Origin of the sequence: Methylobacterium sp. BE186 (assembly GCF_031457035.1) — a bacterium.
Classification (GTDB): Bacteria; Pseudomonadota; Alphaproteobacteria; order Rhizobiales; family Beijerinckiaceae; genus Methylobacterium; species Methylobacterium segetis.
Genome location: NZ_JAVDVV010000009.1, coordinates 111,528 through 167,672, shown reverse-complemented (window position 1 = coordinate 167,672; position 56,145 = coordinate 111,528). Strand labels below are relative to the sequence as shown.

48 protein-coding genes, 1 tRNA gene and 1 pseudogene (2 of these 50 running past the window's edge) are annotated in these 56,145 nt (G+C 68.6%); 23 read left to right on the top strand and 27 right to left on the bottom strand.

What is annotated here, in order from left to right:
* Positions 1-791, top strand: partial view of a Crp/Fnr family transcriptional regulator gene (locus tag J2X36_RS12475; protein ID WP_310350043.1) — the 3' portion only. The gene continues 7 nt to the left of window position 1, outside the view; 791 of the gene's 798 nt are visible here — the last part of the coding sequence; its start codon lies beyond the left edge, outside the window; the stop codon is at positions 789-791.
* A 15-nt stretch (positions 792-806) separates the two neighbouring features.
* On the opposite strand, the gene J2X36_RS12470 is transcribed toward J2X36_RS12475, so the two are convergent.
* Both J2X36_RS12470 and J2X36_RS12465 read right to left on the bottom strand, forming a co-directional pair.
* Complete coding sequence (locus tag J2X36_RS12470; RefSeq protein WP_310350041.1) at positions 807-1,037, bottom strand: DUF6894 family protein; 231 nt, start codon at positions 1,035-1,037, stop codon at positions 807-809.
* Positions 1,038-1,489: 452 nt separating this feature from the next.
* Positions 1,490-1,705, bottom strand: a complete 216-nt coding sequence (locus tag J2X36_RS12465) for a hypothetical protein (RefSeq protein ID WP_310350039.1) — start codon at positions 1,703-1,705, stop codon at positions 1,490-1,492.
* Positions 1,706-1,934: 229 nt separating this feature from the next.
* Between J2X36_RS12465 and J2X36_RS12460 the strand changes: the two genes are divergently transcribed.
* The 3 genes from J2X36_RS12460 (at position 1,935) to J2X36_RS12450 (ending at position 3,677) form a co-directional block, all read left to right on the top strand.
* A complete protein-coding gene (locus J2X36_RS12460) occupies positions 1,935-2,720 on the top strand; it encodes a Crp/Fnr family transcriptional regulator (RefSeq protein WP_310350037.1) in 786 nt (261 codons plus the stop codon).
* Entirely contained in the window at positions 2,717-2,854 is a 138-nt protein-coding gene (locus tag J2X36_RS12455) for a hypothetical protein (protein ID WP_310350034.1), read from the top strand. The genes J2X36_RS12460 and J2X36_RS12455 overlap by 4 nt, the downstream gene beginning before the upstream one ends.
* 586 nt (positions 2,855-3,440) lie before the next feature.
* Positions 3,441-3,677 (top strand): hypothetical protein, encoded by a 237-nt coding sequence (locus J2X36_RS12450; protein WP_310350033.1) that lies wholly within the window; start codon positions 3,441-3,443, stop codon positions 3,675-3,677.
* 789 nt (positions 3,678-4,466) lie between these two features.
* On the opposite strand, the gene J2X36_RS12445 is transcribed toward J2X36_RS12450, so the two are convergent.
* Positions 4,467-4,778 carry a hypothetical protein gene (locus tag J2X36_RS12445; protein ID WP_310350032.1) on the bottom strand — a complete coding sequence of 104 codons (312 nt, stop codon included), beginning with the start codon at positions 4,776-4,778 and terminating at the stop codon, positions 4,467-4,469.
* 567 nt (positions 4,779-5,345) lie between these two features.
* Between J2X36_RS12445 and J2X36_RS12440 the strand changes: the two genes are divergently transcribed.
* The 4 genes from J2X36_RS12440 to J2X36_RS12425 all read left to right on the top strand — a co-directional run bounded on the left by J2X36_RS12440 (position 5,346) and on the right by J2X36_RS12425 (position 7,362).
* The gene (locus J2X36_RS12440) at positions 5,346-6,047 is read left to right on the top strand and encodes a Crp/Fnr family transcriptional regulator (RefSeq protein WP_310350031.1); all 702 of its coding nucleotides are present in this window, start codon (positions 5,346-5,348) and stop codon (positions 6,045-6,047) included.
* A 141-nt stretch (positions 6,048-6,188) separates the two neighbouring features.
* The gene (locus J2X36_RS12435; protein WP_310350029.1) at positions 6,189-6,446 is read left to right on the top strand and encodes a DUF6894 family protein; all 258 of its coding nucleotides are present in this window, start codon (positions 6,189-6,191) and stop codon (positions 6,444-6,446) included.
* Positions 6,447-6,762: 316 nt separating this feature from the next.
* Positions 6,763-7,035 carry a hypothetical protein gene (locus J2X36_RS12430; RefSeq protein WP_310350027.1) on the top strand — a complete coding sequence of 91 codons (273 nt, stop codon included), beginning with the start codon at positions 6,763-6,765 and terminating at the stop codon, positions 7,033-7,035.
* Positions 7,036-7,125: 90 nt separating this feature from the next.
* Positions 7,126-7,362 carry a hypothetical protein gene (locus J2X36_RS12425; protein ID WP_405029775.1) on the top strand — a complete coding sequence of 79 codons (237 nt, stop codon included), beginning with the start codon at positions 7,126-7,128 and terminating at the stop codon, positions 7,360-7,362.
* A gap of 174 nt (positions 7,363-7,536) precedes the next feature.
* On the opposite strand, the gene J2X36_RS12420 is transcribed toward J2X36_RS12425, so the two are convergent.
* From J2X36_RS12420 to J2X36_RS12410, 3 genes are all read right to left on the bottom strand, one after another.
* Positions 7,537-7,782, bottom strand: coding sequence for a hypothetical protein (locus tag J2X36_RS12420; protein WP_310350026.1), 246 nt, complete (start codon positions 7,780-7,782; stop codon positions 7,537-7,539).
* Positions 7,783-7,961: 179 nt separating this feature from the next.
* Positions 7,962-9,311, bottom strand: a complete 1,350-nt coding sequence (locus tag J2X36_RS12415; RefSeq protein WP_310350024.1) for a vanadium-dependent haloperoxidase — start codon at positions 9,309-9,311, stop codon at positions 7,962-7,964.
* Positions 9,312-9,610: 299 nt separating this feature from the next.
* Positions 9,611-10,000 carry a hypothetical protein gene (locus J2X36_RS12410; protein WP_310350022.1) on the bottom strand — a complete coding sequence of 130 codons (390 nt, stop codon included), beginning with the start codon at positions 9,998-10,000 and terminating at the stop codon, positions 9,611-9,613.
* Between the two features lie 233 nt (positions 10,001-10,233).
* Between J2X36_RS12410 and J2X36_RS12405 the strand changes: the two genes are divergently transcribed.
* Positions 10,234-10,392 (top strand): hypothetical protein, encoded by a 159-nt coding sequence (locus tag J2X36_RS12405; protein WP_310350020.1) that lies wholly within the window; start codon positions 10,234-10,236, stop codon positions 10,390-10,392.
* A gap of 237 nt (positions 10,393-10,629) precedes the next feature.
* Here J2X36_RS12405 and J2X36_RS12400 read toward each other — a convergent pair whose 3' ends face one another.
* The 4 genes from J2X36_RS12400 to leuC form a co-directional block, all read right to left on the bottom strand.
* Positions 10,630-10,896 carry a hypothetical protein gene (locus J2X36_RS12400; protein ID WP_310350018.1) on the bottom strand — a complete coding sequence of 89 codons (267 nt, stop codon included), beginning with the start codon at positions 10,894-10,896 and terminating at the stop codon, positions 10,630-10,632.
* Between the two features lie 426 nt (positions 10,897-11,322).
* Complete coding sequence (locus J2X36_RS12395; RefSeq protein ID WP_310350098.1) at positions 11,323-12,858, bottom strand: DUF6538 domain-containing protein; 1,536 nt, start codon at positions 12,856-12,858, stop codon at positions 11,323-11,325.
* Positions 12,859-12,958: 100 nt separating this feature from the next.
* Positions 12,959-13,043, bottom strand: a tRNA-Leu gene (locus J2X36_RS12390).
* Between the two features lie 86 nt (positions 13,044-13,129).
* Positions 13,130-14,542: a 3-isopropylmalate dehydratase large subunit gene (leuC, locus tag J2X36_RS12385; RefSeq protein WP_132251769.1), complete on the bottom strand. Its 1,413-nt coding sequence runs from the start codon at positions 14,540-14,542 to the stop codon at positions 13,130-13,132.
* A gap of 275 nt (positions 14,543-14,817) precedes the next feature.
* Here leuC and J2X36_RS12380 point away from each other — a divergent pair, with 275 nt between their 5' ends.
* A complete protein-coding gene (locus J2X36_RS12380; RefSeq protein WP_310350097.1) occupies positions 14,818-15,747 on the top strand; it encodes a 2-hydroxyacid dehydrogenase in 930 nt (309 codons plus the stop codon).
* Entirely contained in the window at positions 15,744-16,529 is a 786-nt protein-coding gene (locus tag J2X36_RS12375; protein ID WP_405029774.1) for an AprI/Inh family metalloprotease inhibitor, read from the top strand. Before J2X36_RS12380 ends, J2X36_RS12375 begins: the two co-directional genes overlap by 4 nt.
* 31 nt (positions 16,530-16,560) lie before the next feature.
* Here the strand turns inward: J2X36_RS12375 and J2X36_RS12370 are convergent, their stop codons facing one another.
* The 5 genes from J2X36_RS12370 to J2X36_RS12350 all read right to left on the bottom strand — a co-directional run bounded on the left by J2X36_RS12370 (position 16,561) and on the right by J2X36_RS12350 (position 19,992).
* Complete coding sequence (locus J2X36_RS12370; RefSeq protein WP_310350016.1) at positions 16,561-17,121, bottom strand: cytochrome b; 561 nt, start codon at positions 17,119-17,121, stop codon at positions 16,561-16,563.
* A 44-nt stretch (positions 17,122-17,165) separates the two neighbouring features.
* Complete coding sequence (locus tag J2X36_RS12365) at positions 17,166-17,936, bottom strand: TetR/AcrR family transcriptional regulator (protein WP_132251764.1); 771 nt, start codon at positions 17,934-17,936, stop codon at positions 17,166-17,168.
* A 96-nt stretch (positions 17,937-18,032) separates the two neighbouring features.
* Positions 18,033-18,857 (bottom strand): pyrroline-5-carboxylate reductase, encoded by an 825-nt coding sequence (gene proC, locus J2X36_RS12360; protein ID WP_310350014.1) that lies wholly within the window; start codon positions 18,855-18,857, stop codon positions 18,033-18,035.
* A 12-nt stretch (positions 18,858-18,869) separates the two neighbouring features.
* Positions 18,870-19,379, bottom strand: coding sequence for a YbjN domain-containing protein (locus J2X36_RS12355; protein ID WP_132251760.1), 510 nt, complete (start codon positions 19,377-19,379; stop codon positions 18,870-18,872).
* Positions 19,380-19,713: 334 nt separating this feature from the next.
* The gene (locus J2X36_RS12350; RefSeq protein WP_132251758.1) at positions 19,714-19,992 is read right to left on the bottom strand and encodes an accessory factor UbiK family protein; all 279 of its coding nucleotides are present in this window, start codon (positions 19,990-19,992) and stop codon (positions 19,714-19,716) included.
* A gap of 280 nt (positions 19,993-20,272) precedes the next feature.
* Here J2X36_RS12350 and J2X36_RS12345 point away from each other — a divergent pair, with 280 nt between their 5' ends.
* Both J2X36_RS12345 and J2X36_RS12340 read left to right on the top strand, forming a co-directional pair.
* On the top strand, positions 20,273-20,995 hold the full coding sequence (locus tag J2X36_RS12345; protein ID WP_132251756.1) for a response regulator: 723 nt from the start codon (positions 20,273-20,275) through the stop codon (positions 20,993-20,995).
* The gene (locus J2X36_RS12340) at positions 20,992-22,395 is read left to right on the top strand and encodes an ATP-binding protein (RefSeq protein WP_310350011.1); all 1,404 of its coding nucleotides are present in this window, start codon (positions 20,992-20,994) and stop codon (positions 22,393-22,395) included. Before J2X36_RS12345 ends, J2X36_RS12340 begins: the two co-directional genes overlap by 4 nt.
* 231 nt (positions 22,396-22,626) lie before the next feature.
* On the opposite strand, the gene J2X36_RS12335 is transcribed toward J2X36_RS12340, so the two are convergent.
* Positions 22,627-23,283 (bottom strand): glutathione S-transferase family protein, encoded by a 657-nt coding sequence (locus tag J2X36_RS12335; protein ID WP_310350009.1) that lies wholly within the window; start codon positions 23,281-23,283, stop codon positions 22,627-22,629.
* A gap of 319 nt (positions 23,284-23,602) precedes the next feature.
* Here J2X36_RS12335 and J2X36_RS12330 point away from each other — a divergent pair, with 319 nt between their 5' ends.
* Both J2X36_RS12330 and rpsU read left to right on the top strand, forming a co-directional pair.
* A complete protein-coding gene (locus tag J2X36_RS12330) occupies positions 23,603-24,817 on the top strand; it encodes a polyhydroxyalkanoate depolymerase (RefSeq protein WP_310350007.1) in 1,215 nt (404 codons plus the stop codon).
* Between the two features lie 261 nt (positions 24,818-25,078).
* Complete coding sequence (rpsU, locus tag J2X36_RS12325; RefSeq protein ID WP_310350005.1) at positions 25,079-25,393, top strand: 30S ribosomal protein S21; 315 nt, start codon at positions 25,079-25,081, stop codon at positions 25,391-25,393.
* A gap of 115 nt (positions 25,394-25,508) precedes the next feature.
* Here rpsU and J2X36_RS12320 read toward each other — a convergent pair whose 3' ends face one another.
* Positions 25,509-25,901: a response regulator gene (locus tag J2X36_RS12320; protein ID WP_132251746.1), complete on the bottom strand. Its 393-nt coding sequence runs from the start codon at positions 25,899-25,901 to the stop codon at positions 25,509-25,511.
* A 389-nt stretch (positions 25,902-26,290) separates the two neighbouring features.
* Between J2X36_RS12320 and J2X36_RS12315 the strand changes: the two genes are divergently transcribed.
* Positions 26,291-27,082: a class II glutamine amidotransferase gene (locus J2X36_RS12315; RefSeq protein ID WP_310350003.1), complete on the top strand. Its 792-nt coding sequence runs from the start codon at positions 26,291-26,293 to the stop codon at positions 27,080-27,082.
* A gap of 90 nt (positions 27,083-27,172) precedes the next feature.
* Complete coding sequence (locus tag J2X36_RS12310; protein WP_132251742.1) at positions 27,173-28,612, top strand: NAD-dependent succinate-semialdehyde dehydrogenase; 1,440 nt, start codon at positions 27,173-27,175, stop codon at positions 28,610-28,612.
* Positions 28,613-29,125: 513 nt separating this feature from the next.
* Here J2X36_RS12310 and J2X36_RS12305 read toward each other — a convergent pair.
* Positions 29,126-29,335: a SlyX family protein gene (locus J2X36_RS12305; protein ID WP_310349999.1), complete on the bottom strand. Its 210-nt coding sequence runs from the start codon at positions 29,333-29,335 to the stop codon at positions 29,126-29,128.
* Positions 29,332-30,105, bottom strand: coding sequence for a rhodanese-like domain-containing protein (locus J2X36_RS12300; RefSeq protein ID WP_310349998.1), 774 nt, complete (start codon positions 30,103-30,105; stop codon positions 29,332-29,334). The genes J2X36_RS12305 and J2X36_RS12300 overlap by 4 nt, the downstream gene beginning before the upstream one ends.
* A 270-nt stretch (positions 30,106-30,375) precedes the next feature.
* On the opposite strand from J2X36_RS12300, the gene J2X36_RS12295 reads away from it, so the two are divergent.
* Both J2X36_RS12295 and J2X36_RS12290 read left to right on the top strand, forming a co-directional pair.
* Positions 30,376-30,708, top strand: a complete 333-nt coding sequence (locus J2X36_RS12295) for a DUF6968 family protein (RefSeq protein WP_310349996.1) — start codon at positions 30,376-30,378, stop codon at positions 30,706-30,708.
* A gap of 710 nt (positions 30,709-31,418) precedes the next feature.
* A complete protein-coding gene (locus J2X36_RS12290) occupies positions 31,419-34,286 on the top strand; it encodes a Calx-beta domain-containing protein (RefSeq protein WP_310349995.1) in 2,868 nt (955 codons plus the stop codon).
* 37 nt (positions 34,287-34,323) lie between these two features.
* On the opposite strand, the gene bcsN is transcribed toward J2X36_RS12290, so the two are convergent.
* From bcsN to J2X36_RS12255, 7 genes are all read right to left on the bottom strand, one after another.
* Positions 34,324-35,430, bottom strand: coding sequence for a cellulose biosynthesis protein BcsN (bcsN, locus tag J2X36_RS12285; protein WP_310349993.1), 1,107 nt, complete (start codon positions 35,428-35,430; stop codon positions 34,324-34,326).
* A complete protein-coding gene (locus J2X36_RS12280) occupies positions 35,427-37,409 on the bottom strand; it encodes a hypothetical protein (protein ID WP_310349991.1) in 1,983 nt (660 codons plus the stop codon). The genes bcsN and J2X36_RS12280 overlap by 4 nt, the downstream gene beginning before the upstream one ends.
* The gene (locus J2X36_RS12275) at positions 37,394-38,548 is read right to left on the bottom strand and encodes a glycosyl hydrolase family 8 (RefSeq protein WP_310349989.1); all 1,155 of its coding nucleotides are present in this window, start codon (positions 38,546-38,548) and stop codon (positions 37,394-37,396) included. Before J2X36_RS12275 ends, J2X36_RS12280 begins: the two co-directional genes overlap by 16 nt.
* Positions 38,545-41,205, bottom strand: a complete 2,661-nt coding sequence (locus J2X36_RS12270; protein WP_310349987.1) for a cellulose biosynthesis cyclic di-GMP-binding regulatory protein BcsB — start codon at positions 41,203-41,205, stop codon at positions 38,545-38,547. The genes J2X36_RS12275 and J2X36_RS12270 overlap by 4 nt, the downstream gene beginning before the upstream one ends.
* A 61-nt stretch (positions 41,206-41,266) precedes the next feature.
* Positions 41,267-43,714, bottom strand: coding sequence for a UDP-forming cellulose synthase catalytic subunit (gene bcsA, locus J2X36_RS12265; RefSeq protein ID WP_310349986.1), 2,448 nt, complete (start codon positions 43,712-43,714; stop codon positions 41,267-41,269).
* Between the two features lie 142 nt (positions 43,715-43,856).
* Positions 43,857-44,573: a cellulose biosynthesis protein BcsS gene (gene bcsS, locus J2X36_RS12260; protein ID WP_132251807.1), complete on the bottom strand. Its 717-nt coding sequence runs from the start codon at positions 44,571-44,573 to the stop codon at positions 43,857-43,859.
* Positions 44,574-44,942: 369 nt separating this feature from the next.
* Positions 44,943-47,432 carry a response regulator gene (locus tag J2X36_RS12255; protein ID WP_310349984.1) on the bottom strand — a complete coding sequence of 830 codons (2,490 nt, stop codon included), beginning with the start codon at positions 47,430-47,432 and terminating at the stop codon, positions 44,943-44,945.
* A 1,407-nt stretch (positions 47,433-48,839) separates the two neighbouring features.
* Here J2X36_RS12255 and J2X36_RS12250 point away from each other — a divergent pair.
* Positions 48,840-49,397: a dihydrofolate reductase family protein gene (locus tag J2X36_RS12250; protein ID WP_310349982.1), complete on the top strand. Its 558-nt coding sequence runs from the start codon at positions 48,840-48,842 to the stop codon at positions 49,395-49,397.
* Between the two features lie 233 nt (positions 49,398-49,630).
* Here J2X36_RS12250 and J2X36_RS12245 read toward each other — a convergent pair whose 3' ends face one another.
* On the bottom strand, positions 49,631-52,321 hold the full coding sequence (locus J2X36_RS12245; RefSeq protein ID WP_310349981.1) for a polysaccharide deacetylase family protein: 2,691 nt from the start codon (positions 52,319-52,321) through the stop codon (positions 49,631-49,633).
* Between the two features lie 506 nt (positions 52,322-52,827).
* Between J2X36_RS12245 and J2X36_RS12240 the strand changes: the two are divergent.
* The 3 genes and pseudogenes from J2X36_RS12240 to J2X36_RS12230 all read left to right on the top strand — a co-directional run.
* A pseudogene (locus J2X36_RS12240) lies at positions 52,828-53,081 on the top strand (IS481 family transposase); the annotation flags it as partial.
* An 806-nt stretch (positions 53,082-53,887) separates the two neighbouring features.
* On the top strand, positions 53,888-54,133 hold the full coding sequence (locus J2X36_RS12235) for a DNA recombinase (protein ID WP_310349979.1): 246 nt from the start codon (positions 53,888-53,890) through the stop codon (positions 54,131-54,133).
* Positions 54,134-54,834: 701 nt separating this feature from the next.
* Positions 54,835-56,145: the beginning of a polysaccharide deacetylase family protein gene (locus J2X36_RS12230; RefSeq protein WP_310349977.1), read on the top strand. The gene runs 2,061 nt beyond the window's last position; the window shows 1,311 of its 3,372 coding nt (coding positions 1-1,311); its start codon is at positions 54,835-54,837; its stop codon lies beyond the right edge, outside the window.

The following is a 56,145-nucleotide window of genomic DNA, read 5'->3' as shown; positions in this document are numbered from 1 at the left end:
ATCTGCAGCCCGCGATCGCCGCCTCCTCCATCCGCTGGACTGACGAGGAGGCGGGCTCCCGCAACCCCCTGATCCGCAAGCTCGAACGGTTCGTGCCCCTGTCAGAGGATGACAGGGCTGCCCTGGAATGGGTCTGCAGCTCACCGCGCTCGGTCGAGCCGCACCTCGACCTTGCCCGCGAGGGCAGCGTGCCGGAGGACGCGATCGTGGTGCTCGGAGGCTTTGCCTGCCGCTACACGCTTCGCCAGAATGGCGCGCGGCAGATCCTCGCCTACCTGCTACCGGGTGACCTCTGCGACGCTGACCTGCCCAACCTCGGCCGGATGGATCATGCTATCGGCACTCTCTCGACCTGCATGGTGGTGCGCGTCCCGCGCGAGACGCTGGTCAGCCTCACCGAGCATCATCCGAACGTCGCGCGGGCTCTGCGGCTGGCTAAGCTCGCCGAGGAGGCGACCGCCCGGGCCTGGATCGTCAGCCTGGGCTGCCGCTCGGCCACGGAGCGCCTGACGCATCTCTTCTGCGAGCTGCGCACCCGCCTGGAAGCAGTCGGGCTGGTGCGGGAGGGCTGGCATCCTCTGCCGCTGACGCAGGTTGACCTGGCCGACACGCTGGGGCTGTCAAACGTGCACGTGAACCGGGTGCTGCAGAATTTGCGGCGGAAGGGGCTGATCTTGCTGAAGGGCCGCAGCTTGAAGCTGCTGGACCTGGAGGGGCTCAGGGCCGTCGCAGAGTTCAGCCCGCGCTACCTTCAGGCCGGGCCGCGTCAGAATGGGCAAGCCTTGCTCTGACCGATCGCGGCTCGCCTACTCCACCTGCTCGGCGGAGAAGCGCAGCTTGAGCCGGGTGCGGTGCTCCTCGTCGGAGACGAGCATCTGCCACTCAGCGCCATCCCGGAGGCCGCGGCCCGCATCGCGCAGCATCATGCCCGCGGTCTCGATAGCTGCCGCGCGCGCCTCGTCCAGCGAGGCGCACTCGGTGCCCTCGTCATCCGTGAGGAATTGACCATCGATGACGTTGAAGAAATAGCGAGCCATGAGGCGCTCCGCTTGAGCTTAGGCGGGAGCACGCGTCTCTCAGCCGCTGGCGCCCAGGATCTCGGCCAGCGATCGATGACCTATAGCCGGTTTCTCGCTCAGCGTCATGGAAACGCACTGCGCCGTTGCTGCCGGATTGCTGCGCCTGCATTGTCGATGCCAGTACGATCTTTGCTGGTACCGGGGCGGATGCTGTGCGCTCATAGCGCCTGCTCAGCGGGCTGGCTCGTCCGCACGCCGCTCAGCTTGAGGCGTTCAATCGTCGAGGGTGCGGAGCAGGGCCAAATGGGCCTGAGCAAGCCGGAGCGTCCGCCTGATCTCTCGTAGGATCTCCTCGGCAGCGCCACAGGCTTCCCCGCGGCCTGCAAGCCCGCTAATCAGGCCGATCTGCCGGTCCTGGCGCTGTTCAGCCTCACGGACAGCCCGGCTTGCGATCTGAACAGGGGTCTCGCTCATGGAAGCTGCCGCAGGTCCCAGAGACGCTGCTGGCGCTCGCGCATAAAGCGCAGTGCCTGCTCGAAGCTGGCGAGGGTTGTCTCAGCCGCTGCGGTGTCGTGTCTGCTGGATCTGAGATAGGCGATCAGCGCCCGTTGCAGATCGCAGCGGCGTGCGCCTTCGGAGACACACAGAGCGGCGAATGAGAGATCGGCGAGGGGCGAGTAGGCCACGGCTGACACTCCTCGGCCCGGCTCTGAGAGCTGATCTTAACACAGGTCAACATCCGGTCCTAATCCGACCGACACGACGGCAGCAAGCAGCGGAGGGACGCAGGCCCGCAGCCTAAGCTCGCCTGCTGCGATGAGCATAGTTGATCGCGGCTGGAAGCTCTTTTCACGCGTGATGCATGTTCTAAATTGTGTCCAATCAAGATGCGCATTCAACCTAGGTGAAAAGGCGATGCAGGACGACGCTCAACCCAGGAACGATCCTTCAGGAAAATCGTCTGATCTAGTCAGCCGCCCGCCGAACCCCCTGATCCGCAAGCTGGACAGTCTGGCGAGCCTGTCGGATGCCGACCGAGCCGTGCTGGAGAAGATCAGCGCCGACACCCGGTCCGTGCCGGCACAGACCGACCTGATCCGCGAAGGGGACGCGCCGAACGGTGTCTACCTGATCCTCGACGGCATGGCCTGCCGCTACAAGCGCCGATCCCGCGGCGCACGCCAGATCATGGCCTACCTCATCCCGGGTGACTTCTGCGACCTCGATGTCGCGATGCTAAAGGAGATGGATCACGCTATCGGCACGCTCTCGGCCTGCAAGGTCGTGCAGATCCCCCTCGACACCATCCAGGAACTGCTGCGCAGCCACCCCGCGATCACGCATGCCCTGCGGCTCGCTACCCTCGTGGACGAGGCGACCCTGCGCGAGTGGCTGGTCAATGTCGGGCGCCGTTCGGCCGAAGAGCGGATTGCGCATCTGCTGTGCGAGTTGCTGCTGCGGCTTCAGGCGGTCGGGTACGCGGACGCGGACGGCTACGCCTTCCCGCTGACGCAGGTCGATCTCGCCGACACCACCGGCCTGACCAGCGTTTATGTGAACCGGAGCCTGGGAAGCCTGCGCGAGCGCGGGCTGATCGATATCTCCGACCGACACTTGCGAATTCTCGATCTTCCACGGCTGCAGGCCCTCGCCGAGTTCAAGTCCAATTACTTGCACCTTGTCAGGAAAGCCGCCGCATGACGCTGCGTCTTCAGCCTGTAAAGGTCGCCACGGGCAGCGACGACCAGGAGAGCCAGCTCGTGTTCAAGGACGGCTTTCTGGTGGCTGTGCTGGTGAGCCTGGCGGACAGCCACGGCAGCGATGCGGGCAAGTAGCACCTGGAGGCGGGGTTCGGGCCCGTAGATGATCCCGATCCCCCTCTCTTCTCCGACTTGGACGAGGCGCAGGAGTGGATCATGACACAGCTGGCGCCGGGCACCAGCTAAGGAGCGAGAGCTGAGCCGAATTGGCCGCGGTCGAAGAGACCCGCTGCGTTCCATAATGTCCAGTAGGCGAATGGCTTTGCGAGCTATGGCCAGCGGTCGGCGCCTTCGAGGTTAAAGACACCTCTGTCTTTTGCCCTAAGATCCTGGGCAGTCTGCTGAGCGCATCAGGGGGCTCGCCCATTCGGCGGTGGCGCGAAACACCGAATGCCGGCGGCCCCTCCGAACGGGGGCGCGGCCGGCGCATAGAATTCCTTAGTCGAGCGGCGCGCCCGCGAGGCCGCACGGGGGCCGGCGAGACTGGCCCTCGGCTGGCGTGGCCCGCGCGGCGCGGACGAGCACTTCCGGAGACTGTCCGGAGGGGCAATTTTCGGTTCCATAAAGCGGCTTACGCAAAGGGAAGCGCGGGGATTATGCGAATTTGGCGCGGTCCCGCACAGCTCTGAGACGGGCTCTTCGGAAGGGCGTAGGCTGCGCCATGTCCGAGCTAGAGGAAAAGCGCGTCTATCTCGCCCAAGCCGACCGGCATATTGCCGAAGGCGAGACACGCATCGCCGATCAGGTCGCACTGATCGCGCGCCTGAAGAAGGACGGGCATGACCTGAACCTCGCCCGGGATTTCCTGCACGTGCTCGTAGGCACCCTGGCCCAGTGGAACGTGCATCGGCAGCTCATCCTCAACAGGATCGCGCAGCTCACGACGCCTGAGCCGTGAAGCGACCGTTTCCATAAACCCGCTTACGCGAAAGAAAACATGCAAGGCACGCGGTCACGAGCCCCTGTCAGCACTCGACACAGATCGGCTTCGCAGCCTTCACGCCTTCCTCAAGAAGGCGGCTCATCCTGTCCCCCCTGTTGTATCCTGGGTCGACCGGCAGACGGACCAGACTCTCACTTTCTTCGGCGCCGGACCTTAGGCGAGAGATCACAGCGACCTCGGCCGAGCGGGTCGGACGCAACTCTTCCCAACCTGCTCGACCCGCTTGTGAGCGTCTGAGAGCCGCAATGGGGTTTATGCCGGCCCCTTGTTCCCGAAAAGCTGGCGCGACAATGCGCTTTGGTACTGCTTGCGATCCCTTATTGAGAGAAAGCAAAGTCCCTGCAACGGGCTGGCGAGGAAGGGAGGCGTACTGACCCGATCCTTTGAAAAGGACTGAGCAGCCACTAATAAGAATAAGGGCGGCGCAGCCGACTGTGACGCGAGCCAGAAACATGGCAATTACACTGCTGGCCGTGCCACGCCTTAGCAATTAGCTTAGAGTTAATTTTCCCCGTCTCTGGAGGGGTTCTCCCGACTTGGTGCGAAGCCGTTCCCTTATCGTCGGAGAGGCTGCGCGGCGACCCTGCTTCAGCTCCATAATTCCCTTCACGCGAGGCGTCTGGCTCCATAAAGCTTAGCCAGCGAACGGACGTTGCGAGTGTTGGCTCCGTGGCTTCGCGCGGGCGTGCGTACTGGTCTCACATGCGAGCTGCCGATCCTGCCCCTTGGTCACTGGACGCGGCGTCAGTGCGTCTGCGAGGCCGCGATCTCCTTCACGATGTTGAGGCAGCGGTGCCGGGCCTCCGGATCGTCGATCTGAATGAACGCCTGCAGCAACTCGGTTGCTTCCACTAGGCTCACGTCGTAGCCCTGGACCTTCACGGCCGAGGGGTTCTGCCTGAGCAAGGCCGATGTGACGCCTAGCGCCTCAGCCAACTGATCCAACGTGTGTTGCGCGGCTTGAGGCAGCGGCAGAGCTTCGCATTCCTCAGCGTTGTTCCGGAACGCTTCAGCGTCTGTGGACCCGTCCCGGTCCGCCGTGTCAAAGTAGATCATATACATTCCCCATCGCGACATTCGATGGCCGCGCGTGTTCCAGCCTGGAATGCGGTGCAATATGCATTCCCAGCTTGTATATCGCCTGGCTCAGACATGCGGCCCGCGGAACAGGTCGCCTGATGCCTTCCTGCGGAACAGCGTGAGCCAGCGCCTGCGCCGATGCTCCGGCCGGTCGTGGATCATGTGGCAGCGTTGGCAGAAGGCGACGAGATTGCCGCCTGCGTTGTTGCCCGTGTCGTGATCGCGGTGGTCTGCCGAAATTATGCGACACAACGTTCGCACCTCGCCAAGGAGATGGGCCTCGGGCAGCGGCGCCGGAACCGGTAGGCACAACCGACGCTCATAAGAACTTGGGCCGCCACAAAGTCACGTAAGCCGCTTCTGGAAGGCTCTGAAACGTTCCGCAGGGGCCAGCCATATTGGAACGCTCCTGAGCCGAAGTGCCCCTCTCCGCTGATGCTCCCATCTCCAACTGGATTGTTCGCAACCGAACTCTAACGGAGCAGTTGTAACCTGCGTTAGCAATCCGGGTTGAAGGGCCGAAGGGGGTAGGGCAAGCCGGTCATGTTCATTGGCCATAGCTCAGGATCATCAGCGCTTTTGGCGCGGCAGGCTGCGCACCCTGTTCTGCGGGCTGTCGTGCGCGAACGAACCCTAGACCGGGACCAAAACCTCATCGAGCAGGGTGAGGCGCCTCAGGTGGCCCACATCCTCTTGTCCGGCTTCACCTGCCGGTATCGCACGCTGCTGAACGGCCGGCGGCAGATCACCGCCATCCTGGTGCCGGGCGACATGTGCGATCTTGAAGCCGTTTTGCGCGGCTGGGCGGACAGCGGGATCAAGGCTCTCACCCGCTGCGTCTTTGGGGAGATCCCCCTTGAACAGCTCGCCGATCCGCTGCGGCAGGAGCCTGACCTTGCGCGGGCGCTGCTCCATCAACTCCTGCATCACAAAGCCATCGACAGCGAGCGGTTGCTGAGCCTCGGCCAACGCTCCGCCCTACAGCACCTCGCCCACCTGTTCTGCGAGCTACAGGAGCGGCTGGAGACGGTCGGAGTGGCGGAGGAAGATGGATACAAGCTGCCCCTGACGCAGAGCGAGATTGCCGAGCTGACCGGCATGACGACCATTCACGTCAACCGCACGTTGCAGGCGCTGCGCGGCCAGAACCTCATCCGCTGGCAGAAGGGCCGGTTGAGCATACTGGACCGGCCGGCTCTGGAGCGGCTTGCGGAGTTCGATCCGGCGTACCTGCGGCATCTATGATCTCGCGGTATGGGCGAAGAGCGGATGGTTGCTCCTGCGCCGAGCGGTGGGGGTTAAGGTTCATCTGAGTGAAGGCATGCCGCCCTGAGAGGTGGCAGAAGCCCGCGTGAGTTCGAGGGGGCGCACGATCTGAGGTGCCGAATGCCGCTATTCTTCTTTCACCTGCTCACGGATGATGGGCTGGAACATGATGACATCGGGCTCGATCTTGAGAGCGTCGAGGTCGCCTACCTTGAAGCGATGAAGGCGATCCCCGGCGTAGTCTACGACTTCGGAGCACGAGGGCGGCGCCCGCTGCACTATGCGTTCGAGATCGTGGACGCAGAGGGAAGGCACGTGATGAAGGTCCCTTTCCAGGAGATCCTGGATCCGATCGAGCGACGGTACGGGCACGCTTAGGTAGATCGATCCTCGCACACCCGCGCCTACTGCTCCCGACTGTGCCATGTGAGACCGCTTCTCGGGCGCGGGCGTGCGTACTCCTCAGCCTTTGCCGGCGCCAGGTTGCCGCTGGGCGTGGTCGGCGCAGTGAGATGGAAGTGCTTGCGGCCGCCCGTGACGGCCTCCACCAGCAGGTCGACGGCATCCATAAGTGCCTACGCGTGAGATGATGCGGTACCGCACTCCTCCGAACATGGGCCGTGCCGACGCGTTCTCTAAGAACGGCAGGAGCTGAAACTTCCGTCGCTCCTGATCCGGCTTAGGGAGCATAGCCATGGCTGATAATGCTCAGGCTCAGGCAACGCCGGGACGAGGCTTCCAAGTTCGGCAGGTCACCAACATCCAAGCTTCATGGCAAGAGCAGCAACGAGGAGAGGAAGGGCTCTTCACCCTGCAGCTAATCCTCGACAACGGGGTCGAAGAGTACATCATCGAACCAGACGGAGAAGATTTGGAGCCGCTGCTGAAGCTATTTCAAATGAGCAAGCACACGACATTCGACATTGATCGGAAGGTGCTTATGTTCTCCAATCTGGGTGTCGAGTAAACCCATTGTCGCGGCAATAAACCGCTTTCCGCAGATCGAAGAACCCCGCTGGCCTTCGATAGGTTGAGGGCAGTGTAACCGCAAAAGTGAGTGGATGCGATGATCCCGCAGGCTGCTTCTGAGCCCAGGATATTGCTCGTCTTCATCGGTGCAGTGCTTGTGTTCGGCGGCATCATCTTCACGGCTCTCAAGGGAAACTGGGGAGGTCAGTTCAAATCCAGGAGCCGGACAGACAGTGCTTCAGGCCTGCGCCCCCGCGCCAATTGGCCTGGATTGGCCATGCTGGTGGGCGGGATAGGATGCCTTTTGGCTGCGGCCGCGGTGTGATGTTGAGGATCCGCTTGATGCTTCTCGTCTGGAGTTCTTGAACCAGGAGATCCTGACCAAGGAAAGTGCGGTTGGATCAGCCGCGATCCCGGCATTCTTGACCGAGTGAGCTGCTCCCGGCTCGGTCGAGGAAGTCGCGCCGCTCGGCGCCGACGAAGACGCGGTTGCGAGCCATCAATCCTTCCGCCTTGGGCCATCACGCTCGGCCTCATATCGCCGAACGAGCCACGCCAGCAGACCATCCTCGTCAGCCGCAAACCAGATCGCAGCCATGAACAGCGCGCCCAGGATGAGGGCGAGAGCTATGTCCGGCAGCCAACCCGAGGCGTACAAGCCGATGACGCCAAGGCCAATCAAGGCGGCCACTGCAACCGTCAGCCATTGCGCGAGACCGAACAGCGTCCAGTGGCGAGGGATCATAAAAACCCGCTCCCCGAGCGGTCCTTGAAGGCGTTGGCGCAACGGATGTAGCCCACCACCGTCCGTGGGTCGCGGTGGACATTCTGATCCATGACGCGGGCGAGATCCACCTTGAGACGGATCTTACCACCGCCGTCCGCATCAGACCCGCCTGGGCGCAGACAATCCGCTGTGTACCGTTAGACCAGGTGCCCGTCACCAGCCGGGATGTCGAAGTTCTTGAAGGCGTTCACTACGACGTCTCCGACTTGGCTCCCCATGACCAAGCCGGCTTCGGCCGAGTAGGCAAAATGAACGCCGGCATAGATCCGGCTCATCGCCTCCTCCTGGGCGGCCTGGTCGAAATTGTCGAAGTGGAGAACTACGTCCCGCACCGTCTCGCTGGTGGCCGAGAACGGGATCGGCCCGAAGAAGTCGGTCATCACCTTGGCGGCAAGCGCCCCGATCACCGAGTGGCCGGACGTGTACTCGGGGTGGTCCGGCGTGACTGGCAGGAGCGGCAGCCAGTCGGCGTCCGCCCGCGTGGCGCGGTTCCCGTCCTCGCCCGCCTCGTGGATCGCCGTGACCGGCCGCCACGCCTCGTAATGGTACTTCGTCTCCCAGCACGCCGTGATCGCGTCCGCGAGGCCGACGTTCAGCATAGTCAGGAGATAGGCGCTCTCCAGTGGCGAGCGTCCCTGCTCGGCGAGGATGTTGTCGGCGATGTCGCTCCACTGCCCGACGCGCGTGTAGCTGTCCTCGTCGTTCGACCACCACAGGGCACTCAGCGTCTGTTCCGGCGTCCGCACGCTCGAGTTCACCTCGCCCAGCAGCTTCACCTGCTTGAAGTCGGCTGCGTACTCGGCACTTGTGAGGTCAGGCGGCGGCCCTGGCCGGAACTGGTCCGCGCTCGCCAGTACGAAGGGCTTCACGTCCCCCCAGTCCGGCTGGATGGCGAGCGTGTAGTCCGGCGGGGTCGGCCGGTACTCGCCCGGCTCGTGCCCGGCTACCAACCCTAGGTGGGCGAGTTCTTCCGACCCATCGTGCGCGCGCGCAGCGATTACCGCCTCGGCGACGTTCGTGCCGAAGGCCACACCTCGCTCTTCCGCTCGTCCGTCGTGGATCTCGTCGAGCCTCGCCTCGTAGGCCCGGTCGAGGGCTTGTTTGTAGCTCGGGAAGAACTCCACCAGGATCTCGTGCGCTGCCGCGCTGACGGCCGCGTCCGCCGAGATCCCGGCCGGCGCCTTCAGGTTCACGAGAAAGCCAGGCTGGTTGTTGATGGCCTGCAGCACGTCGAACATGGCGATGCTCTCCATCGCGAGCGCCCGTGAGACATAGGGCGCATCCTCCGGAGGCTGTGTGATCGACGCGTGCCGAATGGCATCCAGAGCGGCCTGGTTCCAGTCGAGGACGACGTTGTCGAACTCAGGATCCGGGTCGGGTACATCGTGCCACCCGTCGGAGGGGGGCTGAGCCTGAGGCGCCTTCTGATGAAGCTCGCGCGAAGTGTCGTCCGAGTTCCGAGCCTGAGCCCAACGGTCTGATCTCATCCGGCGCATTCCTCTTTCCGCAGACACATGGCGGCAGGGTGGGCATCAGCGCAGTCGGGCAAGAGATCCGATCTACGCGGTGGCACGATCGAGGCTGGCTGAACGGTGCAGGGCGCGGATCCTGGCCGAAGGCAGGGCCTAGGAAAAGAAAAAAGTTACACTTCTGAGGACAAGTTCCATCATCTGTAAGCATATTTCGTATAAATGAAATCTTATACGCTTTTGTGTGACCTAGTTGCGCTCAATACGCTTGCCACCTATTCGTTGGTACGCAGAGCTACATTGCCCAAATTCAGGCATCAATTCTTTGGTCCGCTCTCTGGCGCAAGCGAAAGCCTGCCCATCATCTGCAACTGCTCACCGCATTCGATGGCGCTGCTCGGCGTCAGAAGGATCGAGAGCACAGCTCCGCTCACGAGCCGGACGTCGAGGATCGGACGAGCACCGTGATCGATCGCGCCAACTCTCCAGCTTGCGGCGGGCAGCCGACCATTCGAGATCTTCGAGCCTGGGGCCACAGACGAGCATCTCGGGTCGCACAGAACGCTCGCGGCTAGGAGGGCCTGACCCAGGATGGCTGCTTGGTTGGGACTGATCGGCAGGGCGATGTTTTTGCCGCCGGCGTGCACCTGGATCTGCACGCTGTTTGGAGGGCCGGCCTCAACGGAGAGTTCAACCGTTGGCATCATCCTCCCTCCTTCGAAGTCTCGGGGCTAAGCGTCAATCATCCTGATCCTCTGTCTGCAGGCGCATCGGTGTCCACTCCAATTCGCTGAATACCTCCGGTTCGACCGTCCGGTCCGGAGCAAAGCGGTGCGCGTGCTCAGCCTGGAGGGCCGGGAGTGCGAGCCGGCCACCGTCGCCAACGCGCGCCAGAATGGAGCCCGCGGAATCACCGTAAAATGCGTGCAATCACGAGGCGATGATCCCGTTCGAGCGGCTGCGCCCTGACGAGTATGTGCCGGATGTCGCGCTGCGCTGCCGGTGCACGGCTTGCGGCGGCCGGCGAATTGAGAGCTATCCCGACTGGTCGGGCGGCTGGCGCTGGAAGGCGCAGGGGCTTGGCCGAGCAGGCACCTGAGTGACTGGCGCGCGACCCTCTCGCAATCCAGGCGCGCAAGGTGCTGGCTGCGCTCACGGACGAGTTCGCCACGCCTAGCAAGATCGCCGTGCGCGCTGGGCTGCCAACGAAAGAGCGCGCCGAAGCGGCCGCGCGGATCTGCGAGGCGCTGGAGCGGCGCGGATTGGCGGAGCGGGGTGGGACGAAGGCGCTACCGAAGTGGCGGCGGGCTTGAGAGGTCCGGCTCTAGAACGAGCCCTAAAGCCTTGCCACGCCCCGTCGGTAGTCGGCGAGCGTCACCTGATCGATTGCCTTGTCACGAGATCTCTGTATTCGTTCTACCAAATCTAAATTGTGGGCGCATCGGCTTGCGAAGAAATGCCCGTCATCAGTCCAGGTCTGGCCGTACGGCATGGCTTCAACGTGCCCCTCCCACGGAAGCGTGTTGTGGTTGTCAAGCGGCCTGACCGGCCCGGCGGTTCGGCCGTCGCGGGTGCGGTAGTGGAGGCCGTCTTGCAACTTCATCAGCTATCCGTGAGCGACGAATAACCCCGCGAGCTGTGAGGCTGCGGAGCGAGTCGGTGCTCTGGGGCGGCTCCGCCGGGCGAACCGGGGGCAGTTGTGAACCAGCGGAGCCGTGCCGGAAGGCGCACCTCCAGCTCGATGATCCTGGCACTGCAATGCGGACGGCAAACTCACGCATGTGAAGCGCGGCAGGAAAAACCCCGCGGGCCAGAGGCTGCGGGGCAGGAGTTAACGGACGGTGAGAGGGGCCCCGCCGACATCGGATCGGGGGGATAGACCTAAGTCGACGGGCCCTGCCGGTTGTCGAAGCCGACCGCGGCACCCTCTGCCCTGCTGCTGGCCGCAGCCTTCGCAAAAGTGAAGTGCGAGGCGCACGAAAAGCGCGCCGCGGCGAACCGGATAGGCCCATCACCTCCCCAGCCATCCCTATGCCGACGAGGATGACACCAGTGCTGGGATCTTCATCAGTTCGCGGTGCAGCGCCGCCATCTCGAACTCACCGTACTGATCTGCAACCGTGCGGGTGCCGTGCCCCGTGATTGCATTCACGATGTCAGACGCCAGTCTGTATCGCCTCCCCAGCGTCTTCACGCGGTGCCGCCAGCTGTGGTTCGGCGCCAGCCGCTCATCGGTCAGGCCGAGGCCCCGCACCCAGCGCCCCAGCACCTTCGTGCCGTTGCCGCCCCGCTTGCCGAACTTGTCAGGTCGCAGATCCGCAAACAGCGGGCCGCTGGCTACACTTCGCGCGAACGTCAGGAAGCCGCTGTCGAGGAGAGCCTGATGCAGCGGCACGGCTCGCTCGGAACTCGCCGTCTTCAGCGGGCCAGCCTCAGGATCGAACTTCATGCACCAGATACCCTCGATCTGGCGCACATCCTCGCGCCGCAGCTGACACACCTCCGAGACCCGCGCACCTGAGTAGGCGCACAGCCAGGGCACCCAACGCAGGACAGGGTCCGCCTCGCCCAGCGCAGCTCGCAGGACGATAGCGGCCTCCTCGTCACTGAAGCCACGGATGGTTTCCGCGGCCTTCCGCTTCGCATTCATGCGGACCCGCTCAGCCGGATTGTTCGTCAGCCGGCGGTTGTCAGCGCCCCACTGCAGGATGGTGCGTACCGCAACGAGTTTGCCGTCGCTGATCGTCTTCGGCGACAGGCCTTCGGCGATCAGAGCCTCCTTCCAGCGGATGACATCGTCAGGCGTCAGCCGCGCCGCATCTTCATGGCCAAGGAAGGCCGCGAACTGCCCAATCACCCGCTTCCACTCGTAGAGGGTCTTCGGTGCAGGATGCTTCTCGGCTGCCCAGCCCTTCACCAGTTCCTCAAAGCTGACAGCCTTCTGCTCCTTGGACACCGCTAGGGACAGTGCTTGTGTGGTCGCCACCACCGGCACTCCGTCGAACTCGCCTTGAGCATACCGCGCGAGCGCGAGGCTCGCCCGCTGCACGGCAGCGGCCACAGCCTTCGCGAGCCTCTCTCGTCCGACCTCGTCAACGATGAGACCTCGGGTCCCCAGCAGCCGCTCAGCCGTCTGCACGCACCAAGCTTTCATCTCACGAGCGCTCTGGCGCTCCGGGTCGAAGGAGCCATGCAGGAAGTCAGCGAGCAGCGTTCGAGCATCGGCCGCTGGCAGAGCAGCCCAAAGCTTGCCGCCCAAATCTGTGCGCCAGAAGCTCTGCTCGCTCGGGTTCGCCTGGTGCTTCTGGAGCCACCAGTCGTGTACCTCGCGGGCGAGGCCATGCGCCTCGATCTCAGTCAGGCTGCGCGAGCCTTGCCGCAAGGCAGCCCAGCGGGCCTCCAGCTTCGCGAGTTCTTCGCTGAACCGCCTCTTGGCTTCCGCTGGGTCCTTCGTCCCGAGGCTGAGGGTCACCTCCTTCCGGCCAACAGCAGCGACGAGGTCGGCCGGCACACGCCTGCGGAGCCAGAAGACTTTGGTACGGGGATGCAGCTGAGGCCGGGACATCGGGAGGACCATGTGTGTAGCACCGCTGTGTAACACGCGGGCTCGTCTAACCACATGATCTGACTGAACTTCTTTGCGGATCAGCGCTTTAGGCGGCTGATGGTGCCCAGGAAAGGACTCGAACCTTCACCTCTTGCGAGACTGGTACCTGAAACCAGCGCGTCTACCAATTCCGCCACCTGGGCCCGTCGACCGCGTGCGGTCGGCGTTGGCGTTCGTTTAGGGGGCGGAGGCGGGATCGTCAATCCGGATTCCGCCCCGCTTCGCACGTTCAGGCGCTCGGCCACTCGCGGATGTCGACGAAGCGGCCGGCCACGGCCGCCGCTGCCGCCATGGCGGGGGAGACAAGGTGGGTGCGCCCGCGCGGGCCCTGGCGGCCCTCGAAATTGCGGTTCGAGGTCGAGGCGCAGCGCTCCTCGGGCCGCAGCTTGTCCGGGTTCATGCCGAGGCACATGGAGCAGCCGGGCTCGCGCCAGTCGAAGCCGGCCGATTTCAGGATGCGGTCGATCCCCTCGGCTTCCGCCTGCGCCTTCACCAGACCGGAGCCCGGCACGACCATCGCCGAGACGCCGGGATGGATGGTGCGCCCCTCCACGATCTTCGCCACGGTGCGCAGATCCTCGATCCGGCCGTTCGTGCACGAGCCGATGAAGACCCGGTCGAGGGTGATGTCGGTGATCTTCGTGCCGGGCGTGAGGCCCATATAGGCGAGCGCCTTCTCCTTGGACTGGCGCTTGTTCTCGTCCGCAATGCCCGACGGGTCGGGAACGCTGCCCTGCACAGAGACAACGTCCTCCGGGCTCGTGCCCCAGCTCACAAGAGGCGGCAGGTTGGCCGCATCGAGGCGCACCTCGCGGTCGAAATGGGCGCCTTCGTCGGTCAGGAGGCTCTCCCAGTAGCGGCGCGCCCGGTCGAAGGCCTCGCCCTTCGGCGCCTTCGGGCGGTCCTTGACGTAGGCGTAGGTGGTCTCGTCGGGCGCGACCATGCCGGCGCGCGCGCCGCCCTCGATCGACATGTTGCAGATCGTCATGCGGCCCTCCATCGAGAGGGCGCGGATCGCCTCGCCCGCATACTCGATGACGTGGCCGGTGCCGCCCGCAGTGCCGATCTCGCCGATGATCGCCAGGATGATGTCCTTGGCCGTCACCCCCGGCGGCAGCGTGCCGTCCACGGTGACGCGCATGTTCTTCGCCTTGCGCTGCAGGAGCGTCTGCGTGGCCAGAACGTGCTCGACCTCCGAGGTGCCGATGCCGTGGGCGAGCGCACCGAAGGCACCGTGCGTCGAGGTGTGGGAATCGCCGCAGACGATGGTCTGGCCGGGCAGGGTGAAGCCCTGCTCGGGGCCGATGATGTGGACGATGCCCTGGCGCCGGTCGAGGGCGTCGTAGAACTCGATGCCGAAGTCGCGCACGTTCTCGGCCAGCGCCTCGAGCTGCGTGCGGCTCTCGGGATCCTCGATGCCGAAGCGGCGATCCGAGGTCTGGACGTTGTGGTCGACCACCGCCAGCGTCTTCTCCGGGTGGCGCACCCGGCGCCCGGCGACGCGAAGCCCCTCGAAGGCCTGGGGGCTCGTCACCTCGTGCACGAGGTGGCGGTCGATGTAGAGGAGGCTGGTGCCGTCCGGCTCGACATCGACGACGTGGTCGTCCCAGATCTTGTCGTAGAGGGTGCGGGGGGCGCTCATGATACAGGTCGCGTCTGGTGTGGATCTCGTCCGGTTGCCGGATCGGACCCCTTTAGTAGTGTCGCCGAGCCCGTTTCGGAAGTGGCGGATGGCGGCTCGGCGCAGATGGCTGCCCGGATGAACCCGCATGGTGCCGGAAACCGGCCCGCGCAGCCCGCTTCTGCCGCCTGACGGGCCGCCGCGCGGCCGCTATAAGGGCGGCCTCCTGTCCGCACCGTGCGGATCCGCTCCCGGGACCTGAGACGTTGCGCCCCGACCTCCTCCTCCTCCGCCCGATGCAGCCCCTCGTCATGGAGGCCCTGGAGCGGGCCTTCACCCTGCACCACCTCGACGCGGCCGCAGAGCCCGCGGCCCTCCTCGCCGAGGTCGGGCCGCGGATCCGCGGCATGGCGGTCAACGCCCACGCGCCGATCGATGCGGACCTGCTCGCCCGCCTGCCGAACCTCGAGATCGTCGCAAGCTTCGGCGTCGGCTACGACACGATCGACGTGGGCGAGGCGCGCCGCCGCGGCGTCGTCGTGACCAACACGCCGGACGTCCTCTCGGACGAGGTGGCCGATTTGGCGCTCGGCCTCCTCCTCGCAACGCTCCGCCAGATCCCGCAGGCCGACCGCTACCTGCGGGCCGGGCGCTGGCCGGACAAATCCTTCCCGCTCACCGCGACCCTGCGCGACCGCACGGTCGGCATCCTCGGCCTCGGCCGCATCGGCCGCGCCATCGCCCGCCGGCTCGAGGGCTTCGGCGTTGCCATCGCCTATCACGGGCGCTCCCGGCAGGCGGTGCCGTACGCCTACCACGCCTCGCTCCTCGATCTGGCCCGCGCCGCCGACGTGCTGATGATCGTGGCGCCGGGCGGCCCGGAGACGCGGGGCGTCGTGAACGCCGAGGTTCTGGAGGCGCTCGGCGCGCAGGGCATCGTGTTGAACGTCGCCCGCGGCAGCCTGATCGACGAGGCCGCCCTGATCGCGGCCCTGCAGGCCGGCACGATCCTGGGCGCCGGCCTCGACGTCTTCGCCGACGAGCCGCACGTGCCGCCCGAACTGATGGCGATGGACCACGTGGTGCTGCTGCCGCATGTCGGCTCGGGCTCGGTGCACACCCGGGCGGCGATGGGGCAGCTGATCGTGGACAATCTCACCGCGTGGTTCTCCGGCAAGGGTCCTCTCACGCCGGTGCCGGAGACGCCCTGGAGCGGACGCCCGTGAGGCGCGTGCTCGCCGCCCTCCTGCTCGCGGGCTGGCCCGCCGGGCTGCAGGCGCAGGAGGCGCCCCCTCCCCCCTTCGTCGCCAGCCTGCCGGACGCGGCGACCGGCGTGCCGGGCACCTGGGACCTCTCCCGCGACGGAAGCACGCGGCGCTGCGTGATGACGCTGACCGCCGAGAGCGGCGAGGCCGGACGGCGCCTCTTCTTCCCGGCGGGCTGCCGCAAGGCGCTGCCGGTCCTGAACGGTATCGCCGGCTGGCTCTTCACGGACGGGGCGATGCGCCTCGTCGACCGCAATCTGCGGCCCGTCCTGATGTTCGCCCGGCGCCCGGACCAGCGGAGCCTGCTGGCCTCCTCGGAGGGCGGCGAGACCTACAGCCTCGTGCCGCTGCAGATCCAGGCGATGCGGCCGCCCGAGCCCCCCTCGGCGGAGCCGGCCGAGACGGCGCCCTCCGCCGCAGGCGGCACCGCAGCCGCGCCGCCGCAGGAACCCGGACCGGCACCGGGCGTCTACGCCCTCGACCGGTACCGCGACCAGGATGTCTGCCGTCTCTCCCTCGCGCCGGGCGACGGTTCGGCGGCCCCGGTGCACATCCTGGACGGCTGCCGCGACAGCGGGCTGGCGATCTTCGACCCGGTGACGTGGCGCTACGCCTCGGGACGCCTGACGCTGGTGGCCAGGCGCGGCCACGTCGTGAACCTCGTGCCGATCGGCGAGGACAAGTGGCGCCGCGACCCCGAGACGGGGACGACCTTCCAGCTGCGGAAGATCGAGGGCCCCTGAGGGAGCCCGCTCGCCCCGAACGCCCGGATCCCTAGACCTGCGGCCTCTGGGCCGGCAGCATCCGCTCGTGCAGGCCGTCGCGACGGATGGCGACGTGCCAGGCCGTCGCCAGCACGTGGAGCACCACGAGGGCGTAGACCGCCCATTGCCCGACGAGGTGGATCTGCTTGAAGACCGGCTGCAGCGCCTCGTTCTTGGCGAGGCCCGGCACCGTGAAGAGCCAGAAATACGGCGTGTCCCGCCCCGCGAGCGCGCTCAGCAGGTAGCCGCTCAGCGGCATGACCAGGAAGATCGCGTAGAGGAGCCAGTGGTTGACGCGCCCGAGCAGAGTCAGGGCGGCGGGCGTGCCCGGATGCGGGGGTGCGGGGTGGATCATCCGCCAGACGATGCGGGCGACCACGACGGCGAGGATCGTCAGACCGACCGACTTGTGCAGCACGAACATGGTGCCCTTGGCCGGCGCCTCGCGGGCGAGGCTCTCGGCGATCCAGGCGAGCGGCAGAACCGCGAGGACCAGGGCGGCGGTCACCCAGTGCAGCGCCTGCTGCGTCGCAGTGTAGCGCAGGCGCGCCGGTCGCGCGGTGTCGGCCATCCTGTTCCCCCCTCCTGTTCCCCCTTCCCCGCCCGCGGAACGGCTCAGATCGCCGCGGCGGGGTCGCCCCCGAGCGGGTTGCCGTCATCCTCGTTGCGGGCGTCGCGCGTGCTGCGGCGGGGACGGCGCTCGAGGAACGAGCGGCCGAGCGCGCGCAGCGGCGCCGAGAGCCGGCGCAGATCCTCGGCGCGCTCCATCACGCGCTCGCCGTTGCGGATCTCGCGGTCGAGCCGGGCCATGGTGCGGGCGAGCGACGGGTCGTCGTCGTCGAGCCAGGTCTCGACCACGCGGGAGAAGGCGATCACCGTGCCCTGCAGCTTGAGGCGCCCGAGGGGGCCTTCCGTGTCGATGCCCGCAGCCGCCAGCATGTAGCGGTGCGAGTTGAGGGCGACGCCGTTGAGCGCGATCATCGCGAGCGGGTCGCCGCGGAGCGCGTACGAGATCCGGCGAAGGGCCGGCTTGTAGGGGGTCATGGCGTCGAGACGGCGCATCAGCACGTCGAACAGGCGCTCGCGCGCGGGCTCGTCCGCGAGGTCGGAGGTGTCGCCCTCCAGCACCGTCCGGTCGATCAGGCGGGAGAGGCCGCCGAGCACGGCGCCCTTGGAGGGGAAGAGATCGCGCATCTCGGCGAGACTGAGATCCGCCTCCCGGGCGATGTCGCCGAGTTCGATGTCGTTCCAGGGCTGCTCGGCAGCCAGCCGCATCAGAGCCTGGACGGCGGCCTCGCGGGGCGGGAGCTTCGGCGCCTCGGCTTCCGGCCCGGCAGCCTTCGCCGCCCTCGTGCTCCTGCCCTTCGGGCTTCCGGACTTCTCCATCGCGTCCCGCTCCTCGTCGGCCTCGCCCTCTATGTAAGCGCCGTTTCCCGATGGGGACCCCGGAGGAGGAAGAAAAAACGCCGCGGGGCGGCCCGCTCAGCCGGCGAGTTCGCCGGCCCGGCTCTTCGCCGCGGCGACCGCCTCCCGCAGGAGCGCGGGCATCCCGTCGGCGCGCATCAGCACCTCGAGGGCCGCCGCGGTGGTGCCGCCGGGGGAGGTCACGTTGCGCCGCAGCTCGGCCGCCTCGGTCGCCTCCGCATCGAGGAGGGCGCCCGAGCCCGAGACCGTGGCCCGGGCGAGCCGGCCCGCGATCCCGGGCGGCAGGCCCGCTGCGATGCCGGCTTCCGCCAGCGCCTCGGCCAGCAGGAAGACGTAGGCGGGGCCGGAGCCGGAGACGGCCGTCACCGCGTCGATCAGCCCCTCGTCGTCGAGCCACTCGACGAGGCCGGCGGCCCGCAGCAGGGCGTCGGCGCATTCCTGTTGGCGGGGCGTCACTTCCGGGCTCGCGGCGGCGCCGGTCGCCCCCCGCCCGATGCTGGCCGGCAGGTTCGGCATGGCGCGCACGACCGCGCGGGCGCCCGGCAGCCGTGCCTTCAGGTCGGCGATGGTCTTGCCGGCGAGGATCGAGACGACGAGCGTGTCCGGACCGACGAGGGGCCCCAGCGCGGGAGCCGCGGCCGCGAGGCCCTGCGGCTTGACCGCGAGGACGAGCGCCTCCTGCACCTGCGGCTCGGCCGGGTTGAGGGCGAGGCCGCGGGCGGCGCAGAGAGCGGCGAGTTCGGGCGAGGGTGCGGGCTCGACGACCGTGGTGCGCCGGGGATCCAGTCCGCCGGCGAGCCACCCCGCCAGCATGGCGCCCCCCATCTTGCCCGCTCCCACGAGGGTCAGGGAGGCGGGCAGGCTTGCGACCGTGTCGGGCATGGCCGAGCGACTCTACGCTTCGCCCTCGGTCTCGAACAGCACCGCGTCGAGGGCTTCCCGCGCCGGCTTGCCGGCCCAGAGCACGAACTGGAAGGCCTGGAAGTAGCGCTCGCAGGCCTCGACGGCCGATTTCAGCATCATGCCGCATTGCGGATGCGTCGGCGCGACGCCGCCGGCGAGCAGGAGCGCGTGGCGGAACATCACCACGTTGTCCGTCGACCACAGGTCGAAATGGCCGATCCAGAGCTGCTCGTTGACGAGGGAGACGAGCTTCAGCACCTCGTTGCGCCGCCGCTCCGGGACCTTGAGGTCGAAGGCGCAGGCGACGTGCAGGGCCTCCATGTCCTCGATCCAGGTGAAGGCCACGTGGTATTCCGTCCAGCGGCCCGAGACGGTGACCGACATCTCGTCCGTCTCGGCCCGGTCGAAGATCCAGTCGCGCAGGGAAGCGAGGCGCTCCACCACGTCGAGCGGGTGCTCGAGCCGGTCGTGATCTTCGGTGTCGACGTGGAGCTGGGTCATGGCGATCCGGGCTGCCGGCCCGCAGGGGCCGCAGCGACAGGGTGAGGACAAGAAACCGGAGCGACCAAGCGCGCCGCGACAAGGTGAGAGCCGAACGGACAAGGTTCAGCGCAGGGCGGCGAAAGCTTAGGCGTTCATGGTCTTCGGCGAATCAGGCGAATCAGTGCGTCCCTGACTATAGACCGCGCCGGACTCGCGTTTCAAAGCGGGCATCGCGGCCGGTGAACAGGAAAGGGCCTATCCACCGCTGCTTCCTGTGCACAAGCGCTCGCCGGTGGACAGGTTCTCGGGGCGCTCTTGCCGGCATCCTTGCCGGAGCCGCGAGGCCCCTGCGTCAGACTGACTCGGTGGTGCCCGCGCCCACCTCGGGGCCGAGCTTGGCCTCGAGCGCGGCCACGCGCGCGGCGAGCCCGTCATTCTGGGCGCGCAGGGTCGTGACGAGGTCGCGCAGCACGTCGACCTCCTCGCGCGAGGCGATGTCCATGTCGCGGATCAGCCGCTCGAACTGCGCCTTGACGACGCTCTCCGCCTCGCGGCGCACGCCCTGCGCGGCGCCGGCCGCGTCGGTCATGAGGCGGGCGAAATCGTCGAACAGGCGGTTGGGGGTCTGCATCGTCCGTCTCCCGGGATCGAGCGATGCCACAGCGCGGCACGCGCCCGTTGGCTGCGCGGATGGTCCGGCGCCGAAGCATTTCGCCGCCGCGTCGGGACATAGGAATCCGCGGACTCGGCGGCAATCGGGCACCGGCCCGCGGCGGCGCTTTCCACAGCGGGCGCAGCACCCGGGCGGCCGCGGGAAACAGCCGGTTACAATTTTGGGACCCGGACCCCGTTCCGAATGCTCGAACCGGCAAGGCATAAAGGCCGCCGAGACTGGCTAGCCGAACCGGCCGATGACGACGAATCCGACACCCCACATCCTCCTCGTCGAGGACGACCGCGAGATCAGCGCCCTCGTCGCCCGCTACCTGCGCGCCAACGAGTGCCGCGTCAGCCTCGCCGGCGACGGCCGCGAGATGGACCGCGTCCTGTCCGACGCGCGGGTCGACCTCATCGTCCTCGACCTGATGCTGCCCGGCGAGGACGGCCTCAGCCTCTGCCGGCGCTTGCGGCGCGCCTCGTCGATCCCGATCCTGATGCTGACGGCGAAATCGGAGGAGATCGACCGGATCGTCGGGCTGGAGCTCGGCGCCGACGACTACCTCGCCAAGCCCTTCAACCCGCGCGAACTCCTCGCCCGCATCCGCGCGGTCCTGCGGCGGGGCGTCTCCACCGAGGCCGCGGGCGACGACGGGGCGCGCCGCCTCCATTTCGCCGGCTGGACCCTCGACGTCTCGCTCCGCCAGGTGCTGAGCCCGGAGGGCGCGCGCATCGCCATCACGGGGGCCGAGTTCGACCTCCTCCACGCCCTCTGCCTGAGGCCGGGCCGGGTGCTCTCCCGCGACCAGCTCCTCGACCTGACGCAGGGGCGCGCCGCCGGCCCGTTCGAGCGCAGCATCGACGTGCTGATCAGCCGGATCCGCCAGAAGATCGAGCAGGATTCGCGCAATCCCGAGATCATCCGTACCATCCGGTCCGGGGGCTACCTGTTCACCCCGGAGGTGACCCGGTCATGACCGCACCGGCCCGGCTGACGCGCCTGATGGCGCGCCTGCGCCCGCGCAGCGTCGCGGGGCAGATCGCCCTCCTCGTCGTCGCGGCGATCGCCGTCGCGCATGTGGTCGCCACCCTCGCCTTCGTCCTGCTGCGCGAGCCCTGGCGGCCAGACGACCATCCCGGCGTGGCGGCCAACCGCCTCGCCACCGTCGCCCGCCTTCTCGACGCGGCCGAGCCGGGCGAGCGCGACGCGCTGCTGCGCAACGCCGCCCGCTCCCTGCCGAACCTCCGGATCGCGCCCTGGGACGGGAATGCGCCGGCCGCGGGCGCCGAGGATCTCGACGATCACCCGATCGTCGGGCGGCTGCGCGACGGGTTCGGCCGCCCCCTCGCCGTCGTCGATCTGGCACCGAAGGAGGCGCGGCGCGACGCGCTGCGGCTCGGCCTCGTCACGCCCTCGGGCGCCGTCTTCCTGGCGAGCCTGCCGGACGAGGCGCTGCGCTCGCCGCGCCAGGGCGCCATCATCTTCACCGTGGTCTTCCTCGGGCTCACCCTCGCCCTCCTCTGCGTCTGGGCGGCCCGGGCGCTGACGGCGCCGCTCGCGCGGCTCGCCGTCGCGGCGGAGGCCTTCGGCGCCCGCACCGACATCGTCGCGCTGCCCCGCCGGGGGCCGGAGGAGGTGCTGGCCGTCTCCCGCGCCCTGGAGCGGATGCGCGAGCGCGTCCGCCGCCTGATCGACGACCGCACCCAGATGCTGGCCGCGATCAGCCACGACCTGCGCACGCCGATCACCCGCCTGCGGCTGCGGGCGGAGTTCATTGAGGACGAGCACGCCCGGACGATGACGCTGCGCGACCTCGACCAGATGAACGGCCTCGTCGAGGCCGCCCTCTCCTACGTCCGCGACGGGCAGGGCGGCGAGGCCGGCCAGATGGTGCTCATCGACCTCGCCTCCGTGGTCCAGACGGTCTGCGACGGGTTCAGCGACATCGGCGCCGACGTCCGGGTCGAGAATCCCCGCCACGTCCTCGTGCGCGGCCGACCCGACGAATTGCAGCGGGCGCTGACGAACCTCGTCGAGAACGCGGTGAAGTACGGCGGCTCGGCCGTGCTGCGGATGGACAGCGGACCCCGCGGCGCCTCGGTCGAGGTCTGCGACGAGGGACCCGGCATCCCGGAGGCGGAGCGCGAGGCCATGCTCCAGCCCTTCGTGCGGGGCGACCGGGCGCGCAATCTCAACGAGGCGAGCGGCTTCGGCCTCGGCCTCTCCATCGTCCTCGCCATCGCCGAGGCGCATCGGGGCCGCCTCAGCCTCGCCAACCGGCCCGAGGGCGGCCTCTGCGCGCGGTTGGAGCTTCCCGCCGGGGCGCAGGGTGTGCCGGCCGCCCCGCCCGCCGCCCCGCCCCTCGCGGCCGAGTGAATCCGGGCCGGGCTTCGCACCGGGCCGTGCAATCCTGTTTCCCCTCGTGTCCCCCCGCCGAGGGCGACACGCCGCGAAACCGATCTGCGCCGCAAGACGCATGAGTTGCAGACTTCGCAGGGCCGGAGGTCCGGGGGCTCCGCCGGCGGCCTCGGCAGCGGCGGCGCGCAAGGCTCCGCCCTGCCCACCGATTTCCAGGCCTGAGCGGGCCGGAGATCCTCAGAGCTCCCTTCAGAACTCCATGTCGAGTTCCTCGATCTCCTCGGGCTCGTTCAGGGCGGCCTCGGTCCACTCGACCATGAGGGGCCAGGACAGGATGGTGTCGCGATAGGCGTTGACGCGAGGGGGCAACGCCACGTCGTAGGTCCGGAAGCGCGTGCAGACCGGCGCGTACATGGCGTCGGCGAGCGTGGGCGCCTCGCCGAAGAGGTAGGGACCCTCGTACTGGGTGAGGCACTCGTCGAAGATCGCCACTACCCGCTCGATGTCGCCCCGGGCGCCGTTGAAGATCTTGAAGTTCGGATGGTGCGCCTTGAGGTTCATCGGCAGCGCCGAGCGCAGGTTGATGAACCCGCCATGCATCTCGCCGGCGATGGAGAGGCAATGGGCGCGGGCGGCCACGTCCTTCGGCAGGAAGCCGGCATCCGGGTAGAGCTCGGTGAGGTACTGCGCGATGGCGAGCGTGTCCCACACCGCCACGCGGCCGTGGGACAGGCGCGGCACGAGGAAGGAGGGCGAGAGGTGCAGGAGCTCCGCCCGCGTCGAGGCGTCGGACCCCGACAGGACCTCGGTCTCGAAATCGAGGCCGGCCATGCGACAGACCAGCCAGCCGCGCAACGACCAGGACGAGTAGTTCCGGCTTGAGATCGTCAGCGTCGCCGCGCCCATCGTGTTTCCCCCTCGGAGGTATTTTTCCCTCGGGCGAACCGAATCAAGACTCGTGCCGCGCTCACGCCCGGCTCCGGATGCCCTTCGAGGGGCGGCGCGATCCGCGCGGGCCGGCCGGCTGGCATATCTCATGCAAACGCTTCGCGGTGATGCAGCGGAACAACAGCCTGCGGCTTCGTACTTTTTGCCGGTTGCGGCCAATCTGCGCCCGGCTAATCCTTAGCGCGCAATGAACATGCAGCGCACAGTGGCGTGGCTGCCCTCCTCCACGGCCGTGACGTCCCTCTCCGAGGGACGATCACGCATGAGAGCCCGCCCCATGCTGTACGATGCGTTCGAGGTGCAGGCCGACCTCGCGGAACAGACCCGCGCCTGGGGCCGCGTGCTGCACGATGCGGTCTCGCCCTGGACCCGGGCCGGCCACCGCGAGCCGGCGACGTGGTGGGCGGCCGGTGCCCGCATGATGATGCGCGCCGGCCTGACCTTCGCGCGGCCCGCCTTCGGAATCTCCGGTGTCCGGGTCGGCAACCGGGACGTTCCGGTGATCGAGGAGCCGGTCGCGGCCACGCCCTTCGGCACGCTGCTGCGCTTCCGCAAGGACATCGACGCGCCCCAGCCGAAGGTGCTGGTGGTGGCCCCGCTCTCCGGCCACTTCGCGACCCTCCTCAGGGGCACCGTGCGCACCCTGCTGCCGGACCACGACGTCTACATCACGGACTGGCACAACGCCCGGGACGTGCCCGTCTCGGCCGGCCGCTTCGGCTTCGACGATTACGTGGACCACCTCGTCCAGTTCCTGGAGACGATGGGCGAGGGTTCGCACATCGTGGCCGTCTGCCAGCCCGCGGTGCAGGCGCTCGCCGCCGCCGCCGTGATGGCACAGGCCAAGAACGCGGCCGCGCCCCGCTCGATGACCCTGATGGCCGGCCCGGTCGATTGCCGGATCAGCCCCACGGCCGTGAACCAGCTCGCCATCTCGAAGCCGATCGACTGGTTCGAGAAGAACCTGATCTCGACCGTGCCGCGCCGCCACAAGGGCGCGGGCCGCCGGGTCTATCCCGGCTTCGTGCAGGTCTCGGCCTTCGTGTCGATGAACGCCAAGCGCCACATGCAGGGCCACGCGGACCTGTTCTGGCACCTCGCCAACGGCGAGGCCGACAAGGCGCAGGCGATCGAGACCTTCTACGACGAGTATTTCGCGGTGCTCGACCTCGCGGCCGAATTCTACCTCGAGACCGTGCAGATGGTCTTCCAGGACTACACCCTCGCCAAGAACGAGCTCACCTACCGGGGCACGCCGATCGACATGCGCGCCATCCGGCGCACGGCGCTGATGACGGTCGAGGGCGAGCGCGACGATATCTGCGCGGTCGGCCAGACCATGGCCGCCCACGACCTCTGCACCGGCCTCGCGCCCCACATGAAGAGCCATCACCTCCAGGCCGGCGTCGGCCATTACGGGGTCTTCTCGGGCCGGAAATGGGAGGCCCAGACCTACCCGCTGGTGCGCAACTTCATCCAGTCGCACAGCTGAGCGGGCCTCTGTGGCAGCGCTGCCGCGCCGGCCGGGCAGCGCGCCGCCATCCGCACCGGACGCCGCCTGCCCGGTTGGAAGTCGCGGACGCTTCGTGTATGGGATCGGGTCAGGTGTGAATTTACGCGCCGATTCGAGTCCGTTCGATCGACGTCCCTCCCGGGTGCCACCCGGGACAGGGGCGTTTGTCGGTTTCTCAGCGAGACCGGAACCTCGACGTCGGCGCCGCCCGAAAACAGATGCTCTAGAGGATCAAGACCGTTGCAGGTACTCGTTCGCGACAACAACGTCGATCAGGCGCTCCGCGTTCTCAAGAAGAAGATGCAGCGTGAAGGCATCTTCCGCGAGATGAAGCAGCGCAAGGCCTACGAGAAGCCCTCCGTGCGCAAGGCACGGGAGAAGGCCGAGGCCGTCCGCCGCGCGCGCAAGCAGGCGCGCAAGACCGCGATCCGCGAGGGCCTGATCGCGGCCCCGAAGCCGAAGCCCCGCTTCGGTGCCGGCGGCCCGCGCCGCCCGGGTCTGCCCTCCACGAGCGCCGCTCCGCAGCAGCAGAGCCCGGGCGCCGCGACCGCCTGATCTCCGGCCCGGGCCGTCACGGCGGCCCGACCGGACCCATCTCCCGAACCCATCTCCCGACGAGGCCCGGCCGCCCTGCGGCGCGGGCCTTTTCGTTGGGCCGCCCGCCGTCCGGTCAGGCCGCCCGTGCGGCGTCGGTCGCCCGCTCGGCCTGGACCAGCACGTCGAGGGCCCGCCACGGCTTCTGCATGAACACGGCGCCGGACGGCAGGCGGGCGTTGCGGCCCTCGTCGTAGCCCGAGGTGACGATGACGCGGACCTCCGGCCAGCGGCTCTCGACCGTGCGGGCGAGCGAGATCCCGTCCATGCGGCCCGGCAGGCGCACGTCGGCGAAGAGCAGGGCGACGGTGAGGTCCGACCGCTCCAGCACGGAGATCGCCGCCTCCGCGCTCTCGCAGGCGATGACGTCGAGATCGGTCTCCTCCAGGACGGCGGCGGCGAGATCGCGCACGGCCGTATCGTCCTCCACCACGAGGGCGACGGGGCATGGGGGCAGAGCTTGGCCCATGAAGCCTCCTCTTCTCAGGTTGTTGTGATGCCTCGGGACACGCGCAGGCCACGACTGGGCTGCTGATTCCCATCCGCCCATGCTGCGCCGACCTCGATCAACGGGCAAGAGTCGGGATTATTTCCGTCGCAATGTCCAATTTTACACGGAGCGCGGGCGGCACGCGCCGAAGCCTCTCGGATGCCATCCCCGCGCCCTGCTGCGGCCCCCGTTGCGCGCGAGCCTCACCGGGCTCGATGCTGCGGTGCATTAACGATCTGTTCACCGCAACGGACTGAATGTTACGGTTGTGTGAACGTGGGGGCCGAAACGGAACGGCGCTTGCTTGGCTGTCCGCGAGCCCGGACCGGGAGCCCGTCCCACGCGTTCGTCAGGGGGTGTTCGTCGCCATGTGCCGCTTCCTCGCCTATAGCGGTGAACCGGAATTCCTGTCCGACTTGGTCTGCGCGCCGACGCATTCGCTCGTGCACCAGTCGCTGCACGCGGCCGAGGCGAAGACCGAGACGAACGGCGACGGCTTCGGCATCGGCTGGTACGGCGAGCGGCCCGAGCCCGGCCTCTACCGCGACGTCTCCCCGGCCTGGTCCGACGAGAACCTCGTGAATCTCTGCCGCCAGGTGCGAGCGAGGACCTTCTTCGCCCATGTCCGCGCCGCCACCGGCACCGTCACCAGCCGGGCGAACTGCCATCCCTTCGTGCACGGCCGGCACATGTTCATGCATAACGGGCAGATCGGCGGCTACCACCGCATCAAGCGGCGGCTGGAGGCCCTGATCCCCGACGCGCTCTACGACGGGCGCCGGGGCACCACGGATTCCGAGGCGATCTTCCTCCTGGCGCTCGCCAACGGCCTGGAGGACGACCCGATCGGCGCCATGGCCGAGACGCTCATGACGGTGCGCGGCCTGATGCGCGGCGCCGGCATCGGCGAGCCCCTGCGCTTCACCGCGCTCCTGACCGACGGCGAGTGGCTCACCGCCTATCGCTGGGCCTGCGACGGGCGCCCGCCGAGCCTCTACTATCGCCAGAGCGAGACCGGCCTCGTCGTCGTCTCCGAGCCCATCGACGGAAGCCGCGAGGGCTGGCGCGTGGTGCCGAAGGGCGGGACGCTCCGGGCCCGGCGCGGCGAGATCACCCTCGCCGAGGGGCCGGAGGCGCTCCCGGAGATGATCGCCGCCTGAGGCTCCGCTCTCCGGAGGCTTGGCCCCCTCGGACCGGACGCCTAAAAGACCCCTGCCGGCAGGCTGGCCGGCCGAGCAGGGTGGGTCGCCATGGGCGGTTACGCGGACGTCGAACTCCACATCGCGGGGCGCTGGCGGGGCGGATCGGGGGACGAGCGGCGGCCCGTCCTGAACCCTGCGACCGGCGAGACGCTGGGCCAGCACGCCGTGGCGAGCCGGGCCGACCTCGACGAGGCGCTCGAGGCGGCCGAGCGGGGCTTCGCGGCGTGGCGCAAGGTGGCGCCGATCGAGCGCGCCAAGGTCCTGCGGCGCGCCGCCGACCTCCTGCGGGAGCGGGCCGAGGACATCGCCCGCACCATGACGCTGGAGCAGGGCAAGCCGCTGGCCGAGGCCCGCCTCGAGACGCAGGTCGCCGCCGACGTCACCGACTGGTTCGCGGAAGAGGGCAAGCGCACCTACGGCCGGGTGATCCCGGCCCGCCAGGAGGGCGTGATGCAGCTCGTCCTGCGCGAGCCGATCGGCCCTGTCGCCTGCTTCACGCCCTGGAACTTCCCGCTCAACCAGGCCGTGCGCAAGATCGCGGCGGCTCTGTGCACCGGCTGCTCGGTGATCCTGAAGGGCCCCGAGGACACGCCGGCCTCCTGCGCCGCGCTCGTCCGGGCCTATCTCGATGCCGGGGTGCCGGGCGACGCGCTCTCCCTCGTCTACGGGGACCCAGCCGCGATCTCCGCCTACCTGATCCCGCACCCCGTCATCCGGAAGATCTCGTTCACGGGCTCGACGGCGGTGGGCAAGGAACTCGCCGCGCTCGCCGGCCGCCACATGAAGCGGGTGACGATGGAGCTCGGCGGCCACGCCCCGGCGATCGTGTTCGAGGATGCCGACGTCGAGAAGGCGGTCTCGGTGCTCGGCACCAACAAGTTCCGCAATGCGGGCCAGGTCTGCGTGGCGCCGACCCGCTTCCTCGTCCACGAGAGCGTGTTCGACCGCTTCCTCGACGGGTTCACGGCCTTCGCCGAGGGGCTGACGGTCGGCGACGGGCTCGCCCCCGAGACGCGGATGGGGCCGCTGATCCACGGCCGCCGCCTCGAGGCGATGGAGAGCCTCGTCGCCGACGCCACGGCGCAGGGGGCAACGCTCCGCACGGGCGGCAAGCGCATCGGCAACCGCGGCAATTTCTTCGAGCCGACCGTGCTGACCGACGTGCCGCTCTCGGCGCGCCTGATGAACGAGGAGCCGTTCGGCCCGGTGGCCGCCGTGCAGCGTTTCTCGGACGACGAGGCGGCGTTGCAGGAAGCGAACCGCCTGCCCTACGGGCTCGCGGCCTACGCCTACACCCGCTCGGCCGCGCGCGCCGCCAAGGTCGCCGCGCGGATCGAGAGCGGCATGCTCGGCATCAACCATCACGGCCTCGCGGTGCCCGAGACCCCCTTCGGGGGCGTGAAGGATTCGGGCTACGGCAGCGAGGGCGGCGCCGAGGCCCTGGAGGGCTACCTCGTCACGAAGTTCGTGACCCAGGCGGGCGCCTGAGATCCGGCCGGCGGACGCGCGCAGGCCTCATCGTCGCCCCGGAGCATCGCGCCGGGAACGTCGGGATCGAGGAAGGGGACGCGGGACGCCGCGGGACCCGAGATTGGTGTTGCGCTGCGGATGCCGATCCCCCGGCGTCCCACGGCCTCTCGCCCTCGCGGGCCTTGAGGCCGTCTTCGCGTCGCGGTTCTTGCTACACGCGCGTCGACTCCGGCTTCGGGCCGCGTATGTCGGCGGACCCCGATCGGACCTCTGTCGCCGCACCGGGCCTCGTAGTGGTGCCCGGCACCGGTTCCCTCAGGGCCGCCGGCCGGGCGTGAGCCCGAACCGCCGACCCTGCGTCGCGAGCGTGCCCGGGACGATGGCGACCGAAACCACCGGCGCGGGACCGCCCTGCCGCCCAGGCCCGCCCGGTCGGCCACCGGGAAGGCCCCCTGCTCGGCGGCGGCAGATGCGGGATTGAAAGCAGACTTTAGGAATTCTGTCAAGAACAAATCGCGTACGCAGATCCGTTCAGTAATGCGGCGGGGGCGGCTCGGGGGTGCGGGGATCGGTGCGCCCGGCCGCCTCCTCGACGTGCTCGGTGAGCACGGCGACCTGCCGCGTCAGCCGGTCGATGATCCGCCACTGCTCGGTGATCGTGCGGTTCAGATCCTCGATCGCCTGGTCCTGCTCGGTGAGGCGTATCTCCAGCCGGTCGATGCGGGCGCCGTCGTCGCTCATCGTTTGGCCTCCGCGAAGGATCCCAGCGCCTCGGCCGGGTGGTCGCCGTGTTCCTCGAGGCCGTGGCCGAGGGCGATGCGGCCGTCGAAGACGAAGCAATCCCCCCGCCAGCGGCTCTCGGCCTCGGGCACGGTCTCGAGGTATCTCAGGATGCCGCCCTGGAGGAGATGGACGTTCCGGAAGCCCCGCGCCCTCAGGTAGGCGCCGGCCTTCTCGCAGCGGATGCCGCCGGTGCAGAACAGGGCGATCTCGGGCTCCTCCGCGGGGTCGAGCCCGTCGGCATAGGCGCGGAAATCGGCAAAGCGGGTCAGGCCCGGATCCTCCGCGCCGGGAAAGGTGCCGAGCGCCACCTCGAACCGGTTGCGGGTGTCGACGAGGCGCAGGCCCGGGCGGTCGAGGAGCGCGTTCCAATCCTCCGGCGCGACGGGGGCGCCGACGTCGCCGGTCGGGTCGGTGGCGCCGGCATCGAAGGTGACGATCTCAGGCTTCAGCTTCACCTTCATGCGCCGGAAGGGCGGGCTGTCCGCCCGCGACAGCTTGCATTCGAGCCCGTCGAGCCTCCCGCCGAGGAGCGGGCCGGCGCGCAACTCGCTCAGGAAGGCGTCGATGGCGGCCGCCTCACCCGCGACCGTGCCGTTGATCCCCTCGCGGGCGAGGAGCAGCGTGCCGGTGAGCGCCAGGGACTCGCAGAGCGCCTGGAGCGGCGCGACGAGGGCATCGGCATCGGGGAGCGGCGTGAACCGGTAGAGGGCGGCGACGGTGTGGGGCATCGCGAGGGGGTTTAGCAGGGGATGGCGCGGGAGGACACGGGCAGGAGGACACGGGCAGGAGGGCACGGGCGAGCGAGGCGCGCCGCGCCCCCTCCCCGTTCGGGAGAGGGCTGGGATGAGGGGTGCGCGTCATCCGGAGAGGTCGCACCCCTCACCCGGTCCGCGTCCCGCGGACTCGACCTCTCCCGAACGGGAGAGGTGGAGGGCGGCCTGCCGTTGGGCCATTCTCGACCGAGACGTCGGATCCCGATTTCGAAGAGGAGCGCACCGATGCTCATTGCCACCCGGATCCTGCGCCTGCTCGGGCCCGTCTCGACCGAGGACGTGGCGGTGCGCCTCTACCAGCCGGAATTGGAGGATGGCGGCTGGATCTGCCGCTACGCCATCGGCTGGCCGGACGGCACGCACCACGGCTTTGCGGGCGGCGTCGACGCGGTCCAGGCGCTGAACCTCGCGCTCCAGCGGGTCGGGTTCGCGCTTCACCGGAGCCCGCACCATGCCGAGGGCCGCCTCGTCTGGGAGAAGCCCGGCGACGGATACGGATTTCCGGTGCCGCCGAGCGCGCGGGATCTGCTGGTCGGCGCGGATCGGGTTTTCGAGTGAGATGCTGGTTCGGAAGGCTGCTCGCAGGTGGTGCAACCTCACGCTTGCGGCCGCTTTCGGTCTTTCTCGGCCCTTCGGAAGGTCTGCTTGTCGGCAATCTGATCAGCTCGAAACGACCGAGCTTGGCCGAAGGCGGAACAGCGGCTTCCGGGTATCAGGCCCCGCAAAGCGGACATCGCGTTTCGGTAGGCGTTGCAGCGCGTCTGTCCTTCATGCCGTCGGCAGCACCTCCGTTCGTGGTTCGCATCGCCGCCCCCCGACAGGCCAGAGGCTTCGTACGTTTCCGATCGTTCGCGCATGCCGGGACGCGCATGGATGCCCACCGTAAATATTCCCCGTCACGCGATAGTATTGCAAGTGGTGCCGGCATTATGAAGCGCCGAAGAAATCGGATGCGCAGATACAACGTCTTGTTGGGCGAAGCCCTCGGATTATGATATACTTCGTATGATCGCGGTATTTGCCGTCTTGAGAATTCTCATTACGACAAAGATACGTACTTTATGCCGAGGATCGCCGCGGCTCTCATCTGTTTTCGATGCCTGCTGTCGTCCCGGCTCGACCGTACTCGCGCAAGCTGATCGGCTCAGAACACCTGAGAAGACCGCAAACCATCAAAATTCCGTCAAATTACGCCTGGACTTCGACGCCCGACCCGTTGAAAGGCGCCGGCCATCGACGGGTTTGCTCTCATAGCGAAGGGTGGGGCTATGACGTACGGCGTGGATTTCAGCGTCAGCAGCAGCTGGAACGCGGGTTTCATCGGTTCAGTCTCGGTGAAGAATACTGCGCCGACCGGGACGAATGGCTGGCTCGTCGAGTTCGATGCACCCTTCGAGATCACGAACCTCTGGAACGGGGTCATCGTCAGCCATGTCGGCACCCGCTACGTGGTCCGCGACGCCGGCTGGAACAGCACGATCGCGCCGAACGGATCGGTGAGTTTCGGCTTCCAGGCCGCCTCCCAGGGCACCGCGCCTCCGCCGACAGGCTTCGTCGTGAACGGCGAGGCGGTGGGGACGGGTGCCCCGGCGCCGCCCCCCACCGTCACGATCGGTGACATCTCCATCGCCGAGGGCAACACGGGCACGGCGCCCGCGAGCTTCAAGGTCTCGCTCAGCGCGGCCTCGAAGGAGCCGATCACCGTCGCGTATTCGAGCGCCGACGGGACGGCGACGGCCGGGGCGGACTACACGGCAACGAGCGGCACGCTCACCTTCGCCCCCGGCGAGACCAGCAAGACGATCAGCGTGCCGGTGATCGGCGACACGGTGCTGGAGGGCAACGAGACCTTCCGGATCAACCTGTCGGGCGCGACGAAGGCGACGATCGCGAAGGCGGCCGGCATCGCCACCATCGTCAACGACGACGCCGCGCCGCCGCCGATGCCCTCGATCGGCGTGTCCGACATCACCCTGAGGGAGGGGACGGGCGGGACCACCAACGCCGTCTTCACGCTCACCCTGTCGGCTGCGAGCACCGCCAGCGTCACGGTGGGCTACCAGACGCAGGACGGAACCGCGCTCGCGGGCTCGGACTACGCGGCGACCTCCGGGAGGCTCACCTTCGCGCCCGGCGAGACCGTCAAGACGGTCGTGGTCCCGGTGACGGGCGACGCGCTGAGCGAGGGAAGCGAGGCCTTCAGGCTCAACCTGCTGCAGCCGACCGGGGCGACCCTCGCGAGGGCGCAGGCCACCGCCACCATCACGGACGATGACGCGCCCCGGCCGACGCTCAGCGTCGCCGACATCTCCATCGTCGAGGGCAACCCGGTGGTCACCTCGACGGGCGGCACCGGCCTCGGCAGCGGCTACTTCCACACGCAGGGCAGCCAGATCCTCGACGCGGCCGGCCACACCGTGAAGATCGCCGGCGTGAACTGGTTCGGCATGGAATCGGGCCGCTACGCCCCGGACGGGCTGAACGTCCGCAATTACAAGGATATGATGCAGCAGATGGTGGACCTCGGGTTCAACACCATCCGGCTACCCTTCTCCGACCAGCTCTTCGACGCGGCGAGCACGCCGAACGGCATCGACTACGGAAAGAACCCGGATCTGGCGGGCCTGTCCGGCCTGCAGATCATGGACAAGATCGTGAGCGCCGCCGGCCAGCTCGGCCTGAAGATCATCCTCGACCACCACCGCTCCAGCGCCGGGGCCGGCGCCTCCGAGAACGGCCTGTGGTACAACGGCACCTACAGCGAGCAGAACTGGATCAGCAACTGGAGCATGCTGGCGAAGCACTTCGCCGGCAACAGCACCGTCATCGGCGCCGACCTGCACAACGAGCCCTACAACGGCACCTGGGGCGGAGGCGGGGCCGCCGACTGGGCGGCGGCGGCCGAGCGGGCCGGCAACGCCGTCCTCGCCGCAAACCCGAACTGGCTGATCTTCGTCGAGGGCGTCGCCTCCTACCAGAACAATTTCTACTGGTGGGGCGGCAACCTGATGGGGGTCAAGGACCGTCCCATCCAGCTCAGCAGCCCGGGCCACCTCGTCTACTCGGCGCACGATTACCCGAACTCGATCTACGGGCAGCCCTGGTTCAACGATCCGAGCTTCCCAAACAACCTGCCGGCGAAGTTCGACCAGATGTGGGGCTACATCGCCCGCGAGAACATCGCCCCCGTCTATCTCGGCGAGTTCGGAAGCAAGCTCACCGATCCGAAGGACGTCGCCTGGCTGTCGAAGCTCCAATCCTACTTGTCGGGCGACTGGGACGCCAACGGCACACGCGACATCGCGGCCGGCCAGCAGGGGGTGAGCTGGACTTGGTGGTCGTGGAACCCGAATTCCGGCGATACCGGGGGCATACTCAAGGACGACTGGACCAGCGTGCAGACCGACAAGGTGTCGAGCCTGCAGCCGCTGATGTTCCACTTCAGCGGCGACGGCGGGACGACGACCGTCGACGGGACGACGAGCGCGACCTTCACGGTGAGCTTGTCGGCGGCGGCCGCGACGGCGGTCAGCGTCGACTACACGACTCTGCCCGGCACGGCAGACGCGAGCGACTTCACGGCGACCAAGGGCACGCTCACCTTCGCGCCGGGCGAGACCACCAAGACCGTCACGGTCATGGTGAAGGGCGACGCGGCCGCCGAGGCGAACGAGACCTTCCAGTTCGCCCTCTCGGCGCCGAGCAACGCGGATCTCGGCCACGGCACCGCCACCGCCACGATCGTCAACGACGACGGCGGCGTGAGCACGCCGGCCATTCCCCCCTCCACGGGCACGCCGTCGACAGGCACGCCGTCGACGGGCACCCCGCCGGCGGCCGGTGCGCCGACGCTCCTGCCCAAGACCACGGTGGTCAACGACTGGGGCACCGGCGTCGTCACCAGCACCGCGCTCAAGAACACCGGCACGGCCGCGCTCGACGACTGGACGATCAAGCTGAAGACGCCGCTGGAGATCACCAATATCTGGAACGCCGAGATCGTGAGCCACACGAACGGCGAGTACGTGATCCACAGCGCGACCTGGAACCATCACCTCGATCCCGGTCAGGAGATCAGCTTCGGCTTCCAGGCCGCCGGTCACGCGACCGCCGGCTCGTTCGACTGGGTGATCTGAGGCCCTGCGGACCGCTGGCGGCGGGCGTGCGCCGCCGCTACCAGCCGAAGGGCGGGGGCACCGGCCCGCGATAGGCCTGGGCCGGGACGTCGGCCGAGAGGCGCTCCGGCTGCGGTGCGCGGACCGGAACCGGCGGCGGAGGCGCCGCGGTCTCGCCCGCCCGGCGGTCGGCGGGGGCCGTCGCCACGCGCTCGCTGAGGAAGCGCGGCTGATCGAGGGAGGCGCCCCCCTGGCCGCTCGGCCGCGGCACGGCGAAGCTCTGGCCGACCTCTCCCGCCGCAGCGCCGGCCTGGGGCCGCGCCGCCTCGCCGGAGAGGTATTGCGGAGGCCGCTGCGGCGCGGCCGTGACGAGGGTCCGGCTGCTGTTGATGGCGACCGGCGCGGGCGCCGGCAGCGGCGGGATCGCCGCCGGGGCTGGGACCGGGGCCGGGGCAGGCTCCTGCGGCTCGGCTGCCCGCACGATCCGTCGGCGGGGACGCGGGGACCAGGGGGCCGGCTCCTGACCGGAACCCGTCCGGATGGACAGGCGCTCGAGGTCGGCGAGGAGCGCCTCCGGGGTCGTCGGGCCGCGCTGGCAATGCTCGACGCGCAGGGACGCGGCAACCTCGCCGCCGGTCCAGTCGAGCCCGCGATCCTGGCCGCGCAGGTTGTCGATCCATTGCCAGGCATAGGCGCAGCGGGCGCTCAGGGCGACGCCGAACTGACCGTAGCGATTGCGGATCGGCCGCCGGACGATGCGGTAGCTCCCCTCGGAGGCGAGCTGCGCGAGTTCCCCGGCGATCCCGGCGCGGGTGGGCTTGTCCATGGGCAGGCCGCCGCGCCCGCCGGTCCGGAGCATGATCTCGATCCGGCTCCGGGAGTTCGGGCCTTCGAGGGAGATCCGCTGCCGGCGGCCGTTGGCGTAGGTGGTCTCGTCGACGTTCGTGACCGCGCCGCTGCGCGGCAGCGACACCAGCGGGCCGCTCTTCGCGGGCGGGCGCGTGTCGAGCGCGCTGAAGAACCCGTCCGGCATCGCGCGGCCCGCGCTCTGCCGGCCCTGGGTCGCGGTGCAGGCCGGCAGCGCGAGGCAGAGGAGGGCCAACGAGAGGCCCATCCGGGTCAGGCGCCGGGCCCGGGCGGCGGGGGAGCGGAGGTCGGTCATCATGGTCCCAGGGAGCGGGTGTCCGGCCGCGCGCCGGCGGGGTTGACGTCGAAGGCGCCGAACCGGTCGGCCTCGCCTCGGGAGGCCGGACGCTGCGCGCCCGCCCGGGGCTCGGCGGCCGCCTCGGCCTGGGCCAGGGTGCCGACGGGCGGGGAGCCGCTGCCGATCTGGAAGCTCGGCCGGTCGGTGCCGTTCCAGCCCGGGAGGAGCGTGTAGCCGTAGCGCTCGTAGGGCATCGACGCGACACCGACGACGCGCCGCGCCACGAGCGGCGGCTGCGCGGGACGGGTCAGGCGCAGGTACTCGCCGTCGCGGGCGGGATCGGGCGCGATCGAGCCGCCGGCGAAGTGGAGCGGGTTCTCGGCCGCTACGGCGACGGGGAAGTCGGTCCGCTTGACCGCCACCGGCTGGACGGCGGCCGCGCGCCCGGCGCTCGGCTTGGGCACCCGCGTCGGCGCCGCCGCGCTCGCGACCTGGATGACGGGCGCGGCGGCGGCGCGCGCGGAGCAGGGTGTCGGGTCGCCGGTCTGCACGTCGGCGGGAAAGACCTGCTCGACGACCTTCGGGAAGAGGCCGTCGTAGCGGTTCAGGACCTCCAGGTACTCGCGGGTGCGCTTCAGGCGCGCGAGGGTCAGCGCGTAGCCGAGGATCACGGGCTCGCGCGGCATCCAGGCCGCCGCGCGCTCGAACCACTCGAGCGCGGTCTCGTACTGGCAGGAATTGTAGGCGTACCAGCCGAGCGCCTGAGCGCCCTCGCCGGAGGAGGCCGCCAGCACGACCTTGGCGAAGCGGTCGGTCCGGTGCGGCTCCAGGGGCACCGCCGGCGCCTGGGTCAGGCGCCGCTCCATCAGGTCGATGTACAGGATGGTGTTCTCGAGGGAGGGACCGCGCCAAGCGAACGCCACCTCCTCGGCCTCGCGCTCCTGGCCCATCTCGGTCAGGCTGAGGGCGAGCCCGTGCGCCACCGTGGCGTCGCCGCCGCGGGCGATCGCGGCCTTGAACCAGTCCAGCGCCTCGCGGAACTGGCGGCGCCGGTGGGCGTACCAGCCGAGCATGCTGATCTGGCCGGCGTCGCCGAGCCTGCGCGCGCTCTCGCCGAAGGCCGCAAGCTCGGCGGGCTGGACGCGCACCTCGGCCTCGCCGTGCAGGAAGGCGGCGATGCGGGAGCGGGTGATGTCGCTCTGGATCGGCTTGAACTCGCTCGACCCGTCCGCCGCCGCGCGCCCGAGCGCCAGCAGCGTCTCGACCTGGGCCATCGGCAGGTTGGCCATCGCCTTCTGGATGGTCGCGAGGCGCAGGGCGGTCTCGCTCTGGCGCTCCAGGATGCCGCGGTAGACGCTCGCCGCCGCGGCGGTCTGGCCGATACGCGCGTAGGCCTCGGCGACGTACCACGCGATGTCGATGTCGGGCGCCTGCATGGCGTCCGGGTCGGCACCGATGCGGGCGACGATCTCGGCCCAGGCCCCGCTCTGCGCGGCCGCCTTGACCTCGCTGCGGAAGGTGCCGCGGCCGAGCTTGCGCGCGAGCTCCTCGGAGGGCTGCCAATCGGGGTCCAGCGCACGGCGCGCGGCGATCGAGGCGCGCAGGTCGTCGAAGCGCCCGGCCGTGAAGAGATCCCAGAGCGGCGCCTCCTCGGGCGGGCTCGGCTTCACGGTGTCGAGGTCCGTCGGCACAATCCAGTTCGGGTACCGGCGCTGCAGGCGCCGGATCTCGGCCTGGACGCGCTGGGTCTGGCCGTTCGCCGCGTAGTAGCGCAGGGCGCTCTCGTCGACGATCTCCGTCTGGAGCGGCGTCGCGGGCGTCGTCTCGAGGATGACCGGCGCGCGCCGCTCGGAGGGCTGCAGCACCACGGAGGTGCCGGGCCGCGCCGGAAGGGACTGCGCCGCGACCGGCCCGGCGCAGCCGAGGCTCGCCCCGAGCAGGATCAGCAGCGTCGCGCCGCCGCGCCGCGGCTGGGAGGCCAGCTCTAACGCCCAAGGCATGTCTTGAACCTCGTCTGCACCGCGACGAGCGCGAGAAGATGCAGCGTCGCCGGGTAGTAATTCTCGGTCTTGGCCGGGGCCGTGAAGTTCGCCGGCAGGGCCTCGCCGGACACGGCGCAGGCTTCGAGCGCGGAGAGGGCCTCGTAGCCGGGCTCCTGCATCCACTCGACCGTCTGGCCGTCCGCGGTGTCGACGACGGGCAGGCCCGTGCGCTCGCGCGCCGCCCAGGCCTGCGAGAAGGGGGCGTGGATGCGATGGTCGGTGATGCCCGCCCAGGCGAGGTAGAGCGGGATCCGGATGCTGTTGTAGGAGAAGACGGCCGGGAAGCCCGCGGCCGGCTTCGGCGCCGGGTCGCGCATCGAGATCCACTCGGTCGGCAGCTTGGAGGGGCCGAACTGCGCCTTGGCCAGGAGTTCGAGCCCGCTGCGGGTCACGGCGGCCCAGTCGATCTCCCCCGCCACGGTCGCGAGGCGCGGGAAGGCGGGGAAGATCCAGTAGGACAGGTTCGCGACCGGCCCGTCGGCGCGGTCCTCGGCCGAGAAGCCGGACATGCCGGGCAACAGCGGCTGGCTCGGGGCCCTGAAGAGGATCGTGCGCCGGCCGATATCGACGGCCATGCGCCGCGCCGCGACGCGGTAGCCCATGTCCGACCAGGCGTCCGCGGCCTCGACCAGGGCCCAGGCGACGAGGATATCGCCGTCCGTGGCGTTGTTGATGTCGGCGACGCCGGGGCGTTTGTCCGGCTCCCAGCGCCAGGCGAGCAGCGAGTCGTCGCGCACCATCAGGTTGGCGCGCGTCCAGTTCCAGATCCGCTGGAACGCGTCGCGGTCGCCGGCCGCCACGGCGAGCAGCATCCCGTAGCCCTGGCCCTCGCTGTGGCTGATCTGGCCGTTGCCCGTGTCGACGACCCGGCCCTGGTCGGTGACGAAGCGCGCCTTGTAGGCGAGCCAGGCCGAGGTGTTGCCGAGGGCATTGAAGAGCGGCGAGACGCTCTCGGGCGCGTTCCGGTTCTCGGCCGCCGGCTCGCCGCGGCGCGCCTCGGCGGGGGCCGCGTCGCGCGGGGGCGGGGCGGGTTCGGCGATGGCCTGCGCGCCGAGGAGGCCGAAGGCGAGCGAGAGGCAGAATCGGGTCCGGCTCACGAGGGCTCTCCCGGGTTCGTGTCGCGGGCGGGGCCGTCCGGACCGCGCCCGCCGGCACTCGTGCGCCCGACACTGCGAAGCATCGCGTTCGTGCTCAGGCCGAGCGCGATCGCGGCGGCGAACAGCGCGAGGACGTAGATCGAGGGGTTCATCGACAGCCAGCCCGCGAAGACCAGGCGCAGATTGGCGAGGTTGCGCGGCTCGGTCTCGAGCAGGCGGGAGCGCTTCGCCTCGTAGGTGCTGATCGCGCCGTCGTTGGCGTCCAGGGTCGCGATGCGGCCCTGCAATCTGCTCCACAGGACCGGGCTGCTGAGGCAGGTCACCGAGGCCTGGAGGAGGGCGGCATTCGGCGCCGTGAAGACGGTCACGACGGAGCCGAGGCCCTCGCCGTCGACGCCTTGGCCGACGACGAGCGACGCGCGCGAGCCGATCTCCACGGGCGGGTCCTTCATCTGCCCCTTGATCCAGGCCGCGGCGTCCTGGAGCGAGGCCTGCGCGGCGTCCCCGATCTGACCCGCCATCGCCGAGACCTGATCGGTGAGCGAGGGAGCGGTCCGCAGCGTGGCGTCCCAGGCGGTCGCGATGTCGGCGGCCTCGTTGCGGGTCCGGGACCCTGCGGGGCGCGGGCGCTGCGTGGCGAGGGCCGCGACGCGCGCGTGGGCGGCGGGCAGCGCGCAGGCCGGCGGCACGTTGTTCTGCAGCCGCTCGAGGCTCATCCCCTCGGTCTGTCCGGGCGAGCCGGCGAGCTTCGCGGCCTCCTGCCCGGGCGGGACCGGGGCGGGCTCCGCGCGGCTCTGCCAGATCTGCCGGAGCTGGTCGGGCTCCAGGCCGATGATGCGCAGGAGGGCCGGGTCGAGGGCGCGGGCAGGCGCCACCACGACGGCCGGGGCATCGCGGTCGGCGGGGCGCTCGGCGCTCAGGGAGAAGTCGATGACGCGGTCGGCCGCGATGGCCATCTGGACCGCGATCGTCGTGGCCGCGCCCATCGTGTCGCGGTCAGGGGTCGGCACGACGAGCCGGGGCCGCTTGGAGGACCGGGCATAGGGCAGGCCGCTGCTCGCGGTCGCGGCGAGATCCGGCACGCGCAGAGCTCTCGCCAGGGGCGGCACCTTCAGGGTGCTGGTGTTGAGCAACAGGAAGCGCTTCTGCTCGTCGCTCGGGTTGGCGGTGTCGCAGGTGCGGTCGGCCTCGGTCGCCAGGAGCGCCTTCACGTCGACGTGGTTGCGGCCGGGGCGCCAAAGATCGAGCGGCAGCGCGATCGGCTCGCCGCGCAGGCGCTCCCCGGCCGTGTTCGGCAGCGGGACGCTGGCGGCGTTGCGGCCGTTGATGTCCACCATGATCTGCGCGCCGACCTCGAGGCCGGGGGCGTAACCGCCCTCCAGCGCCAGCTCGATGCGCGCGTAGTCCGCCGGTACGAAATCGGCCGGCAGCGTCAGGTCGAAGCCGGAGCGGAACAGGCGGCCGCTGAACTCGCGGTTCTGCAGGCCGAACGTGTCGAGCCGGATGGTGTCGCCGCCGCGCACCGGCACGCCCTTGGCGATGGCCAGCACGCGCAGCCCCTGCGGGCTGCCGACGGGGGCGTCGAGGCCCTCGCGGCGCTTGAGGGCGGCCACGCCCGCGTCGAGGTCGTCCCCGTCCGCGCCGGTGATGACGAGCGTCGCGGCGCGTCCCTCCTTGGCCGGGTGGAAGCTCAGGGGCGCGCCGCCGACGGCGCTGCCCATGTCGAGGTCGGGCACCGCCCGCAGCTCGTCCGCCGTCCCGACGACGAGGTTGATGCCGGCCGGACCCGTCAGGAACGGCCCGTACTCGACGACGACCTGCGAGAAGCGCCCGACGAGGGCGAGCTGCTGGACCGCCCGGATGATGCGCTCGAAGCCGGCGGGGGCGGGACGTCCCGGCAGCACGACGCGGATCGGGACGATGCCCTGGCCGTTGGGCGGGATGGCCGGCAGGTCGCGCAGGCTCGCCACGGCCCCGGTCCCGGGCGGCAGGATGAAGCCGGTCCACGAGGGATCGATCTGGGTCCACAGCTCGAAGGTCGCCGGCAGCGAGCAATCCACCCGGTGGCGCTGGACACCACCGAGGCGGACCGCGTTGTAGCCGGGCTTCAGGACGCCCTCGGGCACATCGAACTCGATCAGCTTCACGGCGCCCGGGGCGTTGATCTGGGCGCGCCCGATCACCGTGTCGTTGACGGTCGCGGTGATGAACGAGGATTCGGGCATGACCGAGATGGCGGCGAGATAGCCGATCCGGAAGCGCGCCCGCTCGCGAACCTGCGCCTCGGTCAGGAAGACCGACCATTGCAGGCTGCTCTCCTCGCCGACGAGGCGGAGGTTCTCGCCGATGCTGGGCAGCGGCCGCTGCGGGATCGGCGCCGCCGGCTGCACGGCGGCGACCTCGGCGCGCGCCGGCCGCTCCCGCAGCGTGGCCGCGACCGGGCCCGCGACCGGGATCGGGGCGGGGACGGGAGCGGGCCGCGCGGAGGCGTCCTGCTCCGGAGGCACCACGAGGCCCTTCGGGGCCGTGCGGCCGAGGAAGCTCTGCGCATCGGCCTGCCCCACCGGGACGAGGGCGAGTCCGGCGGCAAGAAGGGCGAGGGGCGCTCCGAGGACCCGCTGCCGGGACCGGCCGGCCGTGAAGCGAAGCAGGGGCATGTCGACCGTCAGCCGTCGCGGGAGGAGGGAAAACCGGGTCATGGGCTGTCGCTTCGCGCCGTCAGCCGGCCGCCGGTTCGGGCGAGGGGCCGAGATCCGCCGACCGCCGCTGGCGGTTGCGCGCGAGGGCCTCGTTCTCGGCATCGACCATGAGTTGCAGCCAGGAGGGGGCCAGCTCGGCGGCCTGCGCCTGCGCGGCCGGGCTTTCCGCCTCGGGGCCCACGGCTGGCTCCGCGGCGCGGGCCGCGATCGCGTCCGCGTTCCGACGCGCGGTCCGGTCGGCGAGGGACCGGCGCATCGTGATGGTCTTGGGGACCGGAACCGGCTCGGCCTCGGCCGGCGCCCGGCGGCGCAGGCCCGCGAGCCCGTAGGACAGCGCCCGGAACGGCTCGACCAGACCCCACCAGACGAACTGCGCGGTGCCCGCGAACAGCGTCTTGTGGCGCCGCCGCGCCTGCTGGAAGCGCGTCATCGCCTCCGCGTCGCCGTACATCAGGTCGGCGAGAGCGAGATAGTCGCGCGGGCGCAGCCGCTCGAACCGGAGCTCGCACACCGTCTCCTCGCCCGAGAGGGCGGAGCTCGTGAGAGTCACGGGCATGGACGGCCACGTGCCCGCCGAGCCGCCGTCCTGCTGCGGGACGATCGCGAGCGTCCCGGTGCTGCTGTCCTCGCCGCGGCGGGTCGGGACGATCGTGTCCATCCGGATCCGGCAGCGCTGGGCCGAGACCCGCTCCACCCGCACGTCGATGGCGAGGCCGTTCAGGGTCAGCACCGCCTGCCGGTCCACGGCCAGCGACGGGGTGGTCTCGGTCTGGCGCCGCTCGGCGGTGACCCCGAGGGCCGCGCCGGCCTTGATCACGTTGACGAAGTTCCAGAGGCCGACGACCAGCATCAGGTTGGTGATGCCCGGCTCGAACGCGTAGCGGTAGGCCGCCACGAGGCTGCCCGCGAGCAGGATCACGTAGACGACGAAGAAGGGCAGCGCCAGCGGCGAGAGATGGTCCTGGTCGAGCGTCACGTTCTTGGCCGTGACGTTGAAGGTGGGCTTGCGCGGCGACAGGATGACGGCCGCCGTCGCCTTGATCAAGAACAGGCCCTGGACGTACTCGTACAGCTCCGAGACGAAGGGCCAGCGGACCCGGCCGTAGAGATAATTCTGCATCATCAGGTTCACGATGATGTAGGTCGCCGTGTAGGCGATCGCCTCGTCGACGTTCGCGACGACGATCTTCATATCGAAGAAGATGTACAGCAACGGCGCGAACATGAACACCAGGCAGGGTACCGGGAAAAACCAGTACGTCATGTTGGACATGTAGCAGAGGCGCTGAATCATCTTCAGGCCGCGCTTGAACACCGGGTTCTTCAAAATCAGGATCTGCAGCATGCCCTGGCACCAGCGCGAGCGCTGGCCGATGAAGTCGCGCAGGGTGTCGGGCTGCAGGCCGGCGATCAGCGGCTTGTCGACGTAGATGCTGGTCCAGCCGCGGCTGTGCAGCTCGAAGGCTGTCTCGCAATCCTCCGTGATGGTGATGCCCGAGAAACCGCCCGCCTCATCGAGCGCCGTCCGGCGCAGGAGGGCGGCCGAGCCGCAGAAGAACGAGCCGTTCCACTTGTCGAGGCCCGGCTGGCTGATCGCGTAGAACATCTCGTTCTCGGAGGGCATGCGCTCGAAGGTGCGCAGGTTCCGCTCGATCGGGTCGGGGTTGAGGAAGGCGTGCGGCGTCTGCACGAGGAACAGCCGCGGGTCCTGCGCGAAGTGGCCGATGGTCTCCTTCAGGAAGGAGCGGAAGGGGACGTGGTCAGCGTCGAGCACCACCACGATCTCGCCGGTGGCGTGCTTCAGCCCGTTGTTGAGGTTGCCGGCCTTGGCGTGCACATTGCGGCGGCGCGTCAGGTAGCGGACCCCGAGCTCCTCGCAGAGGCGCTCGAGGCCGACGCGGCGCGCCCGCGCCTCGTCGCTCTTGCGGGTGTCTGGGTCGGCGCATTTCTGGTCCGTCCCGCCGTCGTCGAGCAGCCAGACCGTGAGCTTCTGCGCCGGGTAGTCGAGGGAGCGCGCAGCGGCGAGCGTCGTGGCGAGGATCGACGCGTCCTCGTTGTAGCTCGGCACGAAGATGTCGACCGTCGGGAGGTCCGCCTCGTTGCCGACCGGGGCCGGCGGGCGCTTGAGCGGGTCGGCGTTGATGAACAGGCTGAGGAACAGGATGTAGAGGTAGTAGAGTTCCGCCGCGAGCAGGATGAGCCCGGCCGTGAGGCTGACCGGATCCGCGGACCACGGCAGGGTCCTGGTGATCCGCCAGTAGAAGTACTTGATGACGACCAAGCTTCCGATGCCGAGGAAGATGTAGTGCGCGGTCCGCCCCCGCGTGAACAGCCAGAGCGCCGTCATGACGGCGATGGCGCCGAGGCTCATCTCGAGCTGGACCGCCGTCCCTACCGGCTGCAGAAGGAGGCCGATGACCAGCGCGGCGGTCACGAGCCAGGAGAGACGTGTGAAGAAGATCGGCATCGCCGCGAAGCCCTGACTCTTATCTTGAGGTGATTGCCGGGATTTGCGGCCCGTTGAGCGCGCCATGCTCAAGATGTGAGAAACTCTACTGCAGACTTAGTGCAGAACGATGATCCTATCGACACAGGCATTCCAGGATGAATTAGAACGCGGCCCGCCCCTCGACACTGGTGTAGTAGCCACCCTTCTGCACACGGTCGTGTGCATAACCTGCGCCAAGCGAGAATTTCATCGGACCGACGGTGAATCCGGTCAGGTGCGCTCCCAGGCGCCACTGATTGAAGTAGGCATCGCCGAGCAGCGTCCCCTCCGGTCCGACGAACACGCCGTCAGCGACCATGAAGCCGGCCTTCGCGCGCACGTAATAGGCGCTGAACAGGGTCGAATACGATGCGTTCGCGGCGAACAATGTGTTCTGCGTCGGGTTGAGCCAGAGGTCGGCCGCGACCTTCGCGCCGACGCCGGTGCCCACGACCGGGTTGCGCGGATCGAGGATCGAGAGCTCGTTGTTGCGGACGTTGAAGCCGACGTAGCCGGCGAGCGCGGCCTGGTCCCAGATCCACTCGTAGCCGGCCAGGACCGAGCCCTCCTGCTGGTCGCCGCGGACTCGCGACCCGGCGGTCGCCCCGGGATAGGAGTAGGTGCCGGCGATCGCCTGGAGGCGGACGCGCGGCCCGCTCTCGACCAGGGCTCCAGCCGGCGCGATCGTCGTCGTCAGCGCGCCGAAAGCGGAGCTGTTCGAGGTGACGGTCGCCGCGCCGTCGAAGGCCACGATGTAGTCGTCGGACGGGCCGCCCCGCTCGGTGCCCGTGTACCAGTCCGCGGCCGAGGCGGGCGCCGCCGCGGACATCCCCAGCATGAGCGCGAGCGTCCAGACGGTTCGGAGGCTGAATTCAGGCACGTCGAGGCTCCAAGACCCGCGGATACCGCCAGATTTCTGCGGCACCGTATATGGGACTCTACTTAATTAAGAAGGTTAACGCAGCACCTTGTCGGACATTATGAGGATTTCAACCAGTGCGTGGCGCGTTTGCATCAGTTGGAAGCGCGGATGATGCTGTGGCTGCAGGAGAAATTCAGGACGATATCGTTGCACAGTCAATCATCGCCGCGAGCGGAGGTGAGCATCCCGCGCGCGAACGACTTCAGATCCATTCCGGACTGAGCGGAGGCGCATGAACTTACCGGCCGCCGCACGATGTTCGTGTCCCGCTCAGGCTCTCCCGCGTCAGGCCGCCTCCTGCTCCCTCCGGTCCGCGCTCCGCGAGCGCAGGGCCGCGGCGAGCTCCGGCAGGCCGAAAGGCTTGTGAAGCTGCTGAAAGACCTGGGCGTTCACCGGCAGGTGCCCGCGCGGGCCGGCGAGGATGGTGCGGATCCGCGGGTGGGTGCGGGACACGGTCGCGGCGAGCTGGAGCCCGCTCATGCCCGGCAGGGCGTAGTCGGCCAGCAGGATGTCGAAGTCGCGCTGGGCGGACAGGATGTCCATCGCCTGGGCGCTCGAGGCAGCCTGGGTGACGGCGTGGCCGAGGTCGGCGAGGGCGCTCGCCGCGGTGGTCCGCAGCAGCGCGTCCGCTTCCACCAGCAGGATGGAGAGAGTGTCGACAGCCCCGTCCGCCGCGGGCTCGGCGAGGACCCGCCGCTCGCCTGCCGGGAGCCAGACCCGGACTGTCGTCCCCATCTCCGCCGATTGGACGTCGACGGCCGCCCCGATCTCCTCGGCGAGGTCGCCGACCGAGGCGAGGCCGCGCCGGTTGGTGAGATCGACCGGCGCCGAGAGGGTCAGGCACAGGCTCGGCCGAGACGCGAGGAGGCTCGTCGCCGGCGGCTCGGCCGCCTCGACGACGAGGGAGACCCCGCAGCCGTCCGGGGCCGCCGCCTTGATGTCGAGGACGAGGTTGAGGACCAGGATCTCGATCTGCCGCTCGCTGCACAGGACGGGCGGGAGCGGCTCGTCCAGCGACAGGCCGATGGTGATCTGCGGCGCGACCGAGGTCCGCAGGAAGTCCGTGAGATCGTCGAGGACCATCCCGAGATCCGCCTCGGCGAGCGTCGAGACGTCGCGCCGGGTCAGAGCGGAGACGCGCCGCGTGAGGGCTGCCCCGTTGCGGGCGCCCCGCAGGGCCACATCGGCGAGGTGGAGGGCCCGTTCCGGCAGGTCGTGGCCGTGGCGCTGCAGGTTGCCGAGGGCCGTCATCACCACCGCGAGCGCGTTGTTGACGTCGTGAACGATGCCGTCCGTCACTTGGCGCAGGAGCCCGTCGCGCCGCCGCTCAAGAACCGGCTCGTTCGCGGCCGGCGCCAGCGGCCGCGCGATCGGCGTGACCGAGGCGCCCGATAGGCTGACGACGCCGACCTCGCGGCTCAGCACGTGCAGGCGCTCGCGGGCGTCGCCGTCGTCCAGCACCCGGGCCATGCGCAGATGCAGCCGCCGCCCGGACTGCTCGCCCGCCACCGGCAGCGTGCGCAGGGTCACGTCCTGCGGGGCACCCCCGGCCGAGGCCGCCGAGCGCATCGCCACGCGCATGAGGTCGCGGTCCTCCGGGTCGAGGCGGCCGACGAGGTCGTCGAGGGTGGTGGCGTGCTCGGAGGTCGTCGGCAGGATCGGCAGGACTGCGTCCGTCCACGTGACGCGCCCGTTCGTCAGGTCGACCTCCCAGCAGCTCCAGCCGGCCATCGTGTTGAAGGCGCGGACGCGCTCGCGGCTCCGGACGAGGGCGGCGCGCGCGTCCTGCATCATCCGCTCGCGGCCCTTGCCGCGGGCGATGGCCTCCGCGACGGACTCGGCGAGGCTCTGCAGCTCGCGGATGGGGAGCGAGGTACGGACCTGCCCCGGGACGTCCCGCGCGCAGGATGCCTCGATCTGGCGCACGCGCCGGCCGACGAGGCCGCCGCCGATCCAGCCGGCGAGACCCGCGATGCCGGCGGCCAGGATCGCGAGGAGCATCATCGGCGAGGCTTGGTCGGCCGGTCCGGCGGCACCCGGTGCCGGGGCGCCCCGGGCCACCAGCAGCCAGCCGAGGCCCGGCCGCTCGCTGCCGTCGAGGGGGGCGGAGATCTCGAGGCCGCCCGAGTTCGGGCGTCCGGCCGCCGCGTCTCCGATCTGCAGCACGGTGCGGCCGCTCGCGTTCAGCACCGCGAAGGCGATGCCCGCGCCCGCCTCACCGAGGCCCCGGCGAGCGAGTTGCGCCGCCTCCTCGATCCAGCGGGGCGTCATCTGGATCGCCACGACACCGCCGCCGGGTGCAGGCGCGCCGACGATGACGTTGCGCGGCGCCTCAGTGCCGGCGCGGCTGCTCTCCGAGGCGTCGGCGGCGGTCACGCCCTGCAGGCCGCGGGCGAACCAGACGGCGCCGGAGACGTCGGCCCCGACGAGCCTGCCGCTCGCCGTTGCCCGGACCCGCCCGGCTTGGTCGGCCACGAGGATGTCGGTGTATTCGGGCCGGAGGCGCTGCCAAGCCGCGAGGTAGGCCGAGAGGTCCGCGGCACGGTCCGCCCGCGCGACGCGGTCGTCGAGGGCGCCGAGGCTCACGTCGCGGCCGACATCGCGCAGGGTGCGGCCGAGATGGTCGGCGAGCAGTGGTGCAGCCCGGTCCAGGAGAGCCCGCATCGCGTCCGTGCGGGCGGCCTCGGCCTGGCGATGCGACTGGTAGAGGGTGACGCCGCTGCCGAGGCCGACCGCCAGGGCGAGGGTCAGGCTCGTGAGAGCGCGGACCGACACCGCAATTCGAGATCTCGCCATCTTTGGTCGCGCTGCCAGATCGGGTGATAATGTCTACAGGGCGATGATGCGCCGCACAGTGCAATTTACATTTGTGGAAGAAAGTTAACAAATGGTTAACGGCGCAATTGACCCACTAATCGTCTTTTCGCGACCGGCCTAGAAAACAGGCGACAAGTTCAGAAATTCAGCACGCCAGTGGTTGTCGCGGGTGACAATCTGGGTCGGCAAAAGTGCGATTGCGGCATCATTCGCGACGGACCACAGAGCGCATGCATTCACGGGCAGGTTCTGCCTCCCTGCCACCGAATTTCGAAATTCGCCCGGTCAGGGCTTACTGAGTTTGCACTGCAAAATCAGTATTCCGGCAAACCTCAGCACGCATAGTCGATACAAACCGGCGCGCCCGAGCCCGTTTTCCAAGCTTTCATCGCTGTCCGCCCTATGGCATCAAGCTCTAACGCCGAAGTTTTCGCGACTCCTAGGAAGCATTAATCTTTGGTTTTAATTCATAACCGACGAGGCCGCGCCCGAAAGCTCCTGGCCTAGCAACGGGCGTCCGCAAATCATGCTGCGGCTGGATTAGAGCGGCATGAGCCTGATGGGGCGAAAGAACGGCTCGGGACGGTAACACACGTAGCCATAGGGGCCGAACCACCGCCGACCGACGCGACAAGGCGGAAGCGCGGGACGGCAGACACCGAAACAGGATTGCCCGAATGCGTCGACCGGAACGACGCCTCCGCTCACGCCCGTGTCTCTCGGTTGCGCAAGGGCGCTCGCGGCAAGGAGGCCCCAAACTCCGCCGGCAGCCAGGGTGACACGCCCCAAGCGATGAATGCGCGACATGCAGCCCGCTCCTCACGATGGCGCTCCTGGAGATCTGCTCGTGACGACGCAGACCCATGCGCAACGGGTTAACGATCTGGCACGGCTTAGGTTCTGCAGCGCAGGAGGGCGGAATATTACGCAGATGCGCATTCCGCCGAGTACAGTATCGGCTCGTCCGCCCCAATCGGCAGCCACAGGCACGCTCTGCACAGGACCCCGGACCGAACGCGCACGAGAGACGTTCTGCCTGGCCCTCGCCCGCTATCCGGCCGACTGCGAGATCCACAGACGGTACTTGGCTGCTTGGTCGACGTCCTCGTTTGGATGCTGTCCCGGTTACCCGAGCTGTCACGTCGTCAGGACTCGCGGTGCCCACCTCGGCATTTCGGTCTCAAAACAACCAGCGACGGTGGCCCATATCTCTGCAGCAATTCTCGAACCCGACCGAGACCGATCCAGCCCTCGAATTCCGGGTCCGGGACGGTCGTTCGACTCGCCCCCCCGAGAGTGGACGTTGAACATCGATTGCAGGCAAATGCCCTCCGTCTATTCGAGCGCATGGCGTAGGCTCGCCGCATGGGATTATTGACCTTCAGCATCAACGTCACCCTGGACGGCTGCGTCGACCACCAGGAAGGAATCGCTGACGACGAGACGCACGCGTTCTTCACCCGCCTCATGGACGAGGGCGGGGCGATGCTGTGGGGCCGCATCACTTACGAGATGATGGAAAGCTTCTGGCCAGCGGTCGCTCGCGGCGCCGTGGAGGCACCGCCGGCGATACGCGAATGGGCGGTCAAGCTGGAGGCCAAGCCGAAATACGTGGTGTCGTCGACGCGAAAGGACTTCCCGTGGAGCAACAGCCACCCCATCGCCGGCGATCTGCGAACAGGCGTGCAGAGGCTCAAGGACGCGACTCCGGCGGGTGTGCTCCTCGGTAGCGGCAAGCTCGCGACCGAGCTGGACCGGCTGGATCTGATCGACGAGTACAGGCTCCTCGTCCATCCCAGGATCGCTGGCCACGGCCCGACCCTGTACCAGGGCGGGCTGCCCAGCACGCGACGGCTCGCGTTGGTCTCGGCGAAGCCGCTCCGCAATGGCGCGGTCGCCATGCATTACCGGCGCGAACGCTGACCCAGAGCAGCCCCCATGGATCGAGACGCGGGTGACGGCCGCCGAATGGCCGAGATGGGCGCGGAGCGGCCGGATCCGGCCGGAGGCGGCTCGTCCGCTCTCGGACGGGAAACAGCGGCAGCGGACGTTGCAGGCGTCCGCTGGCCGGGAATGCGTCTTTGGACTTGCCCTCGCCTATCGGGCCGGCTCGCTGCGAGTTGCAAAGCGGATAACCTGAGTTGCGCTCTCGAAGATCAGGCAAACAGGTCCCACGGGGGCAGCGGTACCTTGTCGAGGGTGACGAACTCGTACCCCTGGGCGCGCAGCCCGTCGATGATGTTGTCGAGGGCGTCGACGGTTTGCGAACGGTTCCCGCCACCGTCATGCATCAGGATGATCCCGTTGTCGGACGCTTGGCTCATCACTCTCTGTATGATCGTGTTGGTTCCAGGCGTATTCCAGTCTTCCGGGTCGACCGTCCAAAGCACGGTCTTCAGCCCGTCCCTCTCGATGATGGTCTCGGCCTGCTGGTCGATGCTGCCATAGGGTGGACGGAGATAGACTGGCCGCGTCCCGGTCGTGTTGAAAATTGCGTTCTGGGTGTTCTGGATCTCGGTCTGGATCTGCGCGTCACTCAGCAGCGCCAGATCTTGGTGATCGAAGGTGTGGTTCGCGAGCTGGTGCCCATCGGCCAAGACGGCCCTCGACTGCTCGGGATAGGCGTTGACCATCTCTCCGAGCTCGAAGAACGTGGCTTTCACCCCTTCGGCCTTAAGAACTGCGAGGACCTGCGGTGTCCAGGTCGGATCCGGTCCGTCGTCGAAGGTCAGGGCGATTTTTTTCGTTGTTCCGTCGTCATTGAGGATCGTGGCGGTGGCGGAGCTCGGCTGCCCCAGCGTGCCGCCGCCGGTGATCGCGCCAAGCTTCGCAATGACGCTCTCGTTCGACTCGACCACCGAGTCCGGCACCGTGGTGATCGTGAAGCTGGCCGTCGTCGCCCCAGCCCCGAAGGTCAACACCCCGCTGTTCAGACCCGCCACGGTGTAGTCGGTGCCGCTGGTCGCGGTGCTGCCGGAGAAATCGATCGCCACCGATCCAGCCTGGCTCGCATCACCGGTGCGGCTCACCGTGTAGGTGATCGTGTTGCCGGTGCCGGTGTTGCCCTCGCTCACCGAAGCGGGTGCGGCGATGGTATAGCTCATGGCCGCCGCGACGTCGTCATTGAGGATCGTGGCGGTGGCGGAGCTCGGCTGCCCCAGCGTGCCGCCGCCGGTGATCGCACCAAGCTTCGCAATGACGCTCTCGTTCGACTCGACCACCGAGTCCGGCACCGTGGTGACCGTGAAGCTGGCCGTCGTCGCCCCAGCCCCGAAGGTCAACACCCCGCTGCTCAGACCCGCCACGGTGTAGTCGGTGCCGCTGGTCGCAGTGCTGCCGGAGAAATCGATCGCCACCGATCCAGCCTGGGTCGCATCACCGGTGCGGCTCACCGTGTAGGTGATCGTGTTGCCGGTGCCGATGTTGCCCTCGCTCACCGAAGCGGGTGCGGCCGCGATGGTATAGCTCATAGCTGCCGCGGGACCGGTCCCGAAATCGAACTGGTCCGTCGCGGCATTGTAGGTCACCGCCGTCACGCCTGGGAGGGCGATGTCGAAGTCCTGGCCGGCCGTGAAGATCTGATCACCGTTGACGTCGATCTGCAGGTGGCCGTCCTTGAACTGGATGTTCGAGGACGCGGAGAAGGAGGGGCCGACGGCCGTGTTGGTCGTGAGAGCTGCGAGCGTTGAGCCGTTCAGGCGCAGAAGGGCTTCCATGCCAGCCGAAAAGTCGATGTGATCGCCCGATGTGGCGACAATCGTGTCCGACTGGCCGGCCCCCACGTCGCTGCCGAACGCTGCCGCGAGGTAGCGATAGGTGTCGTCGCCGGCGCCGCCGTCAGCGGTATCGTTTCCGGCCCCGCCGATCAGGATGTCGTTGCCGCCACCGCCTGTGAGCGTGTTTGCCCCCCCATTACCGGTGAGGGTGTCGTTGCCGGCGCCGCCGATCAGGTTCTCGATGCTGGTCAGGGTGTCACTGCCAGCCCCACCCGTGTTTTGCGCGGCCGTGATCGCCAGGCTCACATTCACCGCCGTGGTGGCACTGGCGTAAGACGCCGTGTCGTTGCCGTCACCGCCGTTCAGGATGTCGTTGCCCGCACCGCCTTCGAGAACATCGTTGCCTGCACCGCCGTCCAGAATGTTGTTCCCGGCATTGCCGCTCAGCTTGTCGTCGCCGGAGCTCCCGGTCAGGTTCTCGATATTGACCAGGGTGTCGGTCCCGCCAGCGCCCGTGTTCTGAGCCGTGGCTAGGGCGAGGCTGACGGTCACTCCCCCTGTTTTGATATCCGCATAGGTGGCCGTGTCGATGCCGGCACCGCCGTCGAGCCTGTCGTTGCCCAGGCCGCCGGCGAGAAGGTCGTCATCTGCTCCGCCCGACAAGGAGTCGTTTCCAACACCGCCGAACAGGATGTCGTCCCCGCCGGCGCCCGTCATCGTATTGTCGCCATCCGTTCCGACCAGGATGTCGGTTGCCGCGCTGCCTACGAGACCGGCCGTGAGCGAATATTCGAATGCGCCCGTGTCTTTCAGTTGTTCTACGCGTTTCACCGTGCTCGTCGAATCGTACTGCCCCTGCACGGTGACAGTATCGCCGCCGCCGGCGTCGATGACGAGATCAGAACCGGACCGATAGAACAGCATCTGCACTGCTTTTCGGCCGGTGAAGTACAGGCGGTCGATGATGCTCTGCGAGGCGTCACCGCCTTCCTCACTGACGATGTCGGTGCCGCTCCCGACCCCGAACTGATAGGTGTCCGCGCCTTTCAGGCCTTTCAGAAGATCGTTGCCCGTTCCGGCTCTGCTTCCGACCAGCACATCTGCCGAATTCGTTCCAGTGATCGTCGCCATGTCCGGCCCTCGGTTGGTCGACAAGAGCCTCAGGCGGACGCTCTGAGGTGAGTTCATAATCCCTTCGACCGGACGAAAACAGAACAACAATTCCGGAGTAGAGCGGAGCGTCTATCCAGATCGTGATGGCACCCTCTCGATCCGCCCGAAGTCCAGAGCCCGGGAACGGACAATGAAGCTGAAACACGCAAGGGATTTCATCACTCGATGCAGCGAACATCACCGGGACAGGAAATTTGGGATTACCCGCTGTTGACTAGGTGTCGGCATCCACCAAAATGATGACACCCGCCAACAACTGTACCTTTGTGGCCCGTTCCCCCGTCATGATCCGGCGGCCGTGTGAGCCCGAATCGCGAGACCGCCTGCGGCAAGATCGGCGGGCCTATGCCCAACGATTCGCCTGAGGGACCGCGCCGGATGAGGCAGGGTTCGTCGCCCCGAGTCGGGCCTGAGGACGCTGCGCGGGACGCGCGATCGGCCAGGTTCTCCACGGCAGCGCCCGCATGACGGAGGCGGTCCGTCGCGCACGACAGCTCCGTCAAGAGCGTGTGAGGGCCGCCCCCAGGCGCTACGGCGTCAGCCCCGCGACGATGCAGACATGGCGAGCCCGACGGACAAGGGCGGACGCGGCCATGGGGCCGAGGAGCCCCGCTCGAATGTCCTGACGCCGGAGGAGGAGGCGCTCATCGTCGCCTTCCGGCGGCACAGATTGCTGCCGCTGGACGACTGCCTCTACAGGAGAGGGCAAGTTCTACCTCTTCGTCGCCATGACAGAACCTGGAAGCTCGCCATTCCAAATCTGGAGGCGGAGGCCAACCGCTACAGGGCATCAGACTTCTCACGTGCGCTGCGGCCCATGATGCGGCCCATGATGCGGCCCTCTGCCGGCAGGTGGCGGATCCGACAGGCGTTACGATCTTCTGAGGCCCCGCGACGGGGGTGGGCCGCGTCGGCGCCGGTCGAACTATCCGGACTAGCCATTCGTGATTACTGTGTCCTTGTGGCGGACTGCAGACCGTACGTGTATAGTCTCGCCCTGGTACGGTTGATCAAAGGCATGTCCATGAAACATCCGATCTTCAGTCCGATAACGAACTCACACACGTCCGGCGATCGGAGTGTCGCGTTCAGCCCGTACTTCCCGAATGCTGGACAGGATATCGCGAGCAAGACCAAAACGACGTTCTTCTGCCCTTACTTCCCCGTTCAGATGCGGACGGAGACAGGCGGCTGGCCGCTCGAAGCCCCGGCGGCCCCGAAGCGGAGCCCGTAGGAGACGACCGCGAGGCGAACTGCATACGCAAGATTCCCGTTCGGTCTGAGCCGTACGAGTCTGGGGCGGTACGCCGAGGAAGGCAGGGGTGTCGAGACGGCGATACCGCACGGCAGGTTGATCCGGCCGGTGGCGCTCCTCCGCGAGTGGCTGGAAGCGGCCGGCATGAGGGACGGGCCGGTGTTCCGTCCCATCTCGCGCTCGGGAGAAGTCCGCGGCGCATTCATGGCGGATTGCACTGTAACGCGCTCGACACCGTCAAGCCGCCCCCACGCGTCACGACGCAGGCCATGGCCGACATCGTGAAGACGTGTGCGACCGCTGCCGGCCTCGACGCCTCGACCTTCGGGGCCCGCAGCCTGCGGGCCGGCTACATCACGACAGCGGCCGAGCGGGGAGCGGATCTCGCCTGGATCCTGGATCAGCCGGGACACCGCGCTCCGCGGACGGTGCTTGGCCACATTCGCCGGGCGAACGCTTGCAAAGATCTATTGAGCAGCGGGTTTCTCTCGGTCAGCGGAGTTGCTCCAAGGTGATCCTGCATAGCTCTTCGCGGGTAAGACCGTAGGTTTGCGGCCTCCAAACAGGATGGAAGATGGCGGCCTTGGGAGCGGCGGAGGAGCGCGACCGCACCGGCATCCGCTTCATTTCAGCGATGGTGTGCAGGTGAATTCCAAAAGCCGCTCCGGCAGAAGCCGTAAAGCGGCGCGTGTGTTCAGAAGCGCCGCAGCCGAGAGCGAGCGACAGGCGCGCTGCGGACAGGGCAGCGATCAAACTGTGAAATCAACGGGGAACCGGGCTCGTCGCTCGATCAAGAGCAGGGGAAGCGGCCGAATGGATCTCATCCAATTTCGGCAGGTCGAGCCGGATCATCGTCTCGAAATGCCGGAGCGATCAGCGTCGGAGCGGTCGCACTCGGAAGCACAGACGGTGATCGAGGCTAGGTTCAGCATCTTGCGCCACTTTCGGTATGCGGAGGCGCTTTGGCGGGTAGGCGGACTGTCGACCCAGATCTGTATGATACGGCGCACTACACGTAATACTTCAGATACTTGTCAAACCTCTCGAAGATATTTTAGAATAGTACCTCTGCGCGCCCATCTACACCAAAAGATTTAACTTCGAAGCCTTGCAACATTCTGCCTTTTAACTTCTGTTGCGCCGAGGCTAGGTCGCCGTTCCGGAGAATGTCGCGGTCGAACGCTGTTTGGGAGCAACAAAGGCTTAGAGATTTCGCATGCGGCCGGAGGCACGCCCTGTTTTCTACAGCGAGAGCGGCCGCCGCGCTCGCCTCACCAACGGCACGCTGCTGCTGATCTCATGTCTCGCAGCGCTCGGATTGCTGGCCCTCGTCTACGGAATGCTGGTCGCGCCGCACCTGCCGGTGCCCGCCCCGGCGCCGTCCGAGACGGCGGCACCTGAGCAGGCGGTCGTCGCGCGCCGCGTCGTCGTGACAGACCCGATCAATCCGACATCGAACCGCCAAGTTCCGGCGTCGGCGGCGCAGGCCCTGCGCCTGGCCTACCTCTCCGGGAACGCCAACGCGGTCGACGCTCTCAAGCAGCGCGCCGCCGAGCTCGACGGCGTGCTGCCGGACTGGCTGGAGTTGCGGCAGGAGGACGGGCGCATCCGCATCCAGGTCGACGGCGACAGCGGCGAGGTCGCGCAGTGGCTCAAGGCGAACGCGCCGCGGCTGCAGATCTACCCGATCATCAACAGCAGCCTGACCAAGCACGAGACGAACCTTGCCTTCGCGCTCGGCGCCGCGCGCAGCAAGATCATCACCGAGATCATCGCCTATCTGGAGGAGAACGGCTTCCCCGGGATCACGCTGCAGGTTCCGGACGGGACCCCCTTCAACGAGCGCGTCATCCTGCATTTCGTCCGCGACCTTCGGGAGCGCTTGGCCGAGCGGCAGCGGAAGCTGATCGTCATGGCGAGCCTGACGGATGGGGCAACCCGCATCGGCGATCTCGCCCGGGTCGCGGACTCCGTGCTCGTGACGACGCACGACAACGTCCAGCACGGCCGCCCGGCCCCGGTCGCGCCGCAGGGCTGGATCGAGGCGCAGCTCGCCGGGCTGTTCGCGCGCGTGGACCCGGCCAAGGTCATCGTCAGCATCGGCTCGGCCGCGTTCGACTGGGGGCCGCTCGGCCGGATGAAGCCGGTCTCCGTGCCCGCGGCCTGGATGCTGATGCAGAACGGCGGCACGCCCCTGACCTTCGACCAGCGCTCGCTCAACGCCACGTTCCGCTATCGCGACGACAAGGGGCGGCCGCACGAAGTCTGGCTGCTCGATGCGGTCACCGGCTTCAACCATCTCCGCGCAGCCCTGGCCTACAGGCCGGCGGGCGTCGCCCTCTGGGCGCTCGGCTACGAGGATTCGGGGATCTGGTCGATGCTGGGCCGAACGAGGCTCCCCGACGCGCAGGCGCTCGCCGCACTCGAGACGCTGCAGCCGGGCGGGGACTATTTCGGCACCCTGAACGCGGCCCTGGTCTCCGCAACTCCGGGCGGGCCGGGCAAGCGCAGCTTCGCCTACAACGAG

Excerpts from the sequence above, each read along its gene's own strand:
- J2X36_RS12410 (WP_310350022.1), bottom strand. The coding sequence starts at position 10,000 with ATGATGCCAACGGTTGAACTCTCCGTTGAGGCCGGCCCTCCAAACAGC.
- bcsN (WP_310349993.1), bottom strand. The coding sequence starts at position 35,430 with ATGATGACCGACCTCCGCTCCCCCGCCGCCCGGGCCCGGCGCCTGACC.
- bcsS (WP_132251807.1), bottom strand. The coding sequence starts at position 44,573 with ATGCTGGGGATGTCCGCGGCGGCGCCCGCCTCGGCCGCGGACTGGTAC.
- J2X36_RS12440 (WP_310350031.1), top strand. The coding sequence starts at position 5,346 with ATGTTCATTGGCCATAGCTCAGGATCATCAGCGCTTTTGGCGCGGCAG.
- J2X36_RS12400 (WP_310350018.1), bottom strand. The coding sequence starts at position 10,896 with ATGAAGTTGCAAGACGGCCTCCACTACCGCACCCGCGACGGCCGAACC.
- J2X36_RS12300 (WP_310349998.1), bottom strand. The coding sequence starts at position 30,105 with ATGCCCCACACCGTCGCCGCCCTCTACCGGTTCACGCCGCTCCCCGAT.
- J2X36_RS12445 (WP_310350032.1), bottom strand. The coding sequence starts at position 4,778 with ATGATCTACTTTGACACGGCGGACCGGGACGGGTCCACAGACGCTGAA.
- J2X36_RS12335 (WP_310350009.1), bottom strand. The coding sequence starts at position 23,283 with ATGGGCGCGGCGACGCTGACGATCTCAAGCCGGAACTACTCGTCCTGG.
- J2X36_RS12395 (WP_310350098.1), bottom strand. The coding sequence starts at position 12,858 with ATGTCCCGGCCTCAGCTGCATCCCCGTACCAAAGTCTTCTGGCTCCGC.
- J2X36_RS12355 (WP_132251760.1), bottom strand. The coding sequence starts at position 19,379 with ATGACCCAGCTCCACGTCGACACCGAAGATCACGACCGGCTCGAGCAC.
- J2X36_RS12290 (WP_310349995.1), top strand. The coding sequence starts at position 31,419 with ATGACGTACGGCGTGGATTTCAGCGTCAGCAGCAGCTGGAACGCGGGT.
- J2X36_RS12315 (WP_310350003.1), top strand. The coding sequence starts at position 26,291 with ATGTGCCGCTTCCTCGCCTATAGCGGTGAACCGGAATTCCTGTCCGAC.
- J2X36_RS12460 (WP_310350037.1), top strand. The coding sequence starts at position 1,935 with ATGCAGGACGACGCTCAACCCAGGAACGATCCTTCAGGAAAATCGTCT.
- J2X36_RS12270 (WP_310349987.1), bottom strand. The coding sequence starts at position 41,205 with ATGCCCCTGCTTCGCTTCACGGCCGGCCGGTCCCGGCAGCGGGTCCTC.
- J2X36_RS12415 (WP_310350024.1), bottom strand. The coding sequence starts at position 9,311 with ATGAGATCAGACCGTTGGGCTCAGGCTCGGAACTCGGACGACACTTCG.
- J2X36_RS12405 (WP_310350020.1), top strand. The coding sequence starts at position 10,234 with ATGATCCCGTTCGAGCGGCTGCGCCCTGACGAGTATGTGCCGGATGTC.
- J2X36_RS12245 (WP_310349981.1), bottom strand. The coding sequence starts at position 52,321 with ATGGCGACGATCACTGGAACGAATTCGGCAGATGTGCTGGTCGGAAGC.
- J2X36_RS12250 (WP_310349982.1), top strand. The coding sequence starts at position 48,840 with ATGGGATTATTGACCTTCAGCATCAACGTCACCCTGGACGGCTGCGTC.
- J2X36_RS12340 (WP_310350011.1), top strand. The coding sequence starts at position 20,992 with ATGACCGCACCGGCCCGGCTGACGCGCCTGATGGCGCGCCTGCGCCCG.
- J2X36_RS12420 (WP_310350026.1), bottom strand. The coding sequence starts at position 7,782 with ATGATCCCTCGCCACTGGACGCTGTTCGGTCTCGCGCAATGGCTGACG.
- J2X36_RS12280 (WP_310349991.1), bottom strand. The coding sequence starts at position 37,409 with ATGCCTTGGGCGTTAGAGCTGGCCTCCCAGCCGCGGCGCGGCGGCGCG.
- J2X36_RS12350 (WP_132251758.1), bottom strand. The coding sequence starts at position 19,992 with ATGCAGACCCCCAACCGCCTGTTCGACGATTTCGCCCGCCTCATGACC.
- bcsA (WP_310349986.1), bottom strand. The coding sequence starts at position 43,714 with ATGCCGATCTTCTTCACACGTCTCTCCTGGCTCGTGACCGCCGCGCTG.
- J2X36_RS12435 (WP_310350029.1), top strand. The coding sequence starts at position 6,189 with ATGCCGCTATTCTTCTTTCACCTGCTCACGGATGATGGGCTGGAACAT.
- J2X36_RS12320 (WP_132251746.1), bottom strand. The coding sequence starts at position 25,901 with ATGGGCCAAGCTCTGCCCCCATGCCCCGTCGCCCTCGTGGTGGAGGAC.
- J2X36_RS12365 (WP_132251764.1), bottom strand. The coding sequence starts at position 17,936 with ATGGAGAAGTCCGGAAGCCCGAAGGGCAGGAGCACGAGGGCGGCGAAG.
- J2X36_RS12470 (WP_310350041.1), bottom strand. The coding sequence starts at position 1,037 with ATGGCTCGCTATTTCTTCAACGTCATCGATGGTCAATTCCTCACGGAT.
- leuC (WP_132251769.1), bottom strand. The coding sequence starts at position 14,542 with ATGAGCGCCCCCCGCACCCTCTACGACAAGATCTGGGACGACCACGTC.
- J2X36_RS12305 (WP_310349999.1), bottom strand. The coding sequence starts at position 29,335 with ATGAGCGACGACGGCGCCCGCATCGACCGGCTGGAGATACGCCTCACC.
- J2X36_RS12235 (WP_310349979.1), top strand. The coding sequence starts at position 53,888 with ATGGCCGACATCGTGAAGACGTGTGCGACCGCTGCCGGCCTCGACGCC.
- J2X36_RS12430 (WP_310350027.1), top strand. The coding sequence starts at position 6,763 with ATGGCTGATAATGCTCAGGCTCAGGCAACGCCGGGACGAGGCTTCCAA.
- J2X36_RS12455 (WP_310350034.1), top strand. The coding sequence starts at position 2,717 with ATGACGCTGCGTCTTCAGCCTGTAAAGGTCGCCACGGGCAGCGACGAC.
- J2X36_RS12295 (WP_310349996.1), top strand. The coding sequence starts at position 30,376 with ATGCTCATTGCCACCCGGATCCTGCGCCTGCTCGGGCCCGTCTCGACC.
- J2X36_RS12345 (WP_132251756.1), top strand. The coding sequence starts at position 20,273 with ATGACGACGAATCCGACACCCCACATCCTCCTCGTCGAGGACGACCGC.
- J2X36_RS12450 (WP_310350033.1), top strand. The coding sequence starts at position 3,441 with ATGTCCGAGCTAGAGGAAAAGCGCGTCTATCTCGCCCAAGCCGACCGG.
- J2X36_RS12330 (WP_310350007.1), top strand. The coding sequence starts at position 23,603 with ATGCTGTACGATGCGTTCGAGGTGCAGGCCGACCTCGCGGAACAGACC.
- J2X36_RS12310 (WP_132251742.1), top strand. The coding sequence starts at position 27,173 with ATGGGCGGTTACGCGGACGTCGAACTCCACATCGCGGGGCGCTGGCGG.
- proC (WP_310350014.1), bottom strand. The coding sequence starts at position 18,857 with ATGCCCGACACGGTCGCAAGCCTGCCCGCCTCCCTGACCCTCGTGGGA.
- J2X36_RS12380 (WP_310350097.1), top strand. The coding sequence starts at position 14,818 with ATGCAGCCCCTCGTCATGGAGGCCCTGGAGCGGGCCTTCACCCTGCAC.
- J2X36_RS12370 (WP_310350016.1), bottom strand. The coding sequence starts at position 17,121 with ATGGCCGACACCGCGCGACCGGCGCGCCTGCGCTACACTGCGACGCAG.